58 protein-coding genes and 3 pseudogenes (1 of these 61 running past the window's edge) are annotated in these 57,671 nt (G+C 37.9%); 9 read left to right on the top strand and 52 right to left on the bottom strand.

Translation table 11 applies throughout. From position 1 onward, the window contains the following. A protein-coding gene (locus tag Q1B07_RS13755; RefSeq protein ID WP_299090896.1) for an alcohol dehydrogenase catalytic domain-containing protein crosses the window boundary here: on the bottom strand, positions 1 to 756 show its 5' portion. The gene continues 333 nt to the left of window position 1, outside the view; only the first 756 of its 1,089 coding nucleotides appear in the window; its start codon is at positions 754 to 756; its stop codon lies off the left edge, out of view. 249 nt (positions 757 to 1,005) lie between these two features. After that, a complete protein-coding gene (locus Q1B07_RS13750) occupies positions 1,006 to 2,256 on the bottom strand; it encodes an MFS transporter (protein ID WP_299090899.1) in 1,251 nt (416 codons plus the stop codon). 260 nt (positions 2,257 to 2,516) lie between these two features. Between Q1B07_RS13750 and Q1B07_RS13745 the strand changes: the two genes are divergently transcribed. Further along, positions 2,517 to 3,260: a hypothetical protein gene (locus Q1B07_RS13745; RefSeq protein WP_299090901.1), complete on the top strand. Its 744-nt coding sequence runs from the start codon at positions 2,517 to 2,519 to the stop codon at positions 3,258 to 3,260. A gap of 339 nt (positions 3,261 to 3,599) precedes the next feature. Further along, positions 3,600 to 4,361: a TrmB family transcriptional regulator gene (locus tag Q1B07_RS13740; RefSeq protein ID WP_299090903.1), complete on the top strand. Its 762-nt coding sequence runs from the start codon at positions 3,600 to 3,602 to the stop codon at positions 4,359 to 4,361. Positions 4,362 to 4,421: 60 nt separating this feature from the next. On the opposite strand, the gene deoD is transcribed toward Q1B07_RS13740, so the two are convergent. The 9 genes from deoD to Q1B07_RS13695 all read right to left on the bottom strand — a co-directional run bounded on the left by deoD (position 4,422) and on the right by Q1B07_RS13695 (position 12,070). Beyond that, complete coding sequence (gene deoD / locus Q1B07_RS13735; RefSeq protein WP_299090905.1) at positions 4,422 to 5,129, bottom strand: purine-nucleoside phosphorylase; 708 nt, start codon at positions 5,127 to 5,129, stop codon at positions 4,422 to 4,424. 72 nt (positions 5,130 to 5,201) lie between these two features. Then, positions 5,202 to 6,389 (bottom strand): MFS transporter, encoded by a 1,188-nt coding sequence (locus tag Q1B07_RS13730; protein WP_299090907.1) that lies wholly within the window; start codon positions 6,387 to 6,389, stop codon positions 5,202 to 5,204. Between the two features lie 536 nt (positions 6,390 to 6,925). After that, entirely contained in the window at positions 6,926 to 7,171 is a 246-nt protein-coding gene (locus tag Q1B07_RS13725; RefSeq protein WP_299090910.1) for a hypothetical protein, read from the bottom strand. A gap of 137 nt (positions 7,172 to 7,308) precedes the next feature. After that, positions 7,309 to 8,253, bottom strand: coding sequence for a sugar-binding transcriptional regulator (locus tag Q1B07_RS13720; protein ID WP_299090912.1), 945 nt, complete (start codon positions 8,251 to 8,253; stop codon positions 7,309 to 7,311). A 48-nt stretch (positions 8,254 to 8,301) separates the two neighbouring features. After that, complete coding sequence (locus Q1B07_RS13715; protein WP_299090915.1) at positions 8,302 to 8,661, bottom strand: PTS glucitol/sorbitol transporter subunit IIA; 360 nt, start codon at positions 8,659 to 8,661, stop codon at positions 8,302 to 8,304. 43 nt (positions 8,662 to 8,704) lie between these two features. Continuing rightward, positions 8,705 to 9,721, bottom strand: coding sequence for a PTS glucitol/sorbitol transporter subunit IIB (locus tag Q1B07_RS13710; protein ID WP_299090917.1), 1,017 nt, complete (start codon positions 9,719 to 9,721; stop codon positions 8,705 to 8,707). An 18-nt stretch (positions 9,722 to 9,739) separates the two neighbouring features. Beyond that, complete coding sequence (locus tag Q1B07_RS13705; protein WP_299090920.1) at positions 9,740 to 10,267, bottom strand: PTS glucitol/sorbitol transporter subunit IIC; 528 nt, start codon at positions 10,265 to 10,267, stop codon at positions 9,740 to 9,742. Positions 10,268 to 10,287: 20 nt separating this feature from the next. Next, entirely contained in the window at positions 10,288 to 10,707 is a 420-nt protein-coding gene (locus Q1B07_RS13700) for a transcriptional regulator GutM (protein ID WP_299090922.1), read from the bottom strand. Positions 10,708 to 10,816: 109 nt separating this feature from the next. Next, positions 10,817 to 12,070 carry an SAF domain-containing protein gene (locus Q1B07_RS13695; protein WP_299090925.1) on the bottom strand — a complete coding sequence of 418 codons (1,254 nt, stop codon included), beginning with the start codon at positions 12,068 to 12,070 and terminating at the stop codon, positions 10,817 to 10,819. A gap of 277 nt (positions 12,071 to 12,347) precedes the next feature. Here Q1B07_RS13695 and Q1B07_RS13690 point away from each other — a divergent pair, with 277 nt between their 5' ends. After that, a complete protein-coding gene (locus Q1B07_RS13690; protein WP_299090928.1) occupies positions 12,348 to 12,566 on the top strand; it encodes a hypothetical protein in 219 nt (72 codons plus the stop codon). 58 nt (positions 12,567 to 12,624) lie between these two features. Continuing rightward, complete coding sequence (locus Q1B07_RS13685) at positions 12,625 to 13,047, top strand: cupin domain-containing protein (RefSeq protein ID WP_299090930.1); 423 nt, start codon at positions 12,625 to 12,627, stop codon at positions 13,045 to 13,047. 102 nt (positions 13,048 to 13,149) lie between these two features. On the opposite strand, the gene Q1B07_RS13680 is transcribed toward Q1B07_RS13685, so the two are convergent. The 16 genes from Q1B07_RS13680 to Q1B07_RS13605 all read right to left on the bottom strand — a co-directional run bounded on the left by Q1B07_RS13680 (position 13,150) and on the right by Q1B07_RS13605 (position 28,022). Beyond that, positions 13,150 to 13,485: a bh protein gene (locus Q1B07_RS13680; protein ID WP_299090932.1), complete on the bottom strand. Its 336-nt coding sequence runs from the start codon at positions 13,483 to 13,485 to the stop codon at positions 13,150 to 13,152. Positions 13,486 to 13,610: 125 nt separating this feature from the next. Further along, positions 13,611 to 14,564 (bottom strand): sugar-binding transcriptional regulator, encoded by a 954-nt coding sequence (locus Q1B07_RS13675; RefSeq protein ID WP_299090934.1) that lies wholly within the window; start codon positions 14,562 to 14,564, stop codon positions 13,611 to 13,613. Between the two features lie 158 nt (positions 14,565 to 14,722). Further along, complete coding sequence (locus tag Q1B07_RS13670; protein ID WP_299090937.1) at positions 14,723 to 15,457, bottom strand: SDR family oxidoreductase; 735 nt, start codon at positions 15,455 to 15,457, stop codon at positions 14,723 to 14,725. After that, positions 15,454 to 16,152, bottom strand: a complete 699-nt coding sequence (locus tag Q1B07_RS13665; RefSeq protein WP_299832918.1) for an SDR family NAD(P)-dependent oxidoreductase — start codon at positions 16,150 to 16,152, stop codon at positions 15,454 to 15,456. The genes Q1B07_RS13670 and Q1B07_RS13665 overlap by 4 nt, the downstream gene beginning before the upstream one ends. Before the next feature lie 37 nt (positions 16,153 to 16,189). After that, entirely contained in the window at positions 16,190 to 17,215 is a 1,026-nt protein-coding gene (locus tag Q1B07_RS13660; RefSeq protein WP_299090942.1) for a zinc-dependent dehydrogenase, read from the bottom strand. A 4-nt stretch (positions 17,216 to 17,219) separates the two neighbouring features. Next, a complete protein-coding gene (locus tag Q1B07_RS13655; RefSeq protein WP_299090945.1) occupies positions 17,220 to 17,645 on the bottom strand; it encodes a hypothetical protein in 426 nt (141 codons plus the stop codon). A gap of 118 nt (positions 17,646 to 17,763) precedes the next feature. After that, positions 17,764 to 18,042, bottom strand: coding sequence for a PTS sugar transporter subunit IIB (locus tag Q1B07_RS13650; protein WP_299090948.1), 279 nt, complete (start codon positions 18,040 to 18,042; stop codon positions 17,764 to 17,766). A 28-nt stretch (positions 18,043 to 18,070) separates the two neighbouring features. Further along, the gene (locus Q1B07_RS13645) at positions 18,071 to 19,489 is read right to left on the bottom strand and encodes a PTS transporter subunit IIC (protein ID WP_299090950.1); all 1,419 of its coding nucleotides are present in this window, start codon (positions 19,487 to 19,489) and stop codon (positions 18,071 to 18,073) included. 54 nt (positions 19,490 to 19,543) lie between these two features. Next, positions 19,544 to 20,020: a PTS sugar transporter subunit IIA gene (locus Q1B07_RS13640; protein WP_299090952.1), complete on the bottom strand. Its 477-nt coding sequence runs from the start codon at positions 20,018 to 20,020 to the stop codon at positions 19,544 to 19,546. A 138-nt stretch (positions 20,021 to 20,158) separates the two neighbouring features. Beyond that, the gene (gene lpdA, locus Q1B07_RS13635; protein WP_299090954.1) at positions 20,159 to 21,568 is read right to left on the bottom strand and encodes a dihydrolipoyl dehydrogenase; all 1,410 of its coding nucleotides are present in this window, start codon (positions 21,566 to 21,568) and stop codon (positions 20,159 to 20,161) included. A 12-nt stretch (positions 21,569 to 21,580) separates the two neighbouring features. After that, positions 21,581 to 22,921 (bottom strand): dihydrolipoamide acetyltransferase family protein, encoded by a 1,341-nt coding sequence (locus Q1B07_RS13630; protein ID WP_299090956.1) that lies wholly within the window; start codon positions 22,919 to 22,921, stop codon positions 21,581 to 21,583. Positions 22,922 to 22,934: 13 nt separating this feature from the next. After that, a complete protein-coding gene (locus tag Q1B07_RS13625) occupies positions 22,935 to 23,918 on the bottom strand; it encodes an alpha-ketoacid dehydrogenase subunit beta (RefSeq protein ID WP_299090959.1) in 984 nt (327 codons plus the stop codon). Positions 23,919 to 23,936: 18 nt separating this feature from the next. Next, positions 23,937 to 24,920, bottom strand: coding sequence for a thiamine pyrophosphate-dependent dehydrogenase E1 component subunit alpha (locus Q1B07_RS13620; RefSeq protein ID WP_299091022.1), 984 nt, complete (start codon positions 24,918 to 24,920; stop codon positions 23,937 to 23,939). A gap of 265 nt (positions 24,921 to 25,185) precedes the next feature. Then, a complete protein-coding gene (locus Q1B07_RS13615; RefSeq protein WP_299090961.1) occupies positions 25,186 to 26,199 on the bottom strand; it encodes a PTS glucitol/sorbitol transporter subunit IIB in 1,014 nt (337 codons plus the stop codon). A gap of 16 nt (positions 26,200 to 26,215) precedes the next feature. Next, the gene (locus Q1B07_RS13610) at positions 26,216 to 26,746 is read right to left on the bottom strand and encodes a PTS glucitol/sorbitol transporter subunit IIC (protein WP_299090963.1); all 531 of its coding nucleotides are present in this window, start codon (positions 26,744 to 26,746) and stop codon (positions 26,216 to 26,218) included. 388 nt (positions 26,747 to 27,134) lie between these two features. Further along, a complete protein-coding gene (locus Q1B07_RS13605; RefSeq protein WP_299090965.1) occupies positions 27,135 to 28,022 on the bottom strand; it encodes an AraC family transcriptional regulator in 888 nt (295 codons plus the stop codon). Between the two features lie 107 nt (positions 28,023 to 28,129). Between Q1B07_RS13605 and Q1B07_RS13600 the strand changes: the two genes are divergently transcribed. Further along, on the top strand, positions 28,130 to 29,080 hold the full coding sequence (locus tag Q1B07_RS13600) for an EamA family transporter (RefSeq protein WP_299090967.1): 951 nt from the start codon (positions 28,130 to 28,132) through the stop codon (positions 29,078 to 29,080). Between the two features lie 28 nt (positions 29,081 to 29,108). Here the strand turns inward: Q1B07_RS13600 and Q1B07_RS13595 are convergent, their stop codons facing one another. From Q1B07_RS13595 to Q1B07_RS13515, 18 genes and pseudogenes are all read right to left on the bottom strand, one after another. Further along, entirely contained in the window at positions 29,109 to 29,303 is a 195-nt protein-coding gene (locus Q1B07_RS13595) for a hypothetical protein (protein WP_299090969.1), read from the bottom strand. Between the two features lie 9 nt (positions 29,304 to 29,312). Further along, positions 29,313 to 29,858 carry a DUF2628 domain-containing protein gene (locus Q1B07_RS13590; RefSeq protein WP_299090972.1) on the bottom strand — a complete coding sequence of 182 codons (546 nt, stop codon included), beginning with the start codon at positions 29,856 to 29,858 and terminating at the stop codon, positions 29,313 to 29,315. Positions 29,859 to 29,995: 137 nt separating this feature from the next. Further along, positions 29,996 to 30,259, bottom strand: coding sequence for a DUF3949 domain-containing protein (locus Q1B07_RS13585; protein ID WP_299090975.1), 264 nt, complete (start codon positions 30,257 to 30,259; stop codon positions 29,996 to 29,998). Positions 30,260 to 30,539: 280 nt separating this feature from the next. Then, the gene (locus Q1B07_RS13580) at positions 30,540 to 32,003 is read right to left on the bottom strand and encodes an Msr family ABC-F type ribosomal protection protein (protein ID WP_299090978.1); all 1,464 of its coding nucleotides are present in this window, start codon (positions 32,001 to 32,003) and stop codon (positions 30,540 to 30,542) included. Next, entirely contained in the window at positions 31,984 to 32,895 is a 912-nt protein-coding gene (locus tag Q1B07_RS13575; RefSeq protein WP_299090980.1) for a putative RNA methyltransferase, read from the bottom strand. Before Q1B07_RS13575 ends, Q1B07_RS13580 begins: the two co-directional genes overlap by 20 nt. Positions 32,896 to 33,233: 338 nt before the next feature. After that, positions 33,234 to 33,278, bottom strand: a complete 45-nt coding sequence (locus tag Q1B07_RS27045) for an erythromycin resistance leader peptide (protein WP_142301762.1) — start codon at positions 33,276 to 33,278, stop codon at positions 33,234 to 33,236. Positions 33,279 to 33,422: 144 nt separating this feature from the next. Continuing rightward, positions 33,423 to 33,592: pseudogene (locus tag Q1B07_RS13570) on the bottom strand (DUF2197 domain-containing protein). Between the two features lie 13 nt (positions 33,593 to 33,605). After that, complete coding sequence (cls, locus tag Q1B07_RS13565) at positions 33,606 to 35,108, bottom strand: cardiolipin synthase (RefSeq protein ID WP_299090982.1); 1,503 nt, start codon at positions 35,106 to 35,108, stop codon at positions 33,606 to 33,608. Positions 35,109 to 35,235: 127 nt separating this feature from the next. Then, complete coding sequence (locus tag Q1B07_RS13560; RefSeq protein WP_299090985.1) at positions 35,236 to 35,565, bottom strand: general stress protein; 330 nt, start codon at positions 35,563 to 35,565, stop codon at positions 35,236 to 35,238. Positions 35,566 to 35,607: 42 nt separating this feature from the next. After that, positions 35,608 to 35,775 carry a hypothetical protein gene (locus Q1B07_RS13555; protein ID WP_299090988.1) on the bottom strand — a complete coding sequence of 56 codons (168 nt, stop codon included), beginning with the start codon at positions 35,773 to 35,775 and terminating at the stop codon, positions 35,608 to 35,610. A gap of 463 nt (positions 35,776 to 36,238) precedes the next feature. Continuing rightward, positions 36,239 to 36,877, bottom strand: coding sequence for a VTT domain-containing protein (locus tag Q1B07_RS13550; protein ID WP_299090991.1), 639 nt, complete (start codon positions 36,875 to 36,877; stop codon positions 36,239 to 36,241). A gap of 150 nt (positions 36,878 to 37,027) precedes the next feature. Next, positions 37,028 to 37,267 carry a hypothetical protein gene (locus Q1B07_RS13545; RefSeq protein WP_299090993.1) on the bottom strand — a complete coding sequence of 80 codons (240 nt, stop codon included), beginning with the start codon at positions 37,265 to 37,267 and terminating at the stop codon, positions 37,028 to 37,030. Positions 37,268 to 37,761: 494 nt separating this feature from the next. After that, positions 37,762 to 38,184, bottom strand: a complete 423-nt coding sequence (locus Q1B07_RS13540) for a M50 family metallopeptidase (RefSeq protein ID WP_299090995.1) — start codon at positions 38,182 to 38,184, stop codon at positions 37,762 to 37,764. Between the two features lie 81 nt (positions 38,185 to 38,265). Beyond that, positions 38,266 to 38,946: a PspA/IM30 family protein gene (locus Q1B07_RS13535; RefSeq protein ID WP_299090997.1), complete on the bottom strand. Its 681-nt coding sequence runs from the start codon at positions 38,944 to 38,946 to the stop codon at positions 38,266 to 38,268. Position 38,947: 1 nt separating this feature from the next. Continuing rightward, positions 38,948 to 39,349, bottom strand: coding sequence for a hypothetical protein (locus Q1B07_RS13530; RefSeq protein ID WP_299090998.1), 402 nt, complete (start codon positions 39,347 to 39,349; stop codon positions 38,948 to 38,950). 212 nt (positions 39,350 to 39,561) lie between these two features. Further along, entirely contained in the window at positions 39,562 to 40,977 is a 1,416-nt protein-coding gene (locus Q1B07_RS13525) for a sugar porter family MFS transporter (protein WP_299091026.1), read from the bottom strand. 289 nt (positions 40,978 to 41,266) lie between these two features. Continuing rightward, positions 41,267 to 42,169 (bottom strand): sugar phosphate isomerase/epimerase, encoded by a 903-nt coding sequence (locus Q1B07_RS13520; RefSeq protein WP_299091000.1) that lies wholly within the window; start codon positions 42,167 to 42,169, stop codon positions 41,267 to 41,269. Then, the gene (locus Q1B07_RS13515) at positions 42,159 to 43,310 is read right to left on the bottom strand and encodes a Gfo/Idh/MocA family oxidoreductase (RefSeq protein WP_299091001.1); all 1,152 of its coding nucleotides are present in this window, start codon (positions 43,308 to 43,310) and stop codon (positions 42,159 to 42,161) included. The genes Q1B07_RS13520 and Q1B07_RS13515 overlap by 11 nt, the downstream gene beginning before the upstream one ends. 150 nt (positions 43,311 to 43,460) lie before the next feature. On the opposite strand from Q1B07_RS13515, the gene Q1B07_RS13510 reads away from it, so the two are divergent. Beyond that, a complete protein-coding gene (locus Q1B07_RS13510) occupies positions 43,461 to 44,288 on the top strand; it encodes an AraC family transcriptional regulator (RefSeq protein ID WP_299091029.1) in 828 nt (275 codons plus the stop codon). A gap of 200 nt (positions 44,289 to 44,488) precedes the next feature. Here the strand turns inward: Q1B07_RS13510 and Q1B07_RS13505 are convergent. Continuing rightward, positions 44,489 to 44,897, bottom strand: a pseudogene (locus Q1B07_RS13505) (Lrp/AsnC family transcriptional regulator). Positions 44,898 to 45,014: 117 nt separating this feature from the next. Between Q1B07_RS13505 and Q1B07_RS13500 the strand changes: the two are divergent. After that, positions 45,015 to 45,776 (top strand): MBL fold metallo-hydrolase, encoded by a 762-nt coding sequence (locus Q1B07_RS13500; protein ID WP_299091003.1) that lies wholly within the window; start codon positions 45,015 to 45,017, stop codon positions 45,774 to 45,776. Between the two features lie 214 nt (positions 45,777 to 45,990). Then, positions 45,991 to 47,304, top strand: coding sequence for an MFS transporter (locus Q1B07_RS13495; RefSeq protein WP_299091005.1), 1,314 nt, complete (start codon positions 45,991 to 45,993; stop codon positions 47,302 to 47,304). 466 nt (positions 47,305 to 47,770) lie between these two features. Here Q1B07_RS13495 and Q1B07_RS13490 read toward each other — a convergent pair whose 3' ends face one another. From Q1B07_RS13490 to Q1B07_RS13470, 5 genes and pseudogenes are all read right to left on the bottom strand, one after another. Then, complete coding sequence (locus tag Q1B07_RS13490; RefSeq protein WP_299091007.1) at positions 47,771 to 49,021, bottom strand: malic enzyme-like NAD(P)-binding protein; 1,251 nt, start codon at positions 49,019 to 49,021, stop codon at positions 47,771 to 47,773. A 199-nt stretch (positions 49,022 to 49,220) separates the two neighbouring features. After that, positions 49,221 to 49,382, bottom strand: a complete 162-nt coding sequence (locus Q1B07_RS13485) for a hypothetical protein (RefSeq protein ID WP_299091009.1) — start codon at positions 49,380 to 49,382, stop codon at positions 49,221 to 49,223. A gap of 153 nt (positions 49,383 to 49,535) precedes the next feature. After that, positions 49,536 to 50,059 (bottom strand): annotated as a pseudogene (locus tag Q1B07_RS13480) (acyl-CoA thioesterase). Positions 50,060 to 50,206: 147 nt separating this feature from the next. Then, positions 50,207 to 51,454 (bottom strand): 2-oxoglutarate dehydrogenase complex dihydrolipoyllysine-residue succinyltransferase, encoded by a 1,248-nt coding sequence (odhB, locus tag Q1B07_RS13475; protein ID WP_299091011.1) that lies wholly within the window; start codon positions 51,452 to 51,454, stop codon positions 50,207 to 50,209. Positions 51,455 to 51,543: 89 nt separating this feature from the next. Next, a complete protein-coding gene (locus Q1B07_RS13470; RefSeq protein ID WP_299091014.1) occupies positions 51,544 to 54,417 on the bottom strand; it encodes a 2-oxoglutarate dehydrogenase E1 component in 2,874 nt (957 codons plus the stop codon). A 152-nt stretch (positions 54,418 to 54,569) separates the two neighbouring features. Between Q1B07_RS13470 and Q1B07_RS13465 the strand changes: the two genes are divergently transcribed. After that, complete coding sequence (locus Q1B07_RS13465) at positions 54,570 to 55,454, top strand: LysR family transcriptional regulator (RefSeq protein ID WP_299091016.1); 885 nt, start codon at positions 54,570 to 54,572, stop codon at positions 55,452 to 55,454. Positions 55,455 to 55,857: 403 nt separating this feature from the next. Here Q1B07_RS13465 and Q1B07_RS13460 read toward each other — a convergent pair whose 3' ends face one another. Next, the gene (locus tag Q1B07_RS13460) at positions 55,858 to 57,573 is read right to left on the bottom strand and encodes an adenine deaminase C-terminal domain-containing protein (RefSeq protein WP_299091019.1); all 1,716 of its coding nucleotides are present in this window, start codon (positions 57,571 to 57,573) and stop codon (positions 55,858 to 55,860) included. Between the last annotated feature and the right edge of the window lie 98 nt (positions 57,574 to 57,671).

Here is a 57,671-nt window from a genome sequence, read left to right as displayed (position 1 = left end):
TCTCCCTCCTGTACACTCTATAACTATATCCACTTTTTCAGCTTCGAAAATATCAAACTCTTGTACGAGAGCACGATCAGCAAAACTGAATTGCTCAAGCTTTTCCGGAATTGCACCAAAAACTTTCAATCTTGTCTGATCAAGCCCATAAATATGATGAAGCATCGCAGCTGTTAAGTATCCAACTGGACCATCTCCAAAAACAGCAACCTTTACTTTAGGAAATGCTAGTTTACCCTTTACTCTGCTTAGCGCATGATAGGAAACTGTACATAATTCAGCCAAGACTGCAATTTCATCTGGAATTTGATCTGGAATTGGAATTGCACACGCTTCTGGTAATACTAAGCGGCTCTGTGCTATTCCATCATAGCCGCTTCCTAAGAAATGATTTTTCTCACTGTAATTATCAATAAACTCTTTATCACATAAAGAACTGCACTCTTCAGTATCCTCTTTTCCAGGTATATTGGGAACAATGACAACTCTTTGACCTACTTTTAGTGAATCTGAGCTGCTTTCTACGATCCTTCCTATTCCCTCATGAAGAAGGGCCATAGGCAGCTTTTTAGCAAGTGCTTCCGGCCTTCTAAGCCCCATATAATACCTTAAATCTGCATGACATATACTTCCTATTGTTGGCTCTACTGCAACTTCTCCTTTTCGAATCGATCGCTGTACAATGATTTCCTCTACTTGTCCCGGATTTACTAAACGAAATGTACGTGAATCTACGGATGTTTTTGTTGATTGCATACTCCTAGTCCTCCTCATCATCATTAAAAATTGGCACTATTCTTCAATTCCCTTCCTACAAATGCTTGAATAAGTGAATAAAATGTTTATTTTTGTTCATTAATTATGATAATATCATTAAAAATACGAAGTCAATCATTTTTTAAATGTAAACAAAATGAATATAAGCAATTATGCGCATCCTTTTAAATGAATAATACCCATTATTTTTTTACACAAATGTGTAAAAATTCATGGGTATATTAATCATTAGGAAACTGCTTTTTCTACTTGTGATTTCTTTTGCTCTGGAACACTAATAAACTTTGTTAATAGGGCACTTACGAAATATAAAATAGCTAAAATCCACACGACTCCTTGAGGGCCAATTTCTCCAATAAAGACACCTACGATTGCTGGTCCAAGAAAAACTGGAAAACCTGCTCCAAGATTTAGAATAGACATAGCAGCCCCTTTATTTTCTTTTACCAAAGATGGGACAAGTGCAGAAAGCGGTACATATCCAGCTAATAGAGCTCCCCATAAGAAACCGATAAATCCTACAACCCAAATGTTTCCAGAAAACCATTGAGGAGCATAATATAACGCTAAAGTCGTAATACCGCATCCCACTCCGCCAAACCACATGATCGTATTTTGCCAGCCTAATTTGTCGCCAATGATTCCGAATAAAAGATTAAAGAGAATATTCCCGATAAAAATGGTCCCCCATATTCCAAGCCATGTTGTGGTCGGAACTCCATAATCCTCAAGATAAGTTGGCAAGAAAACAGGAAAAGCAAATTGGGCTGTCGTATTGATCGTACGAACGATGCCTCCCAACAAGACTTTGGGTTCTTCCTTGACAATGGTAAGCCCTTTCAATAATTCCTTCGCTTTGCCCTGTGCCCCTTGTTTCGACTTTCTTTCTAATTTATCTCGATTCACAAATAATGCTAAAACTGCACCAATCAAAACAACGATAATCGAGCTCCACAAGGTATTAACATGGCCTAAATGCTTTATAGCCCAAGTTGAATAATAAGCACCCAATACATTTAACCCCCCTGTAAACACAAACCAAAACCAGCCTACAGCAGTTCCAAGCTTTTCTTGCGGGGCCCTGTAAGCAATCCACACTAAGAATGAATAAGCAAACAATGGATATCCTAACCCTCTTACAGAATAAAAAACAAGCATCATTCCATAATGTAAATCCGCAGCTACCCCTAAACCAATAAAGCCTGTTGTCCCTAAAATATACATGAGTACACCAAGCCACATCGTTCTCTTCGGTCCAAATGATTCGACTAATACGCCTGAAAACCAAGATGAAAGAGTAATTGTCACACCATACACAGCAAACAACAAGGAATTCTGTTGTACACTAAATCCATTTTCTATCAGCCATGGGCTTAACCAAGCAATCTCAAGACCATCCCCCATCATAAAAACCAATACTCCCAAATAGCCCCAAACGAGATTACTCGGCAACCCCATTTTATTTAAAATTGTATTCATGCTTGCTACCTCCTCTATTAAATGTTAAACATAACAAAAACGAGCTTACAGAAAAGAATGAGCGTCCACCTCTTTCACTTTTGTTTATTTATGCTTGTTATCATTAAAATTAATGTGTAATTTTAATTAATTCAATATATTTTTAACAAAAAATACGCGATTTTTATCGTTTTTTATAAATTTATTGCTCATTATTGTTCATTTGTGTTAAAATTACTTTTAGATTTTGAAAAGGTTTACAATGAGGGGTGTACGAAACAATGACAAAATCACATTATTCAATTGGAATTGATTATGGTTCAGAATCAGGAAGAGTATTAATTATTAATATAAAAACCGGCGAGATAAAAGGTATGCATGTTATTCCATATAAACACGGGGTTATAACTGAATCATTACCTGACAATCCGAGACGAATTCCTATAGGAAGTGCTCTTCAGCATCCACAAGACTATTTGGAAGTTTTAGAAGTGGGAATACCTTGTGCGATGGCCAAAGCTGGCATCCATTCAAATCAAATTATTGGTTTAGGAGTTGACTTTACATCATCTACTATTTTACCGGTAGATTACGACCTTACGCCTTTATGTTTTCATAAGGATTGGAAGTATTATCATCATGCTTGGCCTAAGCTTTGGAAACATCATCGTACAAAAGTTCAAACAGACAAAATATATAAAGCAGCCACTAAAAGAAAAGAAATATGGCTTCGAAAATTGGGATTTAATATTTCAGAGGAATGGGCAATCCCGAAAATATATGAGGTCTTTGAAGATGCTCGTGATGTATATGAAGCTTCAGCGTATTTTTTAGAGGCTGCAGACTGGATTGTTTCAACTCTGACATCCACCTTAATTAGAAACAATTGCTCTTTAGGGTTCAAGGCTTTTTGGAACGAAAGAGACGGATTTCCAGAGGAATTTTTTAATGAGCTTGATGCAGAGTTTGGTTCAACACTTCTATCAAAATTACATGGAAATATTACTATGGTATACAGCATGTAGAAATGATGAAAACATTAAAAAAGCTGCGAAATCAAAAGAATAAATCCATTGAATTAATGTCTACCTAAAAAATAGAGCTTCAATCCTAATAAAAAGGATTTGAAGCTTTTTTATATGATTGCTCTATGCAAATAACATAACTCCAATATTTGCAAGAAATAATATCCATTGAGAAAATCAGAGCTTCAAGGCTTGTACATCCTCTTCCTGAAACAATCCGTTATTAGATTTAAAGCAAGGAGCTTTTGAAATTGATTTTCCACTTACAATATGATTATGATTAATAGATATCCCCCTTTATTAAAACAGAAAATTCTATAGGATAACATTGGAGGAACCATGTTACAAAAATTTGGCTTTTCACAATATGAGAGTAAAGTTTATGAAGTTCTGGCGACAAGCGAGGAGCCTATGGACGCTACTACCATTGTTAAATATTCAGGTGTCCCAAAGGCAAAAATTTATGAAGTGATCTCACGCATGATTGAAAAAGGCATGATAATGGATTCCATTTCAGATAATAAAAAGCTTTATACCGGGCTGCCACTATCGCTTGCGATTGAAAAATTAACAACAGAATTTCAAGCAAACGTTGAACAATTAAAAAAGAGCGGCATCAAAAAGCGGTCCTACAATGATGAGCATGTCTGGAGCTTGAAGGTGGATACATCCATTCGCGCCCAAAGTAAACAGCTTGTTCAAGAAGCCAAAGAATCAATCCGTATTTCGGCCTGGAAGGATGACCTAGACGAATACCTGCCATTGTTAACTGAAAAAGAAAAACAAGGCGTAGATGTCGAGGTGCTGGTCGTTGGTGAATTGGAAACATCCTTATCGACTATTCATTCACTGATTCCAGCAAAAGAACACCATTCATTAGAACGGTTTCGCTTGATTATCGTTGACGATAAAGAAGTCATTTTTGCCGGCATGGAGGATCAATCCTGGCAAGCCATGAAGACAATGTCAAAACCATTTATCAAGGTTTTTACCGAGTTCTTCTACCATGATGTGGCACTGGCAAAAATTAATGAAAAGCATTTTGATCTGTTGATGAATGATGAAGAGATCAAAAACATTCTGATGAAATTGCGCTACTAGGTATTTTTTTCAATACAAATAGAGGCTGACTCATATGAGCCGCCTCTCTTACCGAAGAAATTAGGACGAAATCGCTGCTATCAACGCCATATCAATCATATCATTAAAGGTTGTTTGCCGTTCTTCAGCAGATGTTTCTTCACCAGTGAAAATATGATCACTAACCGTTAAGATTGACAGGGCATTAACACCATATTTTGCGGCAAGGGTGTATAGAGCGGTTGTTTCCATTTCCACAGCCAGTACCCCGTAAGCGGCTAATTTCTCTACTATTTCCATGCTATCACGATAAAAAATATCCGCTGTTAAAACATTTCCCGCTCGTACAAACAGTCCTTTTTCAACTCCAGAATCATACGCCTTCTTTAATAAATCAAAGCTTGCACATGGGGCAAAATCAATTCCCGGAAAGGTTAGGCGGTTTATATTCGAATCGGTACAAGCTGTCATCGCAACAATGACATCTCGCACATTCACATCCTTTTGAATCGCACCGCATGTTCCCACGCGAATTAAATTTTTTACGCCATAGTCACGAATCAGTTCATTGACATAGATCGAAATAGAAGGAATTCCCATACCAGTACCTTGCACAGACACACGTTTTCCATTAAATGTTCCAGTAAATCCTAACATTCCTCTTACATTGTTATAGCAAATGACATCTTCCAAAAATGTCTCCGCAATATATTTTGCACGAAGCGGATCTCCAGGCAATAGAATAGTTTCTGCGATTTCACCTTGTTTAGCGTTAATATGTGTACTCATTTTATTGATCATGACAATTGGGTAACAATTGTCATGATGTTCACCTCCATCGTAAATAGTAAAAAACTAGATTTATATTTTTTCGTTCATTTCTCTATTTTTAGTAAATGACATGAACGAATGATCATGTTGAGCCATTGATATCACTGCAGCTCCCAAAGCGGCAATAATAATTAAACCTCCAACTTGAGGGTTTAAGGCGACTGATCCTTTCTCGATCACAGCCCCTCCGATAAACGATCCAAAAGCAATACCAAAATGAAGGGCAGAATTATTTAAGCTTTGCTGAATCTCAGACGTTTCAGGAGCAGACTCGATTAGATAGCTTTGCATAGCAGGCGTAATCGCCCAGCTTAACATGCTCCAAATCATCATGACCGCTAAAAATAACGGAAGAGCGAAAGTCGTAAATGGAATGGAAAAGATGGCAATTCCAAAAACAACCGTCACAAACAAAATGGTAGGCTTTGTACCGAAGCGGTCAGCTAGAAACCCGCCAATACCTCCGCCAGCTACGGCAGCAACACCAAAGATTAAGTAGACAATACTTACCCATGTTCCATCAAGGCCAATCTCCATTTTTAAGTATGGAGTTAAATAGCCATATAGTGTTAAATGCCCTGCCAAAAATAAAAAGGATGTGAGCTGGGCAAATAATACCTTCCGATTCTTCAACGTACGAAGCTGAACCCTAATTGGTATGGCAGGCTTCGGATCAATTTTATCCATAAAGAAATACACACCGATTACTGATAGCAGTGTTAACGCGAGAATCAGAATGAATGGAGCCCGCCATCCAAATTCATTTCCTAACATCAAGCCGATGGGAACACCTAGCACAAGAGAAGCGCTGATTCCCATAAATACCACGCCAATTGCACGCGCCCGGTATTTTTCTGCGACAATGCTTGAAGCAATCGTTACACATAATACGACAAGCAAGGATCCGCTCGCAGCGGAAATAATTCGCGCAATTAACAGCATGCTATAGGATGGACTGAAGACAGCCAAGCCGTTCCCGATGAAAAAGATTAATAACGAAAGCAAGGTTAATCGCTTTCGCTCAACACCCGCTGTCATGGTCAATAAAACCGGTGCCGCAACCGCAAAAACAAGTGAGAACACTGTGATGAGAAATCCTGCTTTTCCCAGGCCTATATTTAAATCTGACGAAATTAAATCAAGGATCCCGCCGATTATCAATTCAACCATTCCAACAACAAACGAAACGATTGTTAATAAGTAGACACGTTTATCCATTCTCTTGCTCCCCTTTATCAAAGTTACTACTAAGATAGTAACCTAAAATAGAATTCTAAACAAGAGATAATTTAAAAAATGACAAAAATGGATAAATAAAAATGCTATAGGAGCAAATACAGTGGCTGATCTGATTTATTACGAGCTTTCCAGTAGAGGAGAAATCTTTTCATTGAACTCAAAAACTTTTATTGCCTGTCTAGTAATTAATCAAATAGATTTTAATTATAAAAACAGGATAATAAGCAATTGTAAATTATTTATTGCAACTGCATGAGAATTTATGATGTTTTTGCAAAAAATCCACAGATTGGAAAAATCAATAAAATAATCCCTTGAAAATTAGATATTCTCAAGGGATTTTATTGATTAATTTCGTCTTTCATTCACCTAGAATACATTTCCTTACTGCAAAGTTCGCAAAAACTATGATTTTTCAATTACTTGGATGGTTTCTAATTCACCTTGTCAAAAAATCGTTGAAGTTCATTTTGGAGTTGATGAAAAGAGGAAATAACAAATGAGAACGGCAAAGTTTATCGATCAAAATTATACCGCTCCTCTAGATTTTTTTCATACGTTTTTGCAAGTTGCACAATATCATGATCAACAACATTTCTACCTCTCATTTTTGTGATGATCTGATCTAAACATTCTATATTACTATCTATCTTTTGAACATCAGAAAAGAAATCGAGCAGCGCTTCGTTCGATTCTTTTGGACGTGCAAAATCAACCACATAAACTTTATTACGTAAAATCAGGTTGTATCTCGTCGTCATTTTATTCTTCCTCCCAATTTCTAGCTTACCTATATTTAGTAGTTCTATTATAACTGAATATTCAGTTAATTGTTGTTAAAAAAATTTTCCAAAAAAATTAGAATGGGACGATAACATTATTTCGTCCCATAATAAAGCTATACTTCCTCTAATAAGGCTTTTGCCGTTTGCTCATCAGTAACAAGAACATCTATTAGTTTCCCTTCCAATGATGCCTTTATAGCCTTAACTTTTTCCACTCCGCAAGCTACTCCAACAACTAGCGGAATATCTTTTAGTTTCTCTACTTCCAAAGCAATAACTTTTTCATTCCATGACACATTTGATGCCTGTCCATGCTCATTGATAAAGTTATAACAAATATCTCCGACTACATCTGATTGATCAAAATATTCTTGATGCTCCTGCCCTAAATAGGACTTTACCATTGTCGAATGTTCAGGAGTTCCGCCAATCCCTACAATCGCTATATTCGCTTTCGTACCTAAAGAAAAGATATTCTGGATTGAAGTTTGCCTCATAAAGATTTCTTTCGCTTCTTTCGAATCTACAACAACCGGAGCATGGAGGAGCTTATATTGAGCTTGCATTCTTTCAGCAAACGTAGCTGCTATATGATTGGCATGAATATCAACCCGCTCATTTCCCATTCCGCCAACTAGCGGGACAAACGTAACAGTTGGAAATTGCTGGTTGGTAGAAATCGCTTCTACCATTTCATGTATCGTCGTTCCAGACGAAACTCCAATGGTTTGTCCATCCCGGATGACTCTTAGCAGATATTTACCCGCTGCAGCTCCTACTCGAGCCTTTGATGATTCATTACCAAGGTTTGGAACACAAACCACTTCACGCAGCCCATATAACCGTTCAATCTTTCCTTCAAGCTGTCTAAAGGGGTGAATGGTATCGTCGTGAATAATAATTTCCACAATCCCAAGCTCTCGGGCTTTGGAGAGGTATTTCGAGATCAGCGAACGGCTTACCCCAATTTCGTCGGCAATCTGTGATTGAGTAGCCCCCTCCTCATAGTACATATGTGCAATTTTTACAAGCAATCTTCTATCTTCAAAAAAGGACAAATCAGCACCCCCTTTATTCCGTTCTTATCAATTCATGTCTAGGTGACATTACCCTTTAAATTCTATTACACTGCCATCTTTAAATTTTGGAAGCTCATAAGGACTTGCAAATACAGCTCCTGGAAGAACTTGTTCAGCTGGCTCTGAGAAATAAATTGAAATATGACCAAGTTCCTTTAGATTATTATTCGCTGCTGAACCTACAGCTGTAATGGTAAATTGTTGATCATCTACTTGAAGAATGCCTCCAACCTTAATTGGTTCATCTGAGCTATCTTCTTCGAATTCATGAATAACAGCTACTTCTTTTAGTTCTTGAGGTGCTTGAGGGCCAAATAAGATGACAATTTTTTCTTCTTCAAACGATAAGGCTAATGCTCCAATTTCTTTTACTATACTTTTATACATGTTCATTCCTCCATTTTAGATAGCATTCTACACTATTAAAAGTTTACTCATACATCCCAAAACTCGCAACATAAGCGATGACAACAGCAAGTACACCTGTGATTAAGCGACTGTACAATACAGCAGGCACCCCATATTGAACGGTTTCCGGTTTTGCTTCACCTAATGATAAACCAACCGGTACGAAGTCCGCACCAACCTGCCCATTTATAGCAAATAATGCTGGAAGGGCAAACTGTGGCGGAATGTTTCCAGCAGCAATCTGCGTACCAATCAACACCCCAATTACTTGTGCAATGACGGCACCTGGACCAAGCACTGGAGATAAGAACGGCAAGGTACAAACAAAAACAATGACGATTAAGCCCCAAAGTGAACCTGCCAGCGGTGATAGGAAATTCGCAATCACATCACCAATTCCAGTGTAATTGATGATTCCAATTAACATACTGACAAATGCCATAAAAGGAATAATGTTTTTAATCAACATGTCTACGGAATCACGGCCTGCTTGATAAAATGTTCCAGTAACTTTTCCAATGCCTCTTGAAAATTTCATTAAGAAATTATCATTGCTTTCTCGATTTTCTTTCTTTAACTTCTCATAGTTTTCTTTAAAGCTTTCTTTATCCTTAGTATCAAACTTAGGAGTTTCTGCTTCTTCTTGCTGGCTTGTTACAACTGTTGCTTCGTCAGCTAGTTTAATTTCTTTCTCCGTTACACCTGATACAAATATATCTTCTGTAATGTGTTTTGCTAACGGGCCAGATGGAGAAGAAGGCAAAATATCCACTGTTGGAATACGCTTCATTGGATATAGACCGATTCTTGCTGTTCCTCCACAGTCAATAACAACGCACATCATCTCATCTTCAGGTACAGAGTTTTTGAAGCCATCGACAGCTTCCGTTCCTGATAACTCTGCAATTTTCTTGGCAACAGGGTGAATTCCGCCACCTGTAATGGAAACAACCTTTACTTTTTTTCCTTTCGGTTCAATTCTAAGACCGACTCCCCAACCGCCTGAACCTTTATCAACAAAAATTGCTCGTTGTGTCATGATGATACCTCCTCGTAATTAAGAATTCGCTTCCATTTTTCTAGCAAGATATTTTGTAATCAACTCTGTGATTACTCCGCGCATCAACATAATGACAATCCCGACTAAGAAGTAACGAACCGCAAGTTCTGACATCGAATAGCCTGCTTCCGCTAAACCATTGGCGATTCCCAAATAAACAAAGAGCTCACCAGCATTAGCATACGGAAATAACGCTGTAACTGGATGTAAGAAGGATACTAAAGAATCAAAAAAGGCTGGTTTTTGTTTTTCTGGAACAAAACGACCAAATGTATAAGCCATTGGATTCGTTAATAACAAGATTGATAAGATTGGCATTAACGTATAACGTAAGATCATATATTTAGCAGCGAATTGAATAACTTTATTAACTCTCTCTTCCCCAACAAATTTAATAACAGCATACGTAAATGTTAATAAAACAACTAACGTTGGAACAATGCCAGTTAATAGACTCATAAATTGTTTTCCACCAGCATTAAACATTCCAATAAAATGTTCACCAAACCATTGAATCCATTCCATTATTTAAACACTCCTTCCCATTAAACCATGGAGATATTTTTTTTCGATATCGACAACAAGGCATTTTCAGCAGCTTTTGCAAGAGCTGAACTGATTGCTGGCATTTTTTTGCGCTTCTCCCCGCTATTTTCTTGAACACTATCTAGTACAGCTCCTACATGCTGTCCTTTATATTTCTCCAACTCTTTAAACTTTGATAATACCGAAAAACCATTTACGACATGACATTCTTGAATAATATATTGATTGTCCACCACTAGCATCGCAATCGCTCCAGGGCGGAATTGCCGTCTTTCCATACCAGAAAACAAATAATATCCCTCTTTCTGAGTGTAACGGCTTACAATCTTATCCATACTTTTTCGATAATAACGTACTTGTATAAAGGTTAGGGCATATTGAATGACTAATAAACAACAGAGAATAATGGCAATTTTCATAAAGAGCATCCACCCCTCATTTATGTTTTCTAAAAGGTGTTACAAAACTGATGGAAAGATTTGGCTTTGCAACACCCTTTATAGTTTTACAATACGATTGTACTTTCCCTTAAACTGTTGGGAATAACGTATCTTGAAGCGCTCTCAGCTTCCAAACTGTTGTTGAATGATCTAATTCAACATCGTCAGTTGTAAGGAATTGACCTTGACGAATATCCCTTTTCGCAACAACCTTTCCGCTGATGAGGCCGATTGGAATATGTCCGTTACGCTTCATTTCTTGATGTGTTTCAAGAACACCGCGTACGGAATAACCGCCAATACCATCTAATGTTTCACCAGCTTTGATATCACGCTTTGCAACCGTAACCGTATCTGAAATCGGTGCACCTAACGGATGAATCGATGAATCATGCTGTAAAACGGCTTTCGCAATTGTAATTGGTGTTTCTAAACTTGCTAAGTGATATGGGCGATATAGAATGTGATGGTCTCTTTCACCTTTTTTCAACAAATAATTTAATTCATGTGCTACACCTTCATTTTGTCCCTTTACAATGACAAATACCCCAGGTGCAAGACCGTCTACATATTCAACTACACCATATTGACTTAAAACTCCGCCTTTTTCTTTAAGATCTAAATCTTTTAATACAGAATCAAGATCCCCAGCAATACCATGCATTCCAACAACATCTGGAACAAATCCAATCGCATTGGACAATAAGTTCATTTCCGCCATCGTTTTCGTACCATCTTGGAACGCAGCCAGCATATGTGCTGCCATTTTATTCTTTTTAGCTTCTTCTCTTGCTGTATCTGGATTTGCTGTAACTCGTAATTTGTTATTCTTTCCTTTACCAGCAACTAATACTTCCATACCCATTGTTTTCGCAAACTCATATAACTCAAGTGTTGCTGCTGGCTCATCACCTGCTGACCCTGTGTAAACCAAGCCAGCATTTTTAAATTGTTGATGCATGATGGAACCGATTGTGATATCGACTTCAACATTTAATAAAACAAGGTGTTTTTTAGCTGTTAAAGCCTCTAAAGAAATATTAGCTCCAACTTCTGGAACACCAGTAGCATCAACAATTACTTCAACATTTGGAGAATGAATCACTTCACGAAAATCATTTGATACAACGATTGATTCTTTTCTTGCTGAATGTGATAGATAGAAATCTTCGGCTCTTTTTGCTGCCTCTAAATTGATATCACTAATTCCTGTAACACTCATCCCAGGAATCGTAGAAATTTGAGCAATCATTCCAAAACCCATTTGTCCAGCACCGATGACTCCTACTTTAATTGGTTCATTCGCACGTTCTCTTTCTAAAAGCTGTTGATAAATTGACATATTCTAATATCCTCCCTTTGTGTAAATCAAAAATATATAACTTTTGTTAATCTCAATAACACTTTTAAAACTGATACAACAATTATTCCTTTTAAGAACAAAAATAATTAATTTATAACATATGTTACAATCATTATCATTCGTTACAAGTTATGTGTTCATTCTAAAACGAAATGAAAGGGTTGTCAACAATAAAATTTGAAATAATATAGGTGAAAGGGTAAAAATATGATGTAGACGGGTTTCATTCATACATATTTTTAAGAGTGTTTATAAATTGCAGGAAGCTAAGGCAGCGTTCTTAAAGGGCTACTCTGGTAAACTTAAGCTATCAGAGGAGTTTTATGCTATTGGCCATTTGTTTTATCGTGAAATTCCGGTATATCGGCGAAATCCAAGTTTTATCGGCGTTTTTTACGATTTATCAGCGAAATTCCAATTTTATCGGCGTTTTTTACGATTTATCAGCGAAATTCCAGATTTCCCTTTTAAATAAATTTATAATGGAACCTATTTCAAAAATATCAGAGAATCGTTTACAAGGAGGAAGTAAGATGAAAAAGCAAATTCAAATTATTAGAGGAGAACAAATAGTAAAATCATTGGAAAATACAAGTAGACAGTACTTAGTAGGAAGGTTATCACGCCCTCAAGAGCTTGATTATATCGAAGATGATAAGTTGGAGATTGGGATTACTTCATATGATGAATATATTAGCGAATCTCCGCATTATCATACACAAGCTTATGAATATCAGTTTATTGTGAAAGGGATGACCGAATATATAGATGTAGAAACCGGAGAAGTATATACCTTTAAACAAGGCGACTTTTATGTGACACCTCCTGGAATTAAGTATGCACAACGTTCACAACCAGGTACCGAGATTTTTTTCGTTAAAACACCGCCAGGAAACGATAAACAGGTGATTGAGACGACGGATGAAATAAAAGAATGGTTACAAGGAGGAAAATAATAAAGCCAACTTGGATTGTTCGTTTAACTGAAACAAGGATACATAAAATAATCCACCGTTTTTTTGTTCAAAACGGGTGGATTATTTTTTATTAAAAATTAATTATTGCTTTTTCTTGTACTTTCTAATTATTTTTCTTGATTCGTTTAAATCATGCATTAACCGATAAGGTTTGCTGGCAATTCTTATTGGGAGTTTCGATAAAAAGCTGCTTAGATCCTTCTTATACTCACTCGTTATTCGAGATGGCTTTGTTGAGACGCGTTCATATATCTCTTTGTAAAATTCTTTCATAATATCCACCTTCAGCTCAACGATATGATGACATTCCTTGCATTCAATTCTGGTAATTTCATCATTAAGATATACGAGCACATGTGGTGTCTCATCATTGCAATAAATACAAAAAAGATTAGCATCCATCTCAGATCTTTTCAATGTTTATCGCCCCTTTTTCATCAATTGCTAAAGTAAAACTTTATTTCGCGATATTTCCCTACACTAATACTAAACATTAAAACTAACGCTATACAATAAAGCGAATCTTTGTCATGGTTATTATACTATAGGTCCCCCACTCTTTCTAAAAGAGCTGCTGCTGTTGATTCATCAATGATTAACACGTCAAGGCAGTGGCTATTTAGTGCTCCTAAAATACTTTCAACTTTATTTAATCCTTCTGCAACAGCAATAACATCATCAATTTCCTTTAGTTCTTCCAAGGTTATTCCAATCACCTTATCATTTATAGGGTGATTGATTAACCTTCCATTTATATCGACAAAGCGGGATGAGATATCACCCACGGTTTCCACCTTTTTAAATTCCTCTAATTCTTTTGCTGTTAAGTAACCGATTTTTTCTAGGATGGAATCATGATATGGGTTTCCAATGCCGACAATAGCCATATCAACATTTTTTCCTTCTTCAAGGACATATTTAACGTCTGTCATATCCACTAACCGTTCTTTTAATTCCCCAGACTCAATAAAAGCCGGGACATAAAGATACGAGCACGCTGCATTCATTTTTTTCGCCAATTCATAAGCTAATTGATTAGCATGAATTTCAACATGCTGACTTCCCATTCCTCCTACTAATGGGACAATTTTCATATGCTCTCTTCTTTCAAACGGGTATTCCTTCACAAACTCCGCTAACGTCGTTCCCCAGCTGATTCCTATCTTTTTTACACGCTTTAAATTTTTGGATACGTAGTTTGCTGCTGCCTGACCGACTGCTTTTTTGCTTAGCTCTTTGGAACTTGTATTTGGAACAACGACAGCGTCCTTTAAGTTAAATCTTGTCTCAAGTTTGTTTTCAAGCTCAACTGTATGTAAGCTTTCATCCTTAATAAACACTTCGACGATTCCGTATTCCTTAGCTTTTTGCAGATGCTTCGAGATAACAGGCCTTGATACTCCAACCCTTTTCGCAATCTGCTCCTGAGTTAATCCTTCTATATAATACAAGCTAGCCGTTTTCACTAGCTGTCTTCTTTCTTCCCAGCTTAGCATAGCTTCACCTCAAGCCTTTGATTATATGTTTTAGTTCTATCATATCGTATTTACTGGTTGGACTGCTATGGTAAGAGTGTGTTTTTATACCAAAAAGAGAAAACACCTCTCTTTTAATAAATAGGGAGGTGAACTTCATCTCTTATTGCTGTTCTATATTAGGAGCTTTTATACGTTCTCCCGCCATCTAATAAGATAACTTGCCCATGAATGTACTTAGCTTGATCACTGCATAAATATTTAACAGCACTCGTAATATCGGAAGGCTTTCCCAATCTCCCGATAGGAATTTCATTTGTTAATTGTTGCTTCGCTTCATGTGAAGGATATAGTGCATCAAGCATTTCAGATTCAATCACTCTCGGTGCCAAAACATTAATAGTTATCCCCAACTTACCTAAATCTGTTACTAATGATCTCATGAATCCGAATGCTCCCCCTTTAGAAGAGGCATAGTGGATTCCACCGCCGGATCCTGTTATGGCAGAACCCGATCCTATAATGACGACACTGCCTCCAAATTCTAAAAAAGGATAAAATGACTTTATACTATAAAATAAACCATGCAAATTAACGGCCATCGTCTTCTTCCATGTTTCCCAATCAATTTCTTCAAATTTTATTCGCTTTGTAATCCCTGCTGAGTAGACCAGAAGATCAATTGTTCCAATTTGCTCCTTTACTTGCTTTGCTAAATCTTCAATGCTCTTCCATTCGCTAGCATCTGCTTCAAAAACAAAAAGTTTATTTTCCTTTCCATATTCATTCTTCATTTTGGTAAGAGCCTGTTTATTAATGTCAGCAATCGCCACCGTATTGCCTTCCATTACGAAACTCAAAGCAATGTCCTTACCAATACCAGCCGCTCCCCCAATAACTAAAACATTCTTCATTTTATGGTGGCCTCCTTGCCTATAAAAAGAGTTTCCCCATTTACCAAACATGTAGAGGATGAGCTTAAAAGTAAAATCATATTGGCTATTGTTGCTCTGATGTTCTTTTTAATCTGTTCCGATAAGGATTCATCATGAAGTTGAACAGAAGGAGAAATGGTATTGACCCTAACTCCTTTTTCTTTATATTCTCTTAATATCCCTTTTGTTAACGAGTCTAGAGCACTTTTTGTTGATGCATAATGGGGACCTATTCCTCCGGTCTCAGCTGCTTGGGAGGAAATATTAACAATAACTCCTCCTCCATTTTCCACCATTAAAGGTATAATCTCCTGGCAACATAAAAACGGAACATCTAAATTAACCGCAAAAGTATCTAGCCATTCCTCAGGTGTTAATTCGTGTAAAGATCTTGGAGAAGCAATCTCTGATAAATTAATAAGGATATCTATTTTTCCACTCTTATCCAATATCTCTCCGATTAAGGATTTTACTGTGTAAGGAGTTCTTAAATCACCTGTTATTGTTTGTATTTTACTACCATCAGTGCGAAGTTTAGTAAGAATCTCCTCAACCAAATGGTCTTCATTAAATTGGTGTTGCCATACATAAGCACCTGCTTTTTCAAGCATTTCACAAATCTCGATACCGAGATGATCTGCCACACCTGTGACCAGTGCTACTTTATTATTCAAATTGAAATGATACATGGCACCCTCCATTATTTGTAGATTATGGTTTTATTAACACCTTTAGAACCTGTTCACTAGGATCATGTGCACATTCGATCGCCTCGTTTAGCTGGGCTAGAGAAAAGCGATGAGTCACCATTTTTTCAACATCAAATACTCGATTTCTTAACATTTCCAAAGCAACCTGATAATTATATGGATTAGAGGAATAGGAGCCAATAATCTTAACTTCATCATTAAAGAATCGTGCTGCTTGTACCGGAACCAATTCGTTTTTAAATGGAGCAAAAACTAATATGGTTCCTCCCCTTGCTACACATTCCATCGCTTGAGGCAAAAGGGACTGGATCCCTGCTGAAATGATCGCAATATTTACGCCCAATCCATCTGTTATATCCATGATCTGTTGAACGACATCCTCATTCTTGCTATCAATCGCATAATCTGCACCAAATTCTAACGATTTATTTAAGCGATATGGGTTAATATCACTTACCATTATTTTCCCTGCCATTAAATACTTTGCAATTTGGACTTGCATACAACCAATTTGACCAGCACCCATAATAAGTACTGAATCACCAGGCTGAAACAATATGGACTCAAATCCATGAAGGCAACATGCAATTGGCTCAACCAAGGCACCTTCTTCATAGCTCAAATCCTCTGGAATTTTTCCCATTGTATGTTTAACATGTAATGACGGGACTCGTATATATTCTGAAAATCCACCAGGATCAAGATTTGTTTGCTTAAATTGCGGGCATAAGCTATAAGATCCTTTTCTACAATAATGGCATGTAAAACAAGGAACATGGTGTGCAACAAATACCCTGTCACCAACCTGATAACCATCTACTTCACTTCCAATCTTGACAATTTCTCCTGAAACCTCATGTCCTAGTACGGTTTTAGGAGGTACTGTCTTCTCCAAAGCCTTATGAATATCTGTTCCACATAAGCCACAGGCATGCATTTTGAGTAAAACTTCATCTTCTTTTATTAATGGAAGAGGCATCTCCTGAAATCGAAAGTCACCTTTGTCATAATAAACAGCAGCCTTCATTCTTTCACCCCAATTGGCCAAATTTTGTTTGTAAAAAGTTCAGCAGCTCCTTATAGCCATGCATTTTGTTTGATATCCAATACCTTCCTCCGAATAAACGATATTTCCCAATTCTTATAAAGGATTTTCCAGCATATCCGTAATTTTTTACTGACAAACCTTCAATGTCCTCCCAAAGATATTCATGCTTTCTGCCGAACCCCTCAAAGATAATTGAATTGGTTGTAACGGTAACAGAAGAAGGATTATGAAGACCCATTAATGTTGATAACAAAAGAAGCGGCATCGTGATGATAAGTAACTGATAGAATGGAAGAGGACCTTCCATTAAACTTCGATAAATGGCCCAAAGAAATAAGCCCATCATTAAAAATACAGGCAAAATAATAGAAACCCAAAGATCTGGTTTGCTATAAACATATTTTTTCATGACCATTCCTCCAGTTTTATTCTAAACGGTGCTCAGGTCCACACTAAGTAAACTCCTTTTCCTTAGTAGACCGAGCACCTTGGTTTATAAATGGCTTTCCACTACTATGAAGCAAATATTAATCAAGATATTCGATAATTTTTTTAATATCCTCCTCTACTCCTACCCCTGTAAGGAAAGAAAGTGTATGAATAACAGGCTTACTTCCTACCCCGCTTACTGGTGTAGTTGTCACAATAAGGTCTGCTCGTTCAGCCTTAGATGGGACCTCTGAAGCTTTACATTGTTCAACTACCACGTCATACCCTTTACTCTTTAAAACCTCCTCTACCTTTTTTGCTACTACTGTTGAAGTTGCAACTGCTGTACCACAAGATACTAAAATACGTTTTGCCATGTTTGTTTCCTCCATTCCTCATTTTCTTTTATAGACTCTTTGTATTTCCGTTAGCCTCAATTACTTGCTCAGCCTTTAATGTTACTGGATCCAATCCCATCTGTTTTGCATATTGTTTTTTGATATCATTCCGAACCCAAAACCATAGTAATGCATAGGCAATTGCAGCAATAATAGCACCTATAAAATATGGATTACTTGGATCTAATAAGCGAACAATAATCCATGGAATAACATGTGATCCTAAATCGATGCCAGAAATGCTGGTAGCTCCTTCTGGGAAGTCAAATCCAACAGCCCTGCCCATCGTGGTTGCCAAGTCTGCAAGATTGGTAGCTATAAAGAATACAATCATTAACGTTACGATACTATTAATGATCCCCCTAATGATATTTCCTCTTGCGGCTGCAACCGCCCAGACAACTGTGAATGGCAACACAGAGAAATCTGCAAACGGCAACATTCCATTGTATGGAAGGGTAACAGCCAGAAGAATGGTAATTGGGACCATGATTAACGCAACGGCCATGTTTGATGGTGTGCCAATTACGATTGCTGTATCTAATCCGATATAGACATCCTTTCCTGGAAACCTTTTATTAATCATTTCCCTGGCACCTTCGGAAATTGGAATAAGCCCTTCCATTAATAAAGCAACCATTCTAGGCATTAAAATTAATACCGCTGCCATTTGAACTCCCAGCATTAATACGCCTTTCACATCATATCCACCAAGTAAACCGATAATCATCCCTAGTACTAACCCCATAACAAGCGGTTCTCCAAAAAGTCCAAATCTTTTACTTAATGTTTCTGGATCAGCATGAAGTTTATTTATACCTGGAATTTTATCGAGTATTCGATTACTAGCATACGTAATCGGTGCAAAATTAACTGTTTCAGAATGAGCCATTGAAACACCATTTAATCCGAAATGATGCTCGACTGCAGGTGCGGTCCAATCAGCTAATTTAAGCGTAATAGCTGACACAATTAGTCCCACTACTAATGCTAAAACCATGTTGTCATAGGCATAATAGGTTACAGATGCCGCAAAGATTAAATGCCAAAAGTTCCAAATATCTACATTAAGTGTCTTGGTTACATTTAGTGAAAGCATCACTACATTTAAAAGTAAAACTAATGGAATCATAAGTGGTGCAACTGGTGTTCCAAATGATATTGCAGCCCCAATTGGCCAGCCGACATCTAATATATCCAAATTTAGACCTAAAGAAGTCACCATAGCCTGTGCGGCAGGCCCAAGAGCACTAGTTAAAAGACCAATAACGAGATTCACACCTACAAACCCAATTCCGATTGTTACACCTGCTGTAAATGACTTTTTAAACCCTTGTTTAAGCAGCATTCCAAAAATCGTCATAATAATCGGAAGCATGATTGTAGGACCCAAATCCAAAACAAAATCAACAGCCTGTTTAATCATTCATCCACCTCCTCAGTATAGATAGCGCTTACATTTTTAACGCCCTTAACATCTCTAATTACTTACTCGATTTAGTTCTTTATTAAGTATATTTGTTACTGCTTCAGCACTTTTTGCATCTTGTAATCGTGACATCGTTTCTTCGTTTTGAAAAACCCCCATTAGTCTTTCTAACATCACAAGTTGTTTTTCTGGTTCTTTGATCGCCAACATAAATACGATATCGGCATCAACGGTTTCCCCTGGATTTCCCATCATTTGAAATTGTACCGGTTTATACAATTTAGCGAACGAAATCATGGGGCTGACAATATGTTCAGGGTCTGTATGTGGAATAGCTACCCCCATATTTGCCAATGGCAATCCTGTTGGATAAACATTTTCTCTTTCCAAGATAGCCTGTAGAAATGATTCTTTTACATAGTTTAAATCTTTCAATTTTTCATAAAGAAACGTAATGACTTCTTCACTTTTTTCTGCTTCAACATCTAAAAAAACAACTTGTTGATCTAAACAAAATAACTCCCCCATTTATTCCTCCCCTTTACTCAAAAATATTTCTTACTATACTCTTTTCAAAAACTCTTTATCATAACATGTCAGAACATCATTTACATTTGTTCTTACATGTTACTTTTGTAAAAATTATAAAATATTCTTAAAATTCAATCAAGTAGTTTTCACTATTTCTTTTCGTTTCTTTCTTTCCTTATTCGCTAGATTCAGCGCTGCTTCATAAAAGGTTTCAGATACCGTTGGGTGAGGATGGATCATTTTAGCTGCTTCATCTACGGTTCCTTCTAAATACATAAAAGCTGAAGCTTCTGAAATCATTTCCGTTACATGTGGTCCAACCATTGTTACTCCGATGATCTCTCCGTATTTTTCTTCGTAGACAATCTTTGTGAAGCCCGATGTTTCGCCGATGGTAAGGGCCTTTCCGTTACCAACGTGATCAAATTTTTCCGTTATGACTGCAAGGCCTTTTCCACGCGCTTCATCTTCTGTCATACCAACGCTAGCGATTTCAGGAAGTGTATAGATGCAACGAGGGACAACTTTATAATCAATTGTGTCAGCAACACCTGAAGCATTATTTGCCGCAACAATACCTTCAGCGCTTGCTACATGTGCTAGCTGATAACCTCCCACGACATCCCCTACTGCATAAACATTTGCTAAACTTGTTTCCATTTTTTCATTAACTTTGATAAATGGTCCGTCCATTTCAAGCTTTATTTGTGCTATAGCAGAGAGATTTGGCTTTCTACCAATACACACAATCAAGATTTCTGATTCAACAATTTTTTCATTACCTTTTTTGTTGGTACAAATGATGTGTTTGAGTTGATCTGTTTGTTCAACACGTTCGAGGGTAGTGCCAGTTAAAATCTGCACTCCTTTTTTCTTTAATTGCTTTTCTAAAAGCTTTGAAGCGTCTTTATCTTCACTCGGTACAAGACGATCAGCCATTTCGATGATTGTTACGTTCGTGTTTAAGCTGGCAAAAATACAAGCAAACTCAACACCGATCACACCACCGCCGATAATGGTGATCGACTCTGGTATCTTAGGCAAATCAAAAATCGAATCACTTGTATCGAATTGCACAGCTTCAAGTCCAGGTATGCCCGGTACGACTGGTGTAGAACCTGTAGCAATGATGATTTTATCTGCTTGAATGTACTCATACTGTTCATTTGAGACAATCTTAATTTGGTTTTGGGTTTCTATCATGCCAAATCCTTCATAAACATCAATTTTACCTTGTTTCATTAAGAAGGAAATCCCGTTGCGCAACCGATGTATAACATCATCTTTTCGTTTTTTCATTTTCTCAAATGAAAAGGTGAGCTCACCTGTTTCAAAGCCCCAAGCTTTTGCTTGTTCAATCGATTCAATGATTTCCGCATGTCTGAGGAATGTTTTTGACGGGATACACCCGCGATTTAAACAGGTGCCGCCCAAAAATTCTGCTTCTATCAACGCTACGCTTTTCCCTAATTCAGCTGCTTGGATAGCGGAAACATAGCCGCCAGGTCCTCCGCCTATAACGACAATATCATAGCTTTTTGACATTCTTTGCACCTCCTAAACTAGCAATTCAAATGGATTTTCCAGTACATGTTTAAGCTCTGTTAAAAATGCAGCGGCAGGAGCACCATCAATTGCCCGGTGATCAAAGGAAAGACTGACTGCCATCATTGGTCGTATCACAATTTCCTGATTGATCACAACCGGCTTATCTTGAATTCTTCCTACACCTAAGATCGCTGTTTCTGGCAAATTAATAATTGGAGTAAACGTATCAATCGCATACATACCAAGATTACTAATCGTGAAGGTCGAGCCCTTCATTTCATCTGGACGTAACTTTAACTCCCTTGCTCGTTTTCCAATATCTTTCGCTTCAGATGTTAATATACTTAATCCTTTTTTATTAACATCCTTTAACACCGGTACTATTAAGCCATCCTCAAGTGCAACTGCCAAGCCAATGTTTATTTGTTCGTTCATCACAATTTCATCATTGATTATCGAGGCATTAACAGATGGATAACGTGAGAGAACCATACCTGCCGCTTTGATAATGACTTCAGTGAATGATAAACGATAGCCAGTTTGTTTCTCGATTGTTGGCAAAAGCTGCCCACGTAATTCTTTTACCTTTGTCATATCGATATCACTTGTTAACGTAACATGTGGGGCAGTTGTTACGCTTTTTTGCATACGATCTGCGATCACTTTTCGCATACCAGAAAGCTTTTTACGGTTTGATTGATTTGTTTCTGCTACGGCATTCTGACCTCTTCGGGGACTTACAAGATCGTCTTTTACGATTTTTCCGTTTGTACCTGTACCCGTTATTTTTGAAACATCCACTTGTTCTGATTGGGCAATTTTTCTAGCGAGCGGTGTCATTTTTACAGCTGCTGCCTTATTCTCAGACATATGCTTCACATCTTTTTCATGAATACGGCCATTTGGTCCGCTGCCGGTTACAAGAGTGAGCGCGATTTTCTTTTCTCTTGCAACTCTTCTTGCCGCAGGAGTTGCCCGTATCTTTTCAGCTGAATCTGGTTGTTTTTCTTCAACAGTGCTTGATGCATCCTTTTCCTCTGGGCTTGCTGCAATGCCTTCCTCACTTGAGTCTCCTGAAGAGATCCCTGGTGATTCCGCAGGTACTTTTTCACTTTCCTCACCAATATAGCCAATGATTTGATTTACAGGAACTTCCTGATCCACGTCAAAGTATTTTTTTAGTAAAATCCCATCTTCATAAGACTCTACTTCAATATTGATTTTGTCTGTCATAATTTCAAACAAGGGTTCCCCAATTTCTACCGACTCTCCTTCATCTTTAAACCATTGAAGGAGGGTTCCGACTTCCATCGTACTGCTTAATTTCGGCATGAAAATTTCCTTTGCCATCGATCATCCCTCCTTATTTGTAGCGAACGATTTCTTTTACAGCTCCGATAATATCTGGTACTTGCGGTATTGCCGCTTTTTCTAGAGTTGGATTATATGGAATGGGAATTGAAAGTCCGCCTAAGCGTTTAATAGGTGCATCAAGATAGTCAAAAGCTTCACTTTCTGCAATCATGCTTGCAATCTCACCGCCAAATCCGCCCCGCTTTACAGCTTCATGAACTACGATTAAGCGGCCAGTCTTTTTTACAGATTCAATGATCGTTTCTTCATCTAAGGGGACGAGTGTTCTTGGATCAACGATCTCTACGTCAACTCCCTCTTTTTCAAGCTCTGCAGCTGCTTCCAATGCTTTATGGACCATAATGGATGTTGCGACAATCGTGACATCCGTTCCTTTCCGCTTCACGTCAGCCTTACCAATCGGAATCGAATACTGCTCCTCAGGAACATCACCTTTCGTTTTATAAAGAAGCTTATGCTCATAGAAAATCACGGGATTATCGTCATCTATCGCAGCCTTGAGCAAGCCTTTTGCATCATAAGCTGTTGAAGGCTGGATCACTTTAAGACCTGGAATATGTGCCATCCAAGCCTCTAAGCTTTGTGAGTGCTGTGCCGCCGCACCTGTACCTGACCCGGCTGGTGTACGCAGCACCATTGGCACACTCCCAATCCCGCCGTTCATATAGCGAAGCTTAGCTGCTTGGTTAACCATTTGGTCCATTGCAATTGTAATAAAATCAGAGAATTGTAGTTCTAAAATTGGTCTCATCCCTGTTAATGCTGCACCAACTGCACCACCTGCAATAGCTGCTTCAGATATTGGAGTGTTACGGACACGCTCAGGCCCAAATTCTTCAATCATTCCACGGGTTACACCAAAAGCGCCTCCATAAACTCCGATATCCTCGCCTAAAATAAAAACGTCCTCGTTCTGTCTCATTTCTTGACTCATTGCTTCCCTGACGGCTTCTAAATAGGTAATCTCTCTCATGCTACGTTCCTCCTTTCCTTACGCATACACATCTTCTAATAAAGTATTAATGGATGGTTCTGGACTATTTTCTGCATAGGTAACAGCAGCTTCAATTTCCTCTTTTGCTTCCATTTGAAGTTGTTTCGCTTCTTCTTCGGTAAAGAGGCCTTCTGAAATTAATAGCTCCTTATACTTCTTAATGCCGTCTCTATTTCTCCATTCTTGCTCTTCCTCACGTGTCCGATATTTTTTCGCATCACTTTTCGAATGCCCTTTCCAACGATATGTTTTTGCTTCAATTAATGTTGGCCCATTGCCGCTGCGAGCATGTTCAACCGCATCGTAAACGGTATTCATCATTTCAATCACATCTGTGCCATCAACAATTTTCCCCGGTATTCCGTAACTGCTGCCACGTTCAGCAATATGTTCAATATTTGTCATTTCCTTTACAGGACCGCTCATTCCATATTGGTTATTTTCACAAATAAAGACGACCGGTAAATCCCAGATGGATGCTAGATTAAGAGCTTCATGGAAACTTCCTTCATTGCTTGCACCATCACCAAAATAACAGAGGACAACATAGCCTAACTTTTTCATTTTTGACGTTAATGCTGCGCCTACAGCGATCGGGATCCCCCCGCCTACAATTCCATTTGCTCCTAAATTCCCTTTTTCGAGGTCAGCAATATGCATGGAACCGCCTTTTCCTTTGCAGTAGCCTGTTTCCCGTCCAAACAGCTCTGCCATCATGCGCTTAACATCTGCTCCTTTTGAAATACAATGGCCATGCCCTCGATGTGTGCTTGTAATTTTATCTATATCTTTTAAAGCAGCGATTGGCCCCGCTGCAGAAGGCTCCTGCCCAACACATAAATGGGTTGTGCCGTGAATCATTCCTTTAGCAAAAAACTGGTCAACCTTTTCATCAAAATAACGAATTAACCACATTTCTTTATAGAGTGAAATTAGCTTCTCATTGGTGATATGGGGTGGCAATTTAACTGTGCTTAACATCAATTCCCTTCCTCCTTTTACATTTGTTCTTATGTGTTACATTTGTAAATATCGTAATCCTATTATTGAAAATAGTCAAGGTATTGTCTGTAATTTTTTGAATTTTTTATTTTTCCGTTTAAAAAATTAACAGAACAAACATTTATTCTTCAACCACAAAAAGCGGCTGTCTAAAGAGGGTACAAATCCTTCTAAGACAGCCACTTTAAAAATGGAATCCTATACAATTTTACTAACATAAAAACAGCATATGTTTTGCAATTATCTAGTACATTCCAAAACTAGCAAAATAAGCAATCACGACGGCAAATGCACCAGTAATAAGGCGGCTGTATAAAACCGCGGGTACACCGTATTGAACCGTTTCAGGCTTTGCTTCTCCCAGCGATAAACCTACGGGGATAAAGTCACAGCCAACTTGACCATTTATAGCAAATAGGGCCGGCAGCGCAAATTGAGGAGGTATATTTCCTAAGGCAATTTGACTGCCAATTAATACTCCGATAACCTGGGCAATAACGGCACCAGGGCCTAGTACTGGTGATAAAAATGGCAAAGTACATACCACTACGATAACAATCAAACCTACAAGTGAGCTTGCAAGCGGAGATAAAAAGTTCGCAATGAAGTCACCGATTCCTGTATAGTTAATAATCCCAATTAACATACTGACAAAAGCCATGAATGGGATAATATTTTTTATTAACATTTCAACCGAATCACGTCCAGCCTGATAGAACGTACCTGTTACTTTCCCAATTCCTCTTGAAAATTTCGTTAAAAAATTATCACTATTTCCTAGTTTTTCTTTTTTGAGCTTTTCATAGTTTTCTTTAAATTTCTCTTTATCCTTTGTGTTAAACACGGATTCTTGTGAAGCTTCCATAGCACCTGCTGCTTCATTGTATCCTTCGGCAACAGCAACTTCTTTTTCAGTAACACCCGAAACAAAAATATCCTCGGTTATATGCCTTGCAAGCGGACCAGAAGGTGAAGATGCCATAATATCAACAGTTGGAATTCGCTTCATTGGATATAGCCCAATCCGTGCCGTACCGCCACAGTCAATAACAACACACATCATCTCATCTTCTGGAACAGCATTTTTAAAGCCATCAATTGCTTCTGTTCCAGTTAATTCAGCAATTTTTCTTGCAACCGGATGAATCCCGCCTCCAGTAATAGACACGACCTTTGTTCTTTTGCCTTTTGGTTCAATATGAAGCCCTGCTCCCCAGCCGCCAGATCCTTTTGCAACAAAAACCGCACGATAGGCCATCTAACATCTCCTCCTTCTATAATGATTTGACTTCCATTTTTTTCGCTAAATACTTTGTAATCATTTCCGTCACAATCCCGCGTATGAAAATGATTAAGATACCAACTAAAAAATAACGCACGGCAAGCTCTGACATGGAATAACCCGCTTCCTTAATTCCGTTTGCAATGCCAAGATAAACGAAAAGCTCACCTGCATTTGCATATGGAAATAACGCTGTTACAGGATGAACAAACGAAACAGCTGAATCATAAAATGCCGGCTTTTGCTTTTCAGGTAAAAAACGGCCAAATGTATAAGCCATGGGATTTGTTAAAAGCAAGACTGCTAGAATAGGCATCACCGTATATCGTAATAATGTATATTTTGCTGCAAACTGAATCGCTTTGTTTACTCTCTCTTCCCCAATAAATTTCATTACAGCATACGTAAAGGTTAATAGCACAACTAATGTTGGAACAATGCCGGTTAATAAACCCATAAATGTTTCTCCGCCAGCATTAAACATCCCAATAAAGTGTTCTCCAAACCATTGAATCCATTCCATTATTTCTTGCACTCCTTCCCCTTTGTCGATATTCAAATAATTTAAGCGCTTTCAAATTCAATCTTGCTTTAGAAAATAAATCCTCCCCTTATGTCTTTTTGGTTATGTGATGGCAGCTTAATACTTTCCGATCACATAATTAAAACGCTGTCATTTTATTTCTGAAAAAGTGCAAAAACATATGTTTCCCAGATTAATAAACAATGACGTTCATTTACATTTGTTCATATATGTTACATATGTTATGTATATAACATAATATCAAATAATAAAAGTGTCAATGCTATTTTTTGAATTTTCAACAAAAAAACAAAAGGATCCTTCCTCATCCAGAAAGGAATCAGCTTTTATACTCACTTGGCTGCATTTGTTTGGGCTATATATGAATTTAATCGCCTACTCTCGATTTTTTATAGGCCAATGGCGTCATATTCATCGACTTTCGAAATTTATCAATAAAATAGCTCGTACTATTAAATCCTACTTGAAAGGCGACTTCCGTCACATTGGATTCTGTTTGCTGCAATAAGCTTAAGCTTTTTTGAATTCGATAATCGGTTACATACTTTAATGGGGTAGTGTTTAATATCCGCTTAAAATACCGGCAGCATTCAGAGCGGCTCAATTGGCCTGCTTTTGCAATATCGTCCAGCAAAATTTTCTCAGCATAATGGAGATGTATCCAATTTAACATTTCCTTCATACGGCTATTTTTCACCATCTCTGTCTCATCGAATTCTAATTGAAAGCCATTAATGATTAAGTTTTGCCAAATGATCGTCAGCTGTAGGGTAATGTCGATTTCAAAGAATGATGGTTTTTGTTGGACCCATTGATTGATTTTAATCATGGCATCTAAAATGTTTTTCCCCCAAGGCTCAGCTGCATCTATACATAAAAAAGGTAAATTAGTCGCTTGAATATAGGGAAAGACATAGGTTGTATAAAGTTCCTGGGGTAAAACGAAATGAGGTGAACTATTTAAGCAAATATAAACACATCCTGATTGATTGTGGTCTTTCGCCATGTGAAGGCAGCCGCTATTTATAAATAGTCCATTACCTTCTCGAACCACTATTTTCTCTTCATTTATTTGAAAAATTGCTTCCCCTTTTACAATTAGGACAAATTGTAGTTCATCATGCCAATGTAGTGGTATAAAACCATGTATATTTTGCTGAATCGTTGTTTCGTAGCAGGCAATCGGTAACGCCACTGTGCGATGCTTCGTTTGCTCTTTTAAGTTTTGATCAATGACAAAATTCTTTATTTGCATACGACCACCTCAATATATTGATATTTTTTCGTTCAATTTCAGTAGAATAAACCCATCTTTACACTTATAATAACAATATTATTATATTTAAAGGTGGAGAGGCAATCATGAATAAACCTGTGAGAAGAACAGGGTTGTTCCTCGTGATAATTGGAGCGGTATTTTGGGGAGTTGGCGGGACAGTTGCACAAAAGCTCTTTCAATACGCAATCGATGTAAATTGGCTTGTTACAGTACGATTGCTTATCGCTGGTTTATTATTATTAACCGTTCAATTTTTAGGAAAAGACCGTTCTCAAATCGTTGGTGTGTGGAAAAATCGTACGTCAGCTGTTCAACTAATCATCTTCGGCTTAGTTGGCATGCTTGCCGTTCAATATACGTATATGTCATCCATCCTTCATGGTAATGCAGCTGTTGCTACATTATTGCAATATTTAGCACCTGTGATGATTATCATTTATCTCCTATTACGTAAGCAAACTGTTTTAACAGGAAGAGATTCAGTCACGATTTTGCTTGCTTTAATCGGCTGCTTTTTCTTGTTAACAAATGGCTCAATCTCACAATTATCTGTGCCTTCACCAGCGATCATTTGGGGGATTTTATCTGGAGTTGCATTAGCATTTTATACGTTATATGCTGTTCCTCTGCTGAAGGAGTACGATTCACTTGTCATTGTTGGCTGGGCGATGGTCATCGGCGGTTTAGCTTTAAGCATTATCCATCCCCCTTGGCAGGTAGATACTTCAAGCTTTACGCTGGAAACTTACGTCTACCTACTATTCGTGATCATCTTTGGCACGATGCTGGCCTTTTGGTTTTATATCGAAAGCTTGCAAAGTCTTTCGCCTAAAGAAACAAGTCTTTTAAGCAGTTTAGAACCGTTGGCAGCAGTTTTAACTACCGTCTTTTGGTTAAAAGAATCATTTGGATTTTTCCAATGGGTTGGTACAGCCTGCATTATCACGATGATTTTAATATTAGCTTTGAATAAAAAGTCTTCCTCTAAAACTAGTAAAACATTTAAAAATGAAAAACCCCTCAGAGTCGGTTGAGGGGTTTTTATTGAAGCTTTCACTACGTCTACCAGTTTTCTTCAATCCACAATTCATAGTCTATCGCTTCTTCTTCACTGAGTTTCTGACCGTTCAGGTAGACATCTCTCCATTCGTAGATCAGTTTATCAAAAAACACATGAAAGAGAATACGCACATCTTCATCTTCTGTATAGTCATAGCCTTTGAATTCTACCACATGGTAGCGATCTTTTTTCTCCACATAATTCCACTAATAATCTTCTGTAAATACTTCAAGTGTAATCGCATCATCACTATAGCGGACAATATCTTTAATATTAGTCGTAGTTGGGACATGAGCAAGAGCAAAGTCTGTTAGAAAGTAGAATAATAGACTAAATGCCATAAGACCGAACATAATCCCAAGATGTGCCCCGCCCTTCGTTTTCACATAAGATTCTTGCTGAGAATCAGGACATTTTTGAGATTCATGTAAAATCTTTACAGTGTGTAAATAATACCAGCGATTTCCGTACAAGCCAGTAATGATTGCTACAAGCGGATAAAAGCTATACATCACCCATAGGGGAAGATCTACAAAATAGGCAGGAATGGTCCAAAGCAATTCAATTCCTAGAAAAAGAAAAAACAACTTATACATTTTACGATACGCCAGCCAGAATGTAGAAAAGAAAAACGCGGCCCAATTCCACGTGTTTTGCTTCCCAGGGTCACTAACCGATCCCCATTTTAGATGATAATAAGATGTGTTCTTTTGCACGACATTCAATAATTCTTGTAAGCGGGATTCTTCCATGTGCTTGCTCCTCTTTGATCAAAGTAAATTTAATAGATTAAAAATACTTCAGGATAAATAAAAGTACAAGCATTATTTCAGCAATTAGATTTTGTTTTTAGAACAGCTTTTAAAACGAAGCATTCCCGTATCGTATTTTAGCTTCTCTTATGTTTCCAATTATAGACAAGAGTGGCCAAAAGGTTGGCACCTAAAAATAATAAGTTTCCTTGTGCATTGAAGTGTAATTGTTGTGTTTCAAACCCCATTCGTTCATAATATGCATCTGCGGTTAAGCCTAATACCTTTCGTTCCTTTTCGTCTTCCTTTAATTGTTTGATATACCTATATTGCATCGGTAATAAGAGTAACGATAATAACAGATATGCACCAATAATCCCAAGTGTTGTGTATAAACCCATTTCATTCACCTCTTTATGGAAATTCTCCCTTACCTATATATACGGATTCATGTTCTTTTCGTTTCAAAAACTTTTTCAACTATGTGATTAAGAAAAGCGCAAGGTGCTTAGCATTCGGCGACAAGCATAAGGCGAATAGGAATAGAAGGTGTTCTTTACCTTCAATTCCTATTTGACTAGACCCTAGAGCCGATGGCGCCTGGAGCTAGACACTAAAACTAAGTTCAAATTTTATTTTACTTTGAACTAAAAGAAGCAGAGATCCCTCTGCTTCCCCACATTATTTTATTACGAGTAATTTTTCATTTTCGATTAAATATACACAATCAGCTACCCGTTCAATAAAGGTGCGATCATGTGATACAAGAAGGACTGTACCTTCATATGCCTTCAAAAAGCGTTCTAATGCTTCAATACAAAAAACATCTAAAAAATTGGTTGGTTCATCTAAGATCAATACATTATATCTCCCTAAAAAAAGCTGGCACAATTCCAAACGAACCGCTTCACCGCCACTTAATTCCCGGACATTTTTCTTAACATCATTACCTACAAAATTCATCGCATGAAGTGCTGCCCGAATTTTCCCTTCATCATAGTCGCTTCTTTCTTTCATATAGTCTAATACACTTTTGTCTTTTTCAAATTGGTAACCCATTTGTTCATAACGTCCGATGACCGCTTTCGGTGAAATGATCATCCCTTCTCCCCTTTGATAAATGTGGCGGAGTAAGGTTGATTTTCCTGTACCATTCTTTCCTTTTATGGCAATGGTGTTCCCCAATGGAAATTGGAAAGATGCTTCCTTCAAAAGCATCTTATTGCCAATCTTTAGTGTCAGGCGATCCGCCATAATAGGAAACTTATTATGCATCTGAAGTGCACTTGGCTGATGAAACCTTAATGCCTGTTCTACTGTTGGAGCGTCAACTGCCTCAAGCTGTTTCACTCGTTGCTCAATCGACTTTGCGGCACGTTGAACTGCTTTTTGGCTTGTATCTTTTGATTTTGTCATAAACATTTTATTTGCTTTTGCTTTCGTTTCCTTCTTAGAAATATGTCCATTTGCTTGTGTGATTTTTTCAGCCTTTTTCATTTTTTCTTCTGCAGCCTTTAACAGACGTGTTTTTTCTTTTAAATAGTTTTCATGCTGCTGTTGCTGCTGATTTCGCTGAAGCTCTTTTTGAGCTACATAATCTGAATAGTTTCCTGTATATTCAGTTACATATCCATCTTCGATTTCCCAAATTTTCGTTACGAGTTTATCAAGTATATAACGGTCATGACTGACAAGCACAAGTGCCCCATAATAATAAGTCAATTCATCGATAAAAAAGCGTGTACCCTCTTCATCAAGATGTGTTGTTGGCTCATCAATCAATAGACCTTCATGGTAGTTTGAAAAAATTTGTGCTAACTTCAGCCTTGTTTGTTCCCCGCCGCTAAAATTTTCAATATCGGTTTGCGGGATGGATAACTTTCCAACTAGTTCATAATCTACATCTTTTTCAACTGGTGATTCCAGTTGATCGAAATAAGCAAATTGCACAAAGCGTTTGACATGGCCTTTCTCAGGCTTGATTTGTCCGTACATAAGTTTCAATAACGTGCTTTTACCAGCCCCGTTCTTGCCAACAATCCCAATCCGATCAAACTGATGTACCGCCAGCCGCGGAATCGTTAATACTAATCGATCTAAAAATGATAGTTCGATATTTTCTAGTTCAAGACATACTTTTTCCATTATTTATTACCTCGCTTTTTTCTTCATTCTTTTTATTTAATCCAATTAAAATATCTAAATCGATTGTGACCTCCGAAAAACCTTTAAGAATAAACGCTTCAATATCTGCTTGATTTGATGTCCAAGAAAGGGGTGACATCTGAACGAAATGTTCCAACTCTGTCTGCTCCAGTTTTTTTGTATAGCGTAAGCTGATCACATCTTTTAGTTGGAAATGCTTTTTGAAAAGGTACACGATATCATCATTTTGATAGACCTTCTTTTCTGTATCATTGAGAAGTGCTTCCCGTAGTTCTTTTAGATAACTAGAACGAGGAACAACTTTCATGACGAGACCATTTGGAGCTAACAATCTTTTAAATTCTGTGTAATTTGAAGGTGATAAGATATTGAGAATAATCTGAAACGATTGATCCACAAATGGAGCATTTGCTACATCACCTACAAGCCAAATTAGGTTTTTGTATTTCTTTGCGGCCATAAGAATGCCTTCTTTTGAAATGTCCAACCCAATCCCTGTTATGGAACTATTCCTGGCTTCCTCTATAATCTTTTGTAAATGGGAACCTTCACCACATCCTGCATCAAGAATTAAAGATGGAGAAGATGATTCACCCAAATGTTCCTTTATCAAGTTTGAAATCTCCTTATGAAGCAATGAATACAAATGACTTTCCATAATCATTTTTTGCCTTGCCTCAAATAATGCCTTATTGTAATGACTAATAGAGGGACGGATCATCATGTTTACATATCCTTGCTTTGCAAAATCAAACGTATGGTTATTTGGACATTTCAAGCTTTTTAAATCAACCGCTCTAAACGAATTTTTACAATACGGACATCTAAATACTTCCAGAAATTCACTAACACTCTTTGCTTTATCGGCCATGTTCTCTCTTCCTTTCTAATAAAAAAATCACAAGCATCTGCCTGTGATTCAGAGTAAAGGGAAGAAACATACCCACCCTTATGAAGTTAGGGGCTAATAGGAAGCCGTCAGCAAATAAACCTTCCTTTTACCGGCCAAAAGAAGGAAATTAAGACAAAAATAAAGAAAGACAGATTACTCCGCCTTTCTGGACATTACATATTTTTTCTATACTTGCCTACTGCTCATCATAGAGAAGCTAGCATGGGCAAATAAATATGAAATGAAGATTATTAAAAAAGGACAGACTGATCCCATTTACTCTGCAATCACAAAGCAGAGACTTTGAACGTATTCAATTACTGGTTCAAAGTTGGGAATCGTAGTCTCATAGCATGTGTCATTTTTTAATAATCCTCCTTAATATTTAAAAGTACAATGCCATTATAGAATTCCTTTTTAAAAAAGTCAAAGGGTTATAACACAAATCTTCAACAAAAAGAGCACTTCTCCTGCTTAAAAGAAATGCTCACTTATTGTTAAACGCTCTATCTAAAAAAGAATTTAATGGCTTCAAGACGTATTTTATGGTTACAGTCTTCACAACAAAAAGCCTTTTTCTGTTTTCTTTATACAATTGGTATTGCCTTGTACCTTCATAAACTTTAAACTTTTTTTGGCAGTTATAACAAATTACTTCATAAGAAAACATTATCATCCCCCTATAGACATTATAAAGCCCCGGAAAACAAACGGGCAATTGATTCCTTCAACTTTTCGATGGGGCTCCGCTTATAAAATTCTACAGGCCGTATACGTTTACTCGCTTCCATATCCGCTTCATAATCGGCCACTAAATCCTGAATAGAACTAGTCCCAATTAAAAAAGCATTTACTTCAAAGTTTAAATGAAAGCTTCGCATATCCATATTCGCGGTTCCAATTGAGGCAAGATCCCCATCAACAATGATGATTTTTTGATGCAAAAATCCTTTTTGATAGGAATAAATTTCAACACCGCACCTTAATAGTTCAGGAAAGTATGATCTTGTTGCATACTGGGTAAGAAAGCCGTCATTAATTTCTGGCACCATCACCCGAACCTGAACGCCTTTTTTCGCGGCTACCCTTAAGGCTGTCCGAATGGATTCATTTGGAACAAAGTATGGGGTTGCAATCCAAATCGATTTGGTGGCAAAGGAGATCATCGTGTAGTACATGTCACTTATAATATCCTCCTGCGTATCTGGTCCGCTTGCCACGACATGGACCAGCCCATCTCCTTCTACAGAGTATGACGTGTTGTAGTGCGGATCATCAAGCAAACATTCATTGCTAATATATTCCCAATCTAAAAGAAAAATAGAATGCAGTGTTTGAAGGGCTTCTCCCTCTATCATCAAGTGGGTATCCCGCCAAAAACCGATCTCTTCATCTTGTCCGAGGTACTCAATGCCCACATTTAATCCGCCGACAAATCCGATTTTCCCATCAATCACAATAATTTTCCGGTGATTGCGAAAATTGAATTTTTGGTTAAAAAATCCATACTTGATTGGTAAGAAAGGATAGACGGAAACACCCGCGTCTTTCATTCTTTTTATATCTTTACTTAACAATGACCGACTTCCAACTGCATCATAGATAAACCGTACTTCTACCCCATTTTTTGCTTTGGTAATTAAAATATCCATGATCTCTTTCCCAAGTCGATCAGAACGAAAAATATAGTATTCGATATGAATAAAGTCATTTGCTTTCTTAAGCTGTTTTTTCATTTCATTGAACGTTTCAGCACCATTTGTTAAAACCTTTGTCTGTGTAGATGTATTCATCTCCGTTAACGCAACATGTTGGGAATAATGGACAAAGCCCTTTTGATGCTCTTTAAGCTTTGCTAAATCTGGTGTATGCTGCTGTGTCGTCATCTTCAAAGCTTCGCGGTCATTTTTTCGTTTACTTTGAAAAAGGTAGCCTTTCAAGTACAGCTGACCTGAATACAAATAAAAGATATAGCCAATAACAGGGAGAAAGATCAAGACATACATCCATAATAGAGTATTATGTGCAGTTCGGTTTTCTAGGATTAATGAAAAAATAGTTGTCATAATAATGAGTCCGTATAAAATAACAAAACCAGTCTTTAATAGGTAGCTGCTATTTGTAAAAAAGATTATATAAACGGATGCAATAATCATAAGTACAAAAAAGAATTCAATTCTTCGTTTTTTCATATGTCCTCCAACATTAGTTTACTTGTTATGACGTTAGAGAATCTAAGTACGAGGAGAGATTAATAGGAAAAGAAGTTTATGTATTTAACATGGAAAAGCCCGCCTGCTGACGAGCCTTTCAGGAAAATTATGAAACTGATTTTGCTGCAACCACCACGATGCGTCCCAGGTCCAATTCTTCCTCTAGTTGTTGTGCACCTGCATCTGAAACACCTAACGATTGAATTTTAGAGCGTAATTCATCACCGCGGGAACGAAACACATTTGCTGCTGAATCAAAAACCCCTTGCTCTTTTACACCGATCTCTTCCGTATTTGTTATTCTTGTTAGATCCTCAGAAAAGTCTTTGTCATGAGCCAGCAAGTAAACCTCATCTTTGGTAAACCCTTGAGTGATAAATTGTCCAATCGCTTCTCTTGCTTCAACAGCATTTTCTACAACTTTTACATCTTTCATAAGATAAATACCTCCTAAAAAAATTGATTTTATAATGCTAGATTAGTTTGTTTCTTGATTTTTATTTTCAGTATCCACCTCGTCCTTCTGCTCACCATCACTAGGACCATTATCTTGATCTACCCCATCAGCACATCCAGTTAATCCTCCTAATGTAAGTGTCGCAAAAAGTCCACCTACTAGGAATCGTTTCTTCCAATTAAGATTCATGGCTAAACTCCTCCTTTTTTACTTATATGGGTTTTACCCTGCAGGAAAAGTCTTTAAACAAAAAACCTGTAAATAAAATAACTTCTACCAGATTAATAGAAAGTTTATTGGTTCATTATTTTCATTTTTTCGTATCGGGTTAAAACATAAAAGTCTTCGGAATTCATTAAATAGAAGACTTTGGGATGTAATATAATAAATAAATTAGGTTGCATCTGATTCTGATGAGCACTTTTACGCCTTTATCTAGTTATTCATCCTACCCTACTTTGCAATGCTCAATACTTTTAAGAGTCGAGAGAAATATATAGAAAATACATCCCTGATTAACATATTGCTAATTCTAGGAAATAAGCCAAATAGCCAAACCCGGTATTGGTCCAAGGGTTTGGCGTTTGTTCATTTTTTATTGTTTACGCAGGAATTTAATAATAATCCGTTACTTGCCAAAATGACTTTATCGTTACTCAACAGCAATCTTTGACTTTTCTTTAAGCCACCATCTATAAATAAACAAAACAATTAGAATAAATCCTATATAAATGATTAAAACTTGCAGAAAAGATTGAACTGAAGTAAATAATTGATTTCCTAACAAGGCATAGACAATCATTGCTGGAACTTGACCAATAGCAGTTGCAAAAAAATATACTCTAAACGAAATAGAGCTTAGACCAGAATAAATATTGATTACGAGGGGAGGGATAATATAAATGATTCGAGCCAATAATACAGCAAAAAAAGGATTGCGATTAATCGTTGTATTTAAATTATCAAATTTATTAAAACGACTTACAAACTTTTTAAATTCAGCAATAAAAAAATAACGTGAAAGAACAAAAAAGATGATTGCTCCACCTACAGAGCCAAACCAGTTTATAATACTTCCAATCATGATCCCATATTTCGCTCCCATCATTCCAGCAAATACTGAAAATGGAAAGATAGGGAATACACTTAAAACGATAGATAGAAAAAACATTAAAGGAATTTGGGATAAATCACTGTCATTTAGCCAATTTAATAAAAAATCTCTATAATAAATGGCTGTAAGGAGGATAATCCCATATATGATTGCAAAAATTAAACCTTTTTTCATCATTGTGATCCTCCATTGTCAAGACTATAAACAAAGTATTTACTAAAATAGAAATAATAATACTGAATGGTTTTCTAAAAAAGCGATCAGTCATGGATCATACACCAAGTTAAAATACGACTAAAAAAGACAACCGTAAGTAATCGATTGCCTTTAGGTTCTTAATTTATTCGTAATACTATCGAAATAATTTATTCCTTTTTCCGTTACTTCAACATTTAATACATTTCCAAAATTGACTTGTCTAATTAAGCCTTCTTTCTTCATGTCTCCGCATATCTTTGCGAAGTCTTCTGGTGTAACCTCGCAAGCGTCTGCGGAAGTGACCTTGCCGTCTAAAAGCGATGATAAAATCGCTGCTTTCCCGTTTATAACATATAAATCTTCGTTCATTCACACACCTCCACAACTCCATTATCGGTTGGAGGAGGCCAAGATATACATGCTACTTTAATTACTCGTTGTTATGAAAAGCTTGAATCGGCCCTTCCCAACCATCTCGTTGAATTTCCTTATAATTGTCATTTGTATATTCGTAACAAGGGGGGAATACCTTTTATTTTTAGCTTAAAATAGCGAAAATCTCCGCAAAGTAATACAGTTTAACGCTTGTTCATTTTGTTAATATAAACTTATAATATTTTTCACAATAAAATATCCAGTATAAACAGATTGTCCAAGAAGAACTGCCCCCAGCATCATAGCGGGGATTAATCTGACCCTAGCAAGAAATCCTGACATAGCAGGGTTTTTTCGTTTCAAAAGGATATGCTTGCACAATTGAATTCCGTTAAGAATCGATTGGATAAGGATGAAGGATGATAGAAGGATACTTATATGCATAATCGCGATATCATACCTGAAATAAATAGGCATAGCTAATAAACTCACAAATGACAATGCCCAGAGGATCCCCATACATTTCGTATCCAAAGTAAAATAGCCATCCCTATCAATCCAATAAACAGAAAGAGAATATACTCATAGTTTTGCATTGACACTAAATAAAATAACCCAATAGCCGTAAGTGATTCTCCCGTATATCCAGCATATGTGATAAGTGTATGCTTAAATAAGGAATGATCACTGTTTGTGATCCGGTTTGCTTCATCATTATTCAGCTTAATCCTATAAGACAATCCCCTAGCTAACAAGGCTCGAATGACCTCACGGAGGAGAGTATTGCAAAGAGAAAAATACACTCTTATATAAGGAATATGGGATACAATCAATGCAGTAAGCAGATAAACAAGAATAGGAAATGGATGATTTAAATTTAGATTTAAATCTAGATATTGATACAGATTCATGATCATTCTCCTTTCTTTTATAGATTAAGAAAAAGAAGCACCTAAGCATATCGTGCTGGTGCTTTCTTTCCAGTATTCATCCTATTTCGCCTTTGACTGGCTCTCGTTTTCACTCTTTAGCATGTCGAGCACTCTATTTAGCTCTTCTTCATTCACATAGTTTCTGAACGCAGCATCGTGCTGTGCCAACGGATGAGAAAATTGGCTGCCAGCTTGTACTTCTGCTTCCATTAATAAAATTCGTTCTTCTGCCCGGGCAACCCCTCTTGCAAGATGATCAGTTTGGAAGGAAGCCGTTGTATTTTGAATTTGTTTAATAGATTGAGCCACATTCGCTCGCGATGCCAATAAAACTTTCTTATGCTGCAGCTCATAATAGATTTCTTGCAGCTCACTTACTTTTTCCTTTAGAAGTTGTGTTTGTGCTTGGATCGCTTCATATTGCTGCTGATAAAGGCTGAGTTGCTTTTCGTGATGTAATTTTTCTTGAATAGCCAGCTTCGCGATTGAATCCTCTTTATGCTCGACAGCCAGCTTCGCCTGTCGAGTTCTTTTTTCTACTAAACTTTTTGTTTCAAGGATAAGCGCAGCTTGTTTGTTTTCTACAAACATCTGCCGTGAAAGGGCCTTTTGGGCATTTGCCATTTCTTTTTCCATTTCTCTGGAATACTCATTCAACATGGCAATTGGATCTTCTATCCCATCTAGCAGTTGATTAATATCAGCCTTTGCAATTGTTTTTATTCTCTTAAAAATACCCATCTTACTCATTCTCCTTTTTCGTTGTTACATTTTTTTCCCACTGATCTAAAAAGCTCTCATTTTTGTTCATGATCGGTTGACGTGGACTCATGAAAGATGTATCAATAAACTGTTTCATCGAAGAAGCCTTCGCTTTCTTTCTAAGCATTTTCACTAAAAGAAGCAAAATAGCGATTCCGATGATCAAAAATAGCAAAATGCTCAACCAAGGAAATCCTCCATGATAAGGTCCATTCATCATGTGATGTCCATCGAAGCCTCCTCGCGGCCCCATTCCGCCTGGACCATGTCCATGAGGGCCGCCTGCCAGCGCACGATCCCCCCCAAATAGAAAGTAGACTCCTAACACCATTGGAGTGATGATTGTCCCCCAAAAAAGCGATTTTTTGACTTTAAAACTCATCGTTTTCTTTCCTCCTTTCGTTATCATTGGTTGTAGTTTAGTAGAGTTTGGTGAAAACTTGGTGAAAAGGAAAAGATTTTATAAAAATAGAAAACGTTATACATTTTGGGAAGAAAAAAAGATACCATCGGTCATAGACCAATTGGTATCCTGTGCAACAATATTACGAGATTGATATGGCTTATTTTTTCTATCTAATCGTATTTGTTAAATTATCCACTTATTTTTCGAATTGGTTCGGTTTCATTTCTGAAGTAACGCTCGACTTCTTCTAAACTCAACCCTTTTGTTTCCGGTAAATAATTTATAATAAACACAAGACCCAAAATACCAAACCCTGCAAAAATGAAAAATGTCATAGAGATGCCTACACTATTCATTAAAACCGGAAAGAAAAGACCTACAAAAAAGTTCATCATCCAGAGACAAAAAACGGCTGCACCCATACCTAAGCCCCTTAACCGCATTGGGAATATTTCAGCCAATGTCAGCCACGTCAGAGGGCCAATCGATCCTTGATAAAACGCTAAAAACATGACAGTCATAGAAAGAACAAGATATGGAAGCCATTCGGAACCATCAAACACAATGGAAAATATGCCTATTAACACTAATGCCGTTGTTGTTCCTGCTAAGCCGGTAATAAACATTGGCCGTCTGCCGACTTTCCCTAACAGATAAAGTCCTACCAAACATGCCAATACAGATATCACTCCATTTGCAATATTGGCAATTAAAGCTACTTCTGTCTCGAAACCAGAATTTTGTAAAATTTGCGTTCCATAATACATAATAGAATTCACGCCTGTTAATTGAGAAATCGCGCCAATTCCAATTCCGAGCAATACAATGTTTCGAATCCATTTTATATTTAAATCTTTTAACGAAGCCTGTGTTTGTTTGGATTCTAGTAAAATCGTCTTTTTGACTTCTTCTAATTCAGCAGAGGCCTGTTTTGTCTCCCTCACCTTTTTAAACACATCCAATGCGTCACGGTCTCTTCCTTTTGCCGCAAGCCATCTTGGACTTTCAGGCATAAACAACATGCCGACTCCTAATACCACTGCCGGAATAGCTGCAATAAATAACATGCCGACTCCTAATACCACTGCCGGAATAGCTGCAATAAATAACATATAACGCCAAATATGGCTTGTGTCTCCAAACATATTTCCAAGAAATGCGTTAAACAGAAAAGCCAAAAATTGCCCTGTCACAATCATTAATTCATTTTGGGTTACGAGTCTCCCTCTTTTTTCTGCAGGTGCCATTTCTGCTAAAAATGTTGGAACTGTAACAGACGCTCCACCGACTGCTACCCCTAAAATAAATCTGCTTATAATCATTGTTATAAAATTCGGGGCTAAGCTGCAACCAATTGTTGCTATGATAAATACAACCGATAGTTGTAAGATTGTTTTACGCCTTCCTTGAAAGTCTGATAATCTGCCAACGAATAATGCACCGAATGCTGCCCCTAATAATAAAGAGCTCGCTACAAAACCTTCTCCCAGCGGGCTTAAGTCAAGTTGCCCCGGCTGCGACATATATGGCAATGCTCCATTTATGACACCTGTATCATACCCAAATAATAATCCGCCAAAAGTGGCGATGGTTACCACTAACATTAAATATTTTCTTGAGGATTGATTTTCTTCTTCGTTTGAATACGCTTTCAAAACTACAACCCCTCTCTAGGTTATTCGATTATTCATCTGCCTTTTTCTTTTCTAGAATGTTCTTTTTGGTTAGAAGCGAATTTATGCAGTGTATACATCATGATTGTCCAAACTATACAATACACCGCATAAATTCGAATGTGGCTTTTCACTAAAATGAATGTGAGAAAAGGATTGGCAATAAAATTAAGTTATCAAATCCAGCTTAAAAAATAACCGGTTTTTTAACAACTAATCTTCATGACTTGCTCATATTCATCGTTTGACTTAACACCCCATCTAAATACTCCTTTGTTCGTTTAGCAATTGGATATGGTTTATCAGAAGGTGCCGGGTACATATCTTGTTCTACAACTACCCAACCTGCATAACGAATGTCAGCCAATACCTGAAAGAATGCTTTCATATCAACAACACCTAACTCCGGTTCGCACATGACATCTCTCTTAACAGCCTCTGCAAACGACCAGTTATTTGCTTGCATCATCTTTTTCACTTCCATATCACAGCTTTTAATATGCAAGTAAGGAATGCGATCATGGTGTTTTTTCATAAAAGCAACTGGATCTCCATCACAGTAAGCATGATGGCCAGTATCCAGGCAAAGATTGATATCTGTATCTTTTAATAAGCGTTCTATTTGTTCTTCTGTTTCTATATGACTTTGTGCATGGGGGTGAAACACAACTTCAAGATCATAGTCTTCCTTTGCAACTTTTCGAATACGATTTACATTCTCAATAAAATGCTTCCACTGCTGTTCGTTCAGCTCAACAGGTCGCAAGATCTCACCAGTAAATAAGTCTGTATAGCAATCATCAATTAATACAACATATGGAGCAGTATCAAATTGCACTTGCAGCTCTGCCATCATATGAAGCTGCTCGATCATATTTTCTGTTTTTTCAACTGACATCAAATCGCCTACTAAAGTCGTGGCTACTAATTGAAGGTTTCGCGAATCTAATTCATGTTTTAACGTCTTATAATCATTAGGCAAATACCCCCATGGCCCTAATTCGATCCCTTCATAGCCAGCTTGCGCCATTTCATCAAGGCATGTCTTCCAATTGATTTGCTTTTCATCTTGTGGAAACCAAACACCCCAGGAATCAGGGGCAGTACCAATTTTAATTGCCAACGTTAACTCCTCCTTCAGTCTTCACATTAACCCAAATATTGCTCTTAGCTGACTCTAGCAACGCTTTCACTGTTGCATCAACTTTTGCTGCAAAAGCAAAATCACATGTATAAGCAGCACCTTGAGTAACAGCTTTCAACAATTTGTGTGCTTCTATCACCTTCATATCGTTATAACCAATTGCAATTCCAGCAGCCGGCTGAAAAGCACTGTAGCCTTCATGCCCTTCGTTTAAAAACACCCTTCTAAATCCTCTATCAAAAGGATCATCAGAGGTAAAATAGACGTGAACCTCATTCATATCCTCAAGTGAATAATACACACTTCCTTTTGTACCCTGAATCTCATAGGTTAAATAGTTCTTTCTTCCAGCGGAAACCCGACTGCAAGATATGGTACCTATTGCTCCGCTATCATACTGAGCGATTGACAGTAAAACGTCTTCATTTTCAACCGTTCCATGTTCAAGTGACCCATTTGTTTTTGGTCTAGTTTTAATAAATGTTTTTGATGTAGATTGAACAGATTTTATATCTCCCATTAAACACTGTGACAAACTTAGTAAATGGGAACCAAGATCCCCTAATGCACCTGATCCTGAATATTTGTTGATATGGCGCCATGATAGTGGAATTTCAGGGTTAAGCAAGCTATCTTGATCATAGGTGCCATTAAATCGAATGATTTCTCCCAGTTTCCCGGAATCAATTAACCCTTTAATGTAGGCTGATGCTGGATTAACGACATTATTATAGCCGACATAGTTGACTACGCCTTTCTTTTTCGCCAGCTCCGCCAATTCATATGATTGTTCAAACGTAAGCGTTAAAGGTTTTTCGCAATACACATGTTTCCCATTTTCTAACGCAGCCTTCGCAACTTCATAATGAAAGGCATTCGGTGTGGCAATATCAACGATATCTACATGGGGATCTGTTACAACATCGAGCCAATTTGTCGTTGATCGCTTGAAACCTAGAGTATTTTTTGCCTTTTCAACAACCTCTATATTGACATCTGCAATGATTTCAAAGACCGGCTTTCCATTACGGCTTCCAAAAACCATTGCCGCTTGATGAAATGATGAAACATGGGCTTTTCCCATCCAACCTGCTCCTACCAAACCAATTCGTACATCCATCTTTTTTATTCCCCCTATTAAAAGTTTAATTTAATACTATAGATTAAAGAAAACGTTGTCATCAGTGATTCTTGCTGTTATATTGTAAATAATTGCTCTTTCCAACCAAACATAGCATGAACGGAAATAAAAGAGGTGATAGCTTTGAAAATGAACGAAAAAGGTATTTTACCTCATTCAGAAATGCGCTTTTATCAACCAAGCGACTTCGCGTATAAGGCCTTATACCATTTAATTTATAGCGGAACCTTTTATACAAATAGTGATTATCATGTAAATCGTAACAACTGGAACAGTTTTTTATTTCTATATGTAGAAGACGGAAAAATGATTGTGAAGTTTGAAAACAAGGAGTATTGCGCCACAAAAGGCGAATTTATTTTTCTTAACTGCTATAAACCTCATATCTATTACTCAGAAGGAAATAGTACGTTTAAATGGGTTCACTTTGCAGGAAATGCCAGCCGTGCCTATTTCGATCAGATTTTTTCAAAGCATGGGTGTGTTTTCCCCACTATTCAAAACAACCTAAAAATACTTTTGAGCCAGCTTCTTGAAAACGCAGAAAAAAAACAGAATGACGAAGAACATATATCTATTTTAATCAGTAAGACTCTTTACGAATTAAACAAAATTGCCTTCAAGCAGCAAGATCAAATGAATACTGTTGTGACGAAAGCCATTTCTTTTATTGAAGCCAATTTTAGTAAAGAACTTACTTTGGAGGATATTTCATCACATGTCAATTTAAGTCCATATTACTTCTTAAGACTATTTAAAAAATCTACTAATGTAACACCAATTCAATACATAATTCGGCACCGATTAAATCATGCCAAACATTTATTGCAAAATACCGACTCTTCAATTAAAAGCATTGCATTCACCTGTGGATTTCAAAGCGAAACACATTTTATTAATTCTTTTAAAAAAGCAAATGGTCTGCCTCCAAATAAGTTTCGTAATATTACATTTTAGAAGAATAAGCTTACATTTTTAGCAATGCAAAAAAGTCAGGACCTCTAAAAACAATATCAAGTTGTTTTTAGAGGTCCTGACTATGTTACCAGTTTTATTTGATTAGGTTACATTTATTTTCTAATCATAATGTATCATATTAAAATAGATATTCTAAGTTAAAAGGCAACTAACATTTTCATCAATCTTTAATTGGAGCACTATTTATTAATAACAATCGATAATTTATAGTTTGCATGCTTGTTTAAGTCTACTAAAAATTGATCCAAACGTTCATTAGATGGAAATTTGCATTCGAGAAGATAACAACTATCTCCACTGATTTTATAGTTGTTTATGACGAATTGTTCTTGTGTTTTTATGAAGGAGAGATAAGGTTCATGATGGGTACTTTTTGTATAGATATTAATCAAAGCATGGATAAAACAGCCTAATTTAGCTTTTTACTTTTATGGTATAACCCTCAATGACTCCATTATCCTCTAATTTCGCGACTCTGGACGCTGCTGCTTGTCCAGTCAAGTGGACTTTCTCACCTAATTCTTTCATCGTAATCCGACTGTTTTTGGATAACTCATCCAAGATCCGCATATCTGTGTTATCTAACATTTAGTCAACTCCTTTCATTAATCAAGCGAAACGGCCAAAAGACTTGATTTTATCTATGTAAATGGTATTCGGACATAGTATAAACTATACGCAAATGAAAGAAAAGGAGTTGTAAAAATGAAGATTACACATATTCGAAATGCAACCATCGTTGTTGAATATAAAGGCAAAAAGTTTCTAATCGATCCATTTTTAGCAGATAAGGGAACTTACCCACCTTTTCCTAATTCAGTAAGACAAGATCAACATAACCCTTTAGTTAGCTTACCAACATCTATTGACGACATTATAAAAAATGTTGATGCTGTCATTGTCACTCATCTGCATTTAGACCACTTTGATGATGCTGCCAAGGAAGTATTGCCAAAGGAGATCAAAATGTTTGTCCAAAATGATGAAGATGCGAAAGAAGTAAGAAACGCTGGGTTTCTACATGTAGAGGTGCTGCAAGAAGATACAGTCTTTGAAGGGATCCAATTAGTGAAAACAAAAGGTGAACACGGAAGAGGAGAAATCTTAAAACTTGCTGGTATAGTGTGCGGTGTTGTCTTCAAACACCTAAATGAAAAAACGTTATATGTGGCTGGAGATACAGTGTGGTATGATGGAGTTCGAGAAGAGATCAATACACATAAACCAGAAATCATTGTTGTAAATGGCGGTGATAATCAATTCCTACAAGGCGGATCCTTAGTAATGGGGAAAGATGACATCTATGAAGTTCATAAAGCCGCTCCTAATGCCAAAATCATTTCTGTCCATATGGAAGCTGTCAACCATTGGACATTATCACGAGAAGAATTAAAAAGCTTCATTGAGGAAAAAGGAATCTCTTCAAATGTGTTAGTACCAGAGGACGGAGAATCATACTCATTTTAAATAGAGAAAAAAAAGAATTTGATAGTGTGAAAGGTTTTTATGTTTATTTACCTACGCATTTGAAATAACAAGGGGCTCATGATCATGTCGTTGACAATCATGAGCTTCTTCTTAATTATAGGTCTATAGCTGCCCGAAACAGTAATATTCTAGTAGAAGATAGGTAGGAAAGCATGTAAAATCAAAAAAATTATTTTATGAGGAAGTGCCATTTATGATAACTGAAACAGTAGTTACAAAAGGGGTAAAACAGCAGTATGCTTGGCTTCAAGATTATATTGATTCACCTGAAAAGCAAAAACAGCTTTATAAAAGAACGTTAAAAATTGTGATCCTGTCACAAATCTTTGGAGGGGCAGGACTTGCAGCAGGTATCACGGTAGGCGCACTACTTGCACAAGAGATGCTGGGGACTGAAAGTGCAGCAGGGATTCCTGTTGCCTTACTTACTTTAGGCTCTGCAGGGGCCGCACTGCTTGTAGGCAGGCTTTCTCAGCGTTTCGGGCGCAGAGCAGGACTTGCAGCAGGTTTTCTTACTGGCGGACTTGGTGCGATCGGCGTAATAATCGCCGCCTTAATCAACAGCGTCTTTCTTTTATTTGCTTCTCTGCTTTTTTATGGAGCTGGTACCGCCTCAAATCTGCAAGCACGATACGCGGGTACAGACCTGGCGACAGTTAAACAACGGGCAACTGCTGTAAGCATGGCTATGGTTTCGACTACCTTCGGTGCAGTAGCGGGTCCTAACTTGGTGGGTGTTATGGGTGGATTTGCAGATTCTATTGGGATTCCAACTTTGGCTGGTCCCTTTATCTTAGGGGCGGCTGCTTTTATTCTTGCAGGATTGGTTCTCCTCCTATTCCTTCGTCCAGATCCATTGATTGTATCTACAGCCATTGCAAATGCCCAAGAGGAAAACAGTACAGTGCAGGAAAAACCAAATTCGAATAGCTCTCCAATAAGCAAAAGAGGAATTGTAGTCGGCGCTGCAGTTATGGTTTTAACACAATTTGTCATGGCTGCTATTATGACAATGACACCGATACACATGGGACACCATGGCCATGGTTTGAGAGAAGTGGGATTGGTTATAGGCTTTCATATAGGTGCCATGTACTTTCCTTCCCTTGTTACAGGCCTATTAGTAGATAAAGTCGGCCGTACTGCGATGGCAGTTGCATCTGGTTCTACGCTTCTGGCCTCTGGTATACTGGCAGCTTTTGCTCCAGGAGACTCAATGATACTACTTATCTGTGCACTAGTACTGCTTGGCGCTGGCTGGAATTTTGGCTTAATTAGCGGAACGGCTCTCATTGTCGATGCAACACATCCATCTATTCGTGCAAAAACTCAAGGGTCGGTTGATGTCTTGCTTGCACTATCAGGTGCCTCCGGCGGAGCGTTATCAGGAATGGTCGTCGCTCATTCCAGTTATGCGGTACTATCTCTTTCTGGAGCGATTCTTTCCCTGTTGCTGATACCTGTTGTTGCTTGGTCTCGGAAGGTTCAAAGCAGAGAACTGGTATAATATGTATCTAATTTTAGTTAGATTGGAATAAGTACAAAAAGTTATTCTTTCTTGGAAACTTTCAATATATAGAAGCCATCCACACTTGCGATACCAAGCTGTGGATGGCTTCTGCTTCTATTTGCCTTAATTTAATTCGCTAAAATCAGAAGCACTTGCTGTTTCAGCAACAATCTCATCTGTCCAAGCAAAGAGCTCCTTCAGGTCATAGTCGCCGCCATGTCCTTGATCCCAAGGCATTGCTAAGTCAACATTATACCCGCTGTTCTCTAGTTTCGCCGCCAGAATAGCCGGTATGGTTAGGGATGTAAAAGTAATTGATAAACAAAAGGAATCATACTGAATAAATCACAAAAATCAACCCAGGGAAAGGTGAAGTTGAATTCGCCTTTCCCTGGGTTATATTTCATTTGATTTAGAGATTTGCCTTTGCAGTAAATAATATGTTCCTTTATTTTAACCAGATTTATCCAAAAACAGCTTGTTGTTTTTCTTCTGATAGGGATAATAGACGCTTTTTAATTTCTTCTGCATTTACATGCTTTTGAGCAACACCTGTTTCCATTGCAGCGTTAGCAACGGCTGCCGCTACATAAGGAGCAACTCTGCTGTCAAATGGATCTGGAATGACATAATCGCTATGAAGATCCTTCTCATCAATTAATCCAGCGATTGCATAAACAGCTGCAAGCTTCATTTCTTCATTGATTTCTTTTGCATGAACGTCTAATGCTCCCCGAAAAATACCAGGGAATGCAAGCACATTATTGACCTGGTTGGGAAAATCAGAACGTCCTGTTCCTACTACCAGTGCCCCCGATTCTTTTGCCTCCTGCGGCATAATTTCCGGTACAGGATTCGCCATTGCAAAAATGATTGGATCATGATTCATGGAACGAACCATTTCTTTTGTAATAGCACCTGCTGCTGAGACTCCTACAAATACATCTGCCCCCACAAGTGCATCTGCTAATACCCCTTGTTTTTGTTCTCGGTTAGTAATGCGGGCCATTTCCTCTTTAAATAGGTTCATTCCCACAGGACGACCTTCATAAATGATTCCTTTTGTATCACATAAAACAACATCTTTTGTCCCCATATGAAGAAGCAGCTTAACAATCGCCACCCCTGCAGCACCCGCACCGTTTACGACAAATCGAATATCTTCAATTTTTTTATTCGCTAGCTTTAACGCATTGATTAAACCGGCAGCCGTTACTATTGCAGTACCGTGCTGGTCATCGTGAAAAATCGGAATATTACAAGCTTTTCGTAAGCGATCCTCAATTTCAAAGCATTGTGGTGCCGCAATATCCTCTAAATTAACTCCACCAAACGTTGGCTCCAATAATTTGACAACTTCAACAATTTTATCTGGATCAGTTGTATCCAGACAAATAGGGAAGGCATCCACATCAGCAAATGACTTGAATAATAATGATTTACCTTCCATTACCGGCATAGCGGCTTTCGGGCCAATATTGCCAAGGCCAAGTACAGCTGTTCCGTTCGAGACAACCGCAACAAGATTCCCCTTCATAGTATAATTATACACTTTGCTTTCATCTTCATGTATTTCTATACAAGGCTCTGCTACCCCTGGTGAATAAGCTAGACTTAAATCTTTTGCATTTCGTACAGCCACTTTAGAGTGGACACCAAGCTTTCCTTGATTTTCCTTGTGCATCTTTAATGCTTCTTCACGCAATGTGGACATCTTATGACTCTCCTTCAATTAGTGTAATAGATCATGATTTTATGAGATAAGGACTCTTCGTACATGTTTAAAAGGCAGAACGACTAAACCACTATTTCCTTATATCTGGGCCTAGGGTATCTGAAAAAATACGTTAACTGGAACGAAGAAAACACCTTTGGGTTCAATTTGTTTTCCTCTTATTTACATGGTAAGAATCTTAGACCGTTGCAATTTGAAAACGATGATCATCAAAGTAAATAATTTCGGAAAGAATCTTGCTGCTGCCTTGGATGTTGTCGAACATTTCCCTTGCTTCTTTTTCTGTGTCAAATTCAAACATTGTCATGTTAGCCTTTGAATAGTGAATAATGACCCACACAATAAATTCCCCCATAGATAACGTTTCATGATTTCCTATAAAAGATAGATCAGTAATTCATAAACCAGCAGTATATTCTTTATTTATCATTCCAAATTTATTGTCATCATGATGATTCAAAACCAAACTGAATTCTGTACCTTAGCCAAACCACTACATGATATGTAAATCCCATGGCTGATTTGTTGTTAAAAACGCAGCTAGTTCCTTACTTTTTTGTTTTCTTTCTTTACGCATCCTTGCTCGCTCTGGCGCGGTTTCATGTAACTTTTTCTCTTCTTCTGTTTCGGGAATTACTTGTGGAACACGTGTTGGACGTTTTGTTCATCAAGTGCGACAAATGTTAAGAGGGCAGTCGCTGCCATTTTACGCTTACCGCTTTTTAAGTCTTCTGCGATAATTTTCACAAATACTTCCATTGACGATGTGCCTGTCCATGTCACATAGGATTCGAAACAGACTGAATCTGTAGGTTGAACAGGGTGTAAAAAATCAACTGAATCAGTGGAAGCCGTTACACATTCTTTCCGGCTATGGCGCGCTGCGGAAATGGAAGCAATTTGGTCCACATCACTCATTAATTTTCCGCCAAATAACGTATTATGATTATTTACATCGTTTGGGAATACACGACTTGTTCGTATCACACGTGATTCTTTACAATATTTTGCTTCCATACCTACATCCCCTTAAAACATATCAATCTATTGACGCTGTTGATTACCCCACTCATGACCTGGGGCTTTGAAAACTTATTTTAGCTTCTCTATTAGAACCAAGTGCTCCTTACAGAGAAGCTATATCACAATCATTTTATTTAACTTTTATCCTTCTAATAATAAAGACTCCGGATCCTCCAACAGCTCTTTGATCATAGCCAGGAAGCTAACAGCTTCTTTGCCATCGACAATGCGATGATCATATGAAAGAGCAATATACATCATTGGACGGTTTTCTATTCGATCATGATCGATAGCGACCGGTCTTGTTTGAATCTTATGCATACCGAGAATCCCTACCTGTGGAGCGTTTAGGATCGGTGTTGACATTAATGATCCAAATACTCCGCCATTTGTAATGGTAAATGTACCGCCTTGTAAATCTTTTAAGGAGAGGGCATTGTCTCGTGCTTTTTTGCCGAGATTGCTAATATCTCTTTCAATTTCAGCGAAACTTTTTTGATTCGCATCACGGACAACCGGTACAACTAATCCTTCAGGAGCTGCTACTGCGATTCCAATATCATAAAATTTCTTAATAACAAGCTCATCACCTTGAATTTCGGCATTCAAAAGCGGGTATTTCTTTAAAGCTGCGACAACGGCTTTCGTAAAGAACGACATGAATCCTAGGCGAACATCATGTTTTTCAAAAAAGGCATCTTTCCGTTTTTTTCGTAACTCCATAACGGCAGTCATATCGACTTCGTTAAATGTCGTTAACATCGCAGCAGTATGCTGGACTTCAACGAGACGTTTGGCAATGGTTTGACGACGGCGGGACATTTTTATACGTTCCATCGGTTTGTCGTTCTCGTGATCTGCCTGTTTAGCGGCTGGCTTGGAACTTGCCTTTTCTACTTGTGGCTCTTCCTTTGCAACAGGTGTCTGCGTGTGTGCTTTTACATCGTGCGGTCTGATTCTTCCAAGTGGATCCCTGCTGACTACTTGATTTAAATCAATTCCTAGTTCTCTTGCCAGTTTTCTTGCCGACGGAGAAGCAATCGGTTGGGCTGCTTTTGGAAGTTCTGCTGCTGGAGGGGTACTCGCAGGCTGAACCTCATCCGTTAACGATTTTTCCGGAGCTGCTGGAACAGCTGGCGCTTCGCCTTCTGCAACTTTGTCTTCTAAAATGGCGATTACATCCCCTACCTCTACTGTATCTCCAGGCTCCTTAAGTACTTTAGTTACGACACCTGAGTATTCTGTGTTTACTTCTAAATTGACTTTGTCTGTTTCAAGTTCTACTACACTATCACCTTTGGACACTTTATCACCAATCGTAACTAGCCATTCTAAAATAGTTCCCTCTGTAATGGATTCTGCTAGATCTGGTACTTTGATTTCAAACATGTGATTTCTCCTCCCGGCCTTTTTGTCTTCATAGTTTAATAATGTGTTAACCAGTCTCCGTCTCGCTTGTGATGGTTAGTTTATAACATTTATATTCCTTGTTTTTGTGTATCTACTATACTTTCAATTGTCAACGTTTGTTGGACAATGCGTTCTTGTTCTTTTTTATGAACTAGCGGGTCACCGCCTGCTGGGCTGGAACGATCTGGACGTCCAATGTACCCTACTTTTAAGCTGCCAGAAGCAAGCTCAAAAAGCTTTGGTGCGATATAATGCCATGCTCCCATATTTTTCGGTTCTTCTTGCACCCAGACTATTTCTTCTAGGTTCAGATACCGCTTTAAGATTGCTTTTACTTTTTCTTTTGGAAATGGATACAATTGTTCGATGCGAATGATGTGTATCTCATCCAGGCTTTGATTTTCTTTAGTCGCTTCAATTTCTACTGCCAAATCAATCGCCATTTTACCGGTTGTGAATACTAAACGCTTCACTTTGTTCACTTTAGTTCCAAGCTGAGGCTGTTCCACTACCGTTCGGAAATGACCTTCGCTAAGCTCTTTGCCGACAGAGGCGGTCAGTGGGTGACGCAACAGACTTTTTGGCGTCATAATCACTAACGGTCGAACAAACTCTGTTCCCAAAATAGCTCCCTGACGACGTAAAATATGAAAATATTGGGCTGCACTTGTCAAGTTCGCAACTGTCCAGTTATTTTCAGCTGCCAACTGTAAAAAGCGTTCCGGACGGGCGCTGGAGTGTTCAGGACCTTGCCCTTCATAACCGTGAGGCAACAGGAGGACGAGACCTGATTTTTGCCCCCATTTCGCTCTCGCTGCGGAAATGAATTGATCAAAGAGCGCCTGGGCGGTGTTGGCAAAGTCACCGTATTGCGCTTCCCAAATTACGAGTGTTTCAGGTGCAAACACATTGTAGCCATATTCAAAACCAACAACTCCTGCTTCTGACAGTGGGCTATTGTGAACCGCAAACGAAGCACGAGCTTGCGGGATACGATGCAAAGGTGAAAAGGTTTCGTTTGTTTCAGTGTCATGCAGTACAATGTGACGCTGGGCAAACGTTCCACGCTCCGAATCCTGACCGGTTAGACGAATTGGCGTACCCTCTTTTAGTAACGTTGCGAATGCCAGAGCTTCCGCTACCGCCCATTCTACTTTTCCGTTCTGTTCTAAGGCGTTTTCACGACGTTCCAGAATACGCTTTAATTTTGGATACACATGAAACCCTTCCGGCCATTTCAGTAATGCCTGATTTAATTCGCGAAGAGCATCAAGCGGCACCTTCGTTTCGATACTTGGAATTCCTTTAGCAATAACCCCTGGTACATTTACTTCTGCGACTGGTTCCTCTCGCTTCTTCTCTGACGCTTTTTCATACTCGGCTTGCAAGGTTTCTTGCACGCGGCGATCGATTTGTTGTATTTCTTCTTGATTAAGAGTGCCGTTTGCCTTTAATTGTTCCGCATATAATGCTTTTACGGTTGGATGCTTTGTCACTTTTTTGTAAACCTGCGGCTGGGTGACCGCCGGATCATCCATTTCATTATGTCCAAAGCGTCGATATCCGACTAAATCAATCAAAAAGTCTTTTCGGAAGCGTACCCGGTATTGATAGGCAAGATAGATGGCTGCCAGACAATCTTCCGGGTCATCGGCATTCACGTGTACAACAGGAATTTCGTATCCTTTCGCCAAGTCACTTGCATATCTTGTGAAACGGGAATCATGGCTGTCTGTCGTAAAACCGACCATGTTGTTGGCAATAATATGGATGGTTCCTCCTGTTTGATATCCTTTTAATCCCCCTAAATTCAAGGTTTCGGCAACAATTCCCTGACCAGGAAATGCCGCATCACCGTGGACTAAAATCGCAAACGCTTTTGATGTATCCTGTCTAGGGTAGCCGGCTTGATGGCGTTCTTCTTGAGCGGCTCTAGCAAATCCCTCTACAACCGGATCGACAAATTCAAGATGGCTAGGGTTATTCGCTAAGGTAATGCGGGTACGAACCGAACCAAAACCTTCCATAAATCGGTCTCTGCCTAAATGGTATTTCACATCTCCAGTCCATCCCCCACTAATATCGAGCAAATCTTCTGATGGACCTTGTGGTTTTGCGGAGGAGTGCTGAAATTCAGAGAAAATCTTATGATAAGGTTTTTCCAACACATGAGCCAGGACACTTAAACGTCCGCGGTGGGCCATCCCAATCATGACATTGTGAACGCCATCCGCTGCACCTTCATGAATCGCATCTTCGAGCATCGGCACGAGCATGTCGACTCCTTCAATCGAGAATCGTTTTTGACCAACAAACGTTTTGTGTAAAAACTGTTCAAATCCTTCTACTTCTGCCAGCCGCTCTAACAAGTTTTTACGTTCTTCTTTTGATCGTGCACGTTTTAAAACACCACTTTCCACCATCTGCGTTAACCAAGTTCGTTCTTCCATATTGTGTACATGACCGAACTCGTAGGACAAAGAGCCCGTGTAGACATTCTTTAGTTGGTTTACTGCATCAAGTGCGTTGTGTATCCCTGTTGGAACGTCTGTCAATACCAATTCGGCTGGAATCGCTTTCAAATCTTCCTCACTTAACCCATATTGTTCAGGAGTTGGTAAAGCGGAATCATTCCCATTACTTTCTAACGGGTTAATTCGCGCGCCTAAGTGTCCATATGAACGGATGTTATCAAGCAGTTTTACTGCTTTTATTATTTTTTTCGTATCTGTCAAATCGTTAGGAACAGGACCTGAACTTTTCACGCTTTGTTGTTTTTCTTCCACGAATAAAGGAGGACCCCAACTTACAAATAGCTCCTTTAATTCTGGACTAACGGTGTCAGCATCATTTACATACAACTCATATTGTTCCATTACATAGCCAAGGTTCGGACCATGAAAATTTGCCCAAGGATTTTGTTGATTTTTCTGTATTGTCAATTACAATACCCCCATTGATTTGTATTGTATGATTTGATAAATAAGTATTGATTGCTTACAAATAAGGATAATGCAATAATTGAAATAAATAAAATAGTGAAAAATTATATAGAAATATAAAAAAAAAATATATCGCAAGGATTGTGGAATTGATGGATTATCGTGATTGGGAAATACTGAAGGTTCTTTATAGCCAAAAAAATATAACAAAAGCAGCCAGGCTTTTATTTATTACCCAACCAGCATTAACAAACCGTTTAAAGCATATGCAGGAAGAATTGGGTGTTAAAATCGTAACCCGTGAAAGCAGAGGAGTTCATTTTACTCCTCAAGGAGAATATCTTGTCCAATGTGCGGACGAGGCCCTTGCTCATTATCAAAAAGTCAAAGAAACTGTCCAAAATATGAGCAATAATTCCAGTAATGAAGTTGCGGGGACATTAAAATTGGGTGTATCAAATTTTTTTGCCAATTATGAACTTCCTTATATTTTAAAATTATTTAAAATGCAATATCCCCATGTTGAGTTTAAGGTGATTACAGGATGGAGCAGAGACGTCACTCAACTGATACACAATAAAGATGTTCATATCAGCTTTATTCGCGGGGACTATGGTTGGAGAGGTTTAATGAAACATCTATTATTTGAAGAAACAATATGTATTACCTCAAAGGAAGAAATAGATATTTCGGAACTCCCCCATCTTCCAAAAATCGAATATAAAGGGGATTACTTATTAAAATCAATAGAAGATCATTGGTGGGCTGAAAACTTTGCTCAAGAACCCTTTATTAGTATAGCAGTCGACCAAGTTGATACCTGTAAGCAAATGGTGATCAACGGTTTAGGGTATGGAATCTTGTCCAGCAGGGTACTTACCGGGATTGATGATTTATATAAAATAGACTTAACTGATCAGAATGGAAATCCTATCATGCGAAGAACGTGGATGTATTACCATGAGGAATCGCTGGAATGGAATGTTGTTAATACCTTCGTCAATTTTATTAAAAATTTCGATTGGAAAGAGAAATAAATACTTCCTAAAAACCTTTGTTCATTTTATACAAGGGTTAAATGTATATATTCTTTACTAAGTGTTCTTAAACTTTATAAAATAACCAAGGGAATGGCGAAATTTCAAATTTACCATTCCCTTTCTTGGTTTTCGTTTTTCCTAATTATTCCAACTACACATGATAAACTAATTTCAGGTCGTATGAACTAAACTATTATGTCTTTTGGCATTAAAACCCCTCCGTATGTGTTGATACATATTATTTCGGTATTTTAGAAAAACTTGACTAATCACCCATTCCCAATGGTGAAAGCCTCAATCCATAGCAAATTTTACGATAGCAAAAATGCGAAGAAGAAAAAGTCATACACAAACCTTCTCTTCTTCGCATATTGATCTTCATTCAATAGGCACAGGGTCCCTATACTCCATCAAGTACCAAAGGAACTAATTTCCCTTCATTAACACTAATCAATCCGTAATCAGTTATTTTTAATTCTGGACTGACAGGAAGTGAAAGAGTGGACAAGGACATAATAACATTGTAATGTTTGTACCCTAACGATTTAAGACCATTCGTTAGATGATCGACTTGCTTTGAGATAACATCTAACGGCTCTTCCGAAAGAATTCCACCTACTGGTAATTCTAGCATAGAAAGGATTTTCCCATTTTCTACACAACAGATACCGCCTTGCTTGCGAATGACCTCATTAGCTGCTAGAACCATATCCTGCTTATTATAACCAACAACTAACAGATTGTGATTATCATGAGAATAAGTGGTTGCGATCGCGCCTCGCTTTAAAATGTCTCCGCCAATTAATCCTTGCGCACGGTTGTTGTTTTTGCCGTAGCGTGCAAACGTGGTGATTTGCGCATATTGGCTATTTTCCCAGCATAGCTTACCGTCTTTTACTTCGATCTGATCATGTCTTTCCTCAGTAAATGTCGAACCATCTTGAACGTGCATAATTCGGCAGTTATAGTGATCATCAACGAGTGAAACATTTATCACAAAATCTTTCTCGGTCAGTTCTTCCAGGATTACACTATGATAGAAAGGCGCTGGAAATTTTCCATCCTGTCTTGCTTGAATATAAGGCTTGGATGCATCAAACACAAGCTCTCCTTTTTTATAAACCATCTCAATTTCAAAATCCTTTAAATTTTCGACAAGAAAAAAATCTGCTATTTTACCTGGCGCAATAGCTCCTCGGTCGTACATTCTCATCCGCTGTGCAGGTGTATAAGTGCACGCATAAATCGCTTTTTCTGGCGACATCCCCATCTGGATCGCTTTCTTCAATAGAACATTTAAATGGCCTCTTTTTTGGAAGGAATCAGCCATAACATCATCTGTCACAAAACAAAAATGCTCATCAACTTGCTTTGTATTTAAATAATTCATAACGTCTTTCGTCATTGATTTTTCCTGAATTTCAAGAAACATTCCTGCCGCAATCCGCGCTTCCATTCCTTCTACTGTTTGATGAGTATGATCTGAATTCACTCCTGCGAATGCCACTTTTTGCAAGTCTAAATCAAGCAATTTCGGAACATGGCCCTCAATAATCAGATTTGGATAGTGTGTGCGGATATACTCCAAAATTTGATTCGTTTTCCCATCATGATCTGAAACGATCTCATAGTAATTCATAATCTCGCCAAGACATCTAATATCTTCCGTTTTCAGCAGCTGATCGATATCACTTATTTCAATTGCTCCTCCTGTTGTTTCCATCGTAGTAGCAGGAACAGAACTAGGAATGGCATAAAACATATCGACGACACAATCCTTACTTGCCTTAATCATTTCCGTTACACCTGAAATACCAAACACATTGGCTATCTCATGAGGCTCCGGGACAATCGTTGTTACACCGTTTTTTATTAACCCGTAGGAAAACGTAGACGGTGTCACCATTGTGCTTTCAATATGCAAATGAATATCAATCAAACCGGGAATTAGATACTTTCCGTTACCATCAACGATTTCGTTTGCTTTTAAAGTTTCTGCTCCACGTTTACCAATATATAAAAACTTACCGTCCTTTATCGCTACATTGCCTTTATCAAAGGTTTTAAAATAGCTATTGTAAACATTAGCATTTACGACCAGCATATCAATTTTCAATACTTTCTCCTCCTCTTGCTAGTCCGTATTGTAAAAACTTTTATATTAAAAAAGTTAATAATCTTTGAATTTAAGGGCTTTAAATGCAAAAAACTTGC

This window comes from uncultured Metabacillus sp. (assembly GCF_947503125.1).
Taxonomy (GTDB): Bacteria; Bacillota; Bacilli; order Bacillales; family Bacillaceae; genus Metabacillus.
Note: the sequence above shows the minus strand (reverse complement) of the source record. Positions and strands in the feature narration are given on the sequence as shown.

Bases quoted from the DNA above. Each gene is read 5' to 3' on its own strand.
- Q1B07_RS13750 (WP_299090899.1), bottom strand. From the start codon at position 2,256: ATGAATACAATTTTAAATAAAATGGGGTTGCCGAGTAATCTCGTTTGG.
- Q1B07_RS13745 (WP_299090901.1), top strand. From the start codon at position 2,517: ATGACAAAATCACATTATTCAATTGGAATTGATTATGGTTCAGAATCA.
- Q1B07_RS13740 (WP_299090903.1), top strand. From the start codon at position 3,600: ATGTTACAAAAATTTGGCTTTTCACAATATGAGAGTAAAGTTTATGAA.
- deoD (WP_299090905.1), bottom strand. From the start codon at position 5,129: ATGAGTACACATATTAACGCTAAACAAGGTGAAATCGCAGAAACTATT.
- Q1B07_RS13730 (WP_299090907.1), bottom strand. From the start codon at position 6,389: ATGGATAAACGTGTCTACTTATTAACAATCGTTTCGTTTGTTGTTGGA.
- Q1B07_RS13725 (WP_299090910.1), bottom strand. From the start codon at position 7,171: ATGACGACGAGATACAACCTGATTTTACGTAATAAAGTTTATGTGGTT.
- Q1B07_RS13715 (WP_299090915.1), bottom strand. From the start codon at position 8,661: ATGTATAAAAGTATAGTAAAAGAAATTGGAGCATTAGCCTTATCGTTT.
- Q1B07_RS13710 (WP_299090917.1), bottom strand. From the start codon at position 9,721: ATGACACAACGAGCAATTTTTGTTGATAAAGGTTCAGGCGGTTGGGGA.
- Q1B07_RS13705 (WP_299090920.1), bottom strand. From the start codon at position 10,267: ATGGAATGGATTCAATGGTTTGGTGAACATTTTATTGGAATGTTTAAT.
- Q1B07_RS13700 (WP_299090922.1), bottom strand. From the start codon at position 10,707: ATGAAAATTGCCATTATTCTCTGTTGTTTATTAGTCATTCAATATGCC.
- Q1B07_RS13695 (WP_299090925.1), bottom strand. From the start codon at position 12,070: ATGTCAATTTATCAACAGCTTTTAGAAAGAGAACGTGCGAATGAACCA.
- Q1B07_RS13685 (WP_299090930.1), top strand. From the start codon at position 12,625: ATGAAAAAGCAAATTCAAATTATTAGAGGAGAACAAATAGTAAAATCA.
- Q1B07_RS13675 (WP_299090934.1), bottom strand. From the start codon at position 14,564: ATGCTAAGCTGGGAAGAAAGAAGACAGCTAGTGAAAACGGCTAGCTTG.
- Q1B07_RS13670 (WP_299090937.1), bottom strand. From the start codon at position 15,457: ATGAAGAATGTTTTAGTTATTGGGGGAGCGGCTGGTATTGGTAAGGAC.
- Q1B07_RS13660 (WP_299090942.1), bottom strand. From the start codon at position 17,215: ATGAAGGCTGCTGTTTATTATGACAAAGGTGACTTTCGATTTCAGGAG.
- Q1B07_RS13655 (WP_299090945.1), bottom strand. From the start codon at position 17,645: ATGAAAAAATATGTTTATAGCAAACCAGATCTTTGGGTTTCTATTATT.
- Q1B07_RS13650 (WP_299090948.1), bottom strand. From the start codon at position 18,042: ATGGCAAAACGTATTTTAGTATCTTGTGGTACAGCAGTTGCAACTTCA.
- Q1B07_RS13645 (WP_299090950.1), bottom strand. From the start codon at position 19,489: ATGATTAAACAGGCTGTTGATTTTGTTTTGGATTTGGGTCCTACAATC.
- Q1B07_RS13640 (WP_299090952.1), bottom strand. From the start codon at position 20,020: ATGGGGGAGTTATTTTGTTTAGATCAACAAGTTGTTTTTTTAGATGTT.
- lpdA (WP_299090954.1), bottom strand. From the start codon at position 21,568: ATGTCAAAAAGCTATGATATTGTCGTTATAGGCGGAGGACCTGGCGGC.
- Q1B07_RS13630 (WP_299090956.1), bottom strand. From the start codon at position 22,921: ATGGCAAAGGAAATTTTCATGCCGAAATTAAGCAGTACGATGGAAGTC.
- Q1B07_RS13625 (WP_299090959.1), bottom strand. From the start codon at position 23,918: ATGAGAGAGATTACCTATTTAGAAGCCGTCAGGGAAGCAATGAGTCAA.
- Q1B07_RS13620 (WP_299091022.1), bottom strand. From the start codon at position 24,920: ATGTTAAGCACAGTTAAATTGCCACCCCATATCACCAATGAGAAGCTA.
- Q1B07_RS13615 (WP_299090961.1), bottom strand. From the start codon at position 26,199: ATGGCCTATCGTGCGGTTTTTGTTGCAAAAGGATCTGGCGGCTGGGGA.
- Q1B07_RS13610 (WP_299090963.1), bottom strand. From the start codon at position 26,746: ATGGAATGGATTCAATGGTTTGGAGAACACTTTATTGGGATGTTTAAT.
- Q1B07_RS13605 (WP_299090965.1), bottom strand. From the start codon at position 28,022: ATGCAAATAAAGAATTTTGTCATTGATCAAAACTTAAAAGAGCAAACG.
- Q1B07_RS13600 (WP_299090967.1), top strand. From the start codon at position 28,130: ATGAATAAACCTGTGAGAAGAACAGGGTTGTTCCTCGTGATAATTGGA.
- Q1B07_RS13590 (WP_299090972.1), bottom strand. From the start codon at position 29,858: ATGGAAGAATCCCGCTTACAAGAATTATTGAATGTCGTGCAAAAGAAC.
- Q1B07_RS13585 (WP_299090975.1), bottom strand. From the start codon at position 30,259: ATGGGTTTATACACAACACTTGGGATTATTGGTGCATATCTGTTATTA.
- Q1B07_RS13580 (WP_299090978.1), bottom strand. From the start codon at position 32,003: ATGGAAAAAGTATGTCTTGAACTAGAAAATATCGAACTATCATTTTTA.
- Q1B07_RS13575 (WP_299090980.1), bottom strand. From the start codon at position 32,895: ATGGCCGATAAAGCAAAGAGTGTTAGTGAATTTCTGGAAGTATTTAGA.
- cls (WP_299090982.1), bottom strand. From the start codon at position 35,108: ATGAAAAAACGAAGAATTGAATTCTTTTTTGTACTTATGATTATTGCA.
- Q1B07_RS13560 (WP_299090985.1), bottom strand. From the start codon at position 35,565: ATGAAAGATGTAAAAGTTGTAGAAAATGCTGTTGAAGCAAGAGAAGCG.
- Q1B07_RS13555 (WP_299090988.1), bottom strand. From the start codon at position 35,775: ATGAATCTTAATTGGAAGAAACGATTCCTAGTAGGTGGACTTTTTGCG.
- Q1B07_RS13550 (WP_299090991.1), bottom strand. From the start codon at position 36,877: ATGATGAAAAAAGGTTTAATTTTTGCAATCATATATGGGATTATCCTC.
- Q1B07_RS13545 (WP_299090993.1), bottom strand. From the start codon at position 37,267: ATGAACGAAGATTTATATGTTATAAACGGGAAAGCAGCGATTTTATCA.
- Q1B07_RS13540 (WP_299090995.1), bottom strand. From the start codon at position 38,184: ATGAATCTGTATCAATATCTAGATTTAAATCTAAATTTAAATCATCCA.
- Q1B07_RS13535 (WP_299090997.1), bottom strand. From the start codon at position 38,946: ATGGGTATTTTTAAGAGAATAAAAACAATTGCAAAGGCTGATATTAAT.
- Q1B07_RS13530 (WP_299090998.1), bottom strand. From the start codon at position 39,349: ATGAGTTTTAAAGTCAAAAAATCGCTTTTTTGGGGGACAATCATCACT.
- Q1B07_RS13525 (WP_299091026.1), bottom strand. From the start codon at position 40,977: ATGTTAGTGGTAACCATCGCCACTTTTGGCGGATTATTATTTGGGTAT.
- Q1B07_RS13515 (WP_299091001.1), bottom strand. From the start codon at position 43,310: ATGGATGTACGAATTGGTTTGGTAGGAGCAGGTTGGATGGGAAAAGCC.
- Q1B07_RS13510 (WP_299091029.1), top strand. From the start codon at position 43,461: ATGAACGAAAAAGGTATTTTACCTCATTCAGAAATGCGCTTTTATCAA.
- Q1B07_RS13500 (WP_299091003.1), top strand. From the start codon at position 45,015: ATGAAGATTACACATATTCGAAATGCAACCATCGTTGTTGAATATAAA.
- Q1B07_RS13495 (WP_299091005.1), top strand. From the start codon at position 45,991: ATGATAACTGAAACAGTAGTTACAAAAGGGGTAAAACAGCAGTATGCT.
- Q1B07_RS13490 (WP_299091007.1), bottom strand. From the start codon at position 49,021: ATGTCCACATTGCGTGAAGAAGCATTAAAGATGCACAAGGAAAATCAA.
- odhB (WP_299091011.1), bottom strand. From the start codon at position 51,454: ATGTTTGAAATCAAAGTACCAGATCTAGCAGAATCCATTACAGAGGGA.
- Q1B07_RS13465 (WP_299091016.1), top strand. From the start codon at position 54,570: ATGGATTATCGTGATTGGGAAATACTGAAGGTTCTTTATAGCCAAAAA.